Genomic DNA, 57,671 nt, shown 5'->3' with positions numbered 1-57,671 from the left:
TCCCGAACCAGCTGGAGCACCTGGTTGGATTCACGTACGCCCAAAGCGGCTGTCGGTTCGTCGAGAACCACCACCTTGGAGCCGAAGGCCGCTGCGCGGGCCACTGCGACGGCTTGACGCTGGCCGCCGGAAAGATTCTCGACCGGTACAGTGACGTCCTGCAGGGTGGAGATGCCCAGCCGGGTCAACTCTTCTTTGGCCTTCTTGCGCATGCCCTTGGTGTCGAGTATCCGGAACAAACTCCCCAACGGTCCGGGGAGGCGCTCTTCCCGGCCCAGGAACAGGTTCGAAGCGACATCGAGGGCCGGTGAAACGGCAAGGTTTTGGTACACGGTTTCGATGCCGTGGACGCGTGCGTCCTGTGGCCGTTTGAAGTGCACCTGCTGTCCGGATACGAACAGTTCGCCGGTATCCGGAACTTCGGCGCCGGTGAGGCATTTGATGAGCGTGGACTTACCAGCGCCGTTGTCGCCGATAACGGCCAGAACTTCGCCAGGGTAGAGGTCCAGGCTGACGCCGTCGAGACCGACGACCCGGCCGAAGGTTTTGACGAGGTTCCTGGCTTTAAGGATGGGCTCGCGGGTTTCGGTGCGGCGGGCTTCAAAGTCTGTGGTGGTCATGACTTGACCTTTCGGATCCATTGATCGACGGACACGGCGATGATGATCAGGATGCCTACGGCGAGTGTCTGATAGAGCACGTCCAGGCCGGCGAGGGACAGGCCGTTGCGGAAGACACCAACGATCAACGCTCCAAGCAGCGAACCCCAGATCGAGCCGCGGCCGCCGAAGAGGCTGGTGCCGCCAATCACGACGGCTGTGATGGAGTCCAGGTTCAAGTCGACGCCGGCATTAGGGCTTGCGGCGTTGGTACGCCCGATCTGGATCCACGCGCCGATGGCGAGGACCGCACCGGCGGCAAGGTAGACGCTCATCAGGACCCGGTTGACGGGAATGCCGGCCAGGCGGGCGGCTTCCTTGTCATCGCCGACCGCGTAGACGTGCCGTCCCCAAGCGGTCTTGCCCAGAATGAAGGCCACAGCCACGTAGAGGAGGAGCATCATGACCACGCCGGTGGAGATCCGGACGGGGCCGATCGGGAATGTGCTTCCCAGCCAAGTGAGCATGTCCGGCATCGCGGAGCCACGCACGGTGCTTCCGCCGGAGTAAAGCAGCGTCAGAGCGATGAAAATGTTCAACGTTCCCAGCGTGACGATGAACGGTGGGAGGCGGAACCTTGTCACAAGGAACCCGTTCAGTGCCCCGGATCCCAGCCCGACCGCGAGACCGGCCAGCAGCGCGATGGGCCCAGGAATGCCGTTGCTGACCGCTAGCTGGGCGATCACCATTGAGGACAGGATCATGACCGCGCCTACGGAGAGGTCAATTCCGGCGGTCAGGATGATCAGCGTCTGGGCGATGGCCAGGGTACCTACCACGGCAACCTGTTGAGTAATCAAGGACAGGTTCTCAACGCGCAGGAAACGGTCGTTGAGGAGCCCAAAGACCACCACGGCGATCAGCAGAACAATGGCCGGGCTGAGGGCCGGGTATCGGTGAAGGATGTTGCGGATTCTGCTGAGGGGGGTCTGGCGGTCGAGGAATTCCTCGGCCAAGTCAGCATGCCCGGCGCTCGGAGGGCCGGCGGTCTGTTGCTGGGTCACTTTAGGTTGCTCCTGAACTTCCATGTTCTGTAACTGCTGGTACGCGGGGAGACGCTATTTGCTCGTCTCCCCGCGTTCTGTGAGGTTTCTACTTGCCCCAGCAGACCTGGGATGCCTCGGTAGTGGTGATGCTCTTCACGCCGTCGGCCGGCTTGTCAGTGACGAGTTCCACGCCCGTGTTGAAGAAGTCCAGGCCCTCAGAGTTGGCAGGCTTTTTGCCGGTCTTTGCCAGCTCAACGATGGCCTTGACGCCCATCTCGGCCATTTTGACCGGGTACTGCTGAGCCGTTGCGCCGATCACACCGGACTTGACGTTGTTTACGCCTGTGCAGCCGCCGTCAACGGAGACGATCAGGACATCCTTTTCCTTGCCGGCGGACTTCAAAGCCTCGAAGGCACCTGCGGCAGCAGGTTCATTGATTGTGTAGACAACGTTGACATTGGGGTTCTTGGCCAGCAAGGTCTCCATTGCGGTACGTCCACCGTCTTCGGCTCCCTGGGAAGCCTGGCTGCCGACGATTTCGTATTCGCCACCCTTGCCGCCGGTGTACGTTCCCGTCTTGGCTTCGTCGCCGTTCTTCTTCTTATCCGCGGTGTCGATTCCCAGGCCCGTCAGGAAGCCCTGATCGCGGTTGTAGTCGACGGAGACCACCTTGTCGTCAAAGAGGTCAATGAGGGCGATGACGGCCTTCTTGCCTGCCAGTTGCTGAGCGGTCCACTTGCCAATGAGCTCTCCGGCATTGAAATTGTCGGTGGCGAACGTGATGTCAGCGGCATCGGCCGGGTCCGGCGGCGTGTCCAGCGCAATGACGAACAACCCCGCATCCTTGGCCTTCTTCAGGGCGTCCACCACGGAGGGGCCGTTGGGGGTGATCAGAATGCCCTTGTCACCCTTGGAGATTGCATTCTCAATGGCTTGGATCTGGGTGTCCTCGTCACCGTCTACCTTGCCGGCTGCGAGCTTTAGGTCGACGCCGTCCGTCTCGGCGGCCTTCTTGGCGCCATCCTGCATGGATACGAAGAACGGGTTGGAGGTGGTCTTTACGATCAACGAAACACCGATCTTCTCATCGGCGCCTCCGCTGGATGCAGGGGTGGAGCTGCCTCCGCAGGCTGTCAGGCTAAGTGCGCCGAGCGTCAGGACTGCACCGGCGGCGAGAAAGCGGGTCCGGGCGGACCGCGTGACTTTGGAACTCAACATTGAAACTCCTGTTTTTGTGGCTGTTGGCGGCGCATGTTCTGCGGCTGACAACGTTGTCAGGTAACATGTAAGCAAGCTCACACGGTAGAGTCAAGTATTAAATCGAGGTGAGGAGCAGCAAGTTGACAACGATGTCTAATCGTTACCAGTCCGACTCCGGACGCAAGCGCCCGACGATGAAGAATGTGGCCGATCTCGCGGGGGTTGGGATCAAGACGGTTTCCAGAGTGGTGAACGACGAGCCGGGGGTCTCCGAGGCCACCCGTCAACGGGTGTTGCGGGCGACGGAACAGCTGCAGTATCAACTGGACATCACAGCGGGCAGCCTCAAGCGTTCCGGACGCAAGACCCAGTCCATCGGCCTGCTGCTCCCGAGCGTGTCCAACCCGTTCAGCGGCGAGATTCACAGGGCCATGGAAGATGCCTTGGCTGTGCGCGGAATTGCCGTCTTCGCTGCAAGCCTGGATGACGATCCTGATCGGGAGAGGAAGCTGATCTCAGCTTTCTTGGGCCGTCGGGTAGACGGGCTTGTGCTGACTACCATCGCCAAGAGCCAGGCTTACATGATCCCGGAGCACTCCCGCGATCTGCCGCTGGTATTCATCGACCGCGAGCCTGTAGGCATTGAGGCCGACGCGGTAGTTACTGACAATGAAGTTGGCGCGGCAAAGGCTGCGGCCCATCTCATCCAGCATGGACATACCCGGCTGGCTTACCTTGGCGACCGAACGGATATCCAGACCGCCGGAAAGCGTCGGGCAGGATTCCTCGACGGCGTCGGACAAGCAGGCATTTCCACCTCCGGCGTCGCTGTTCGGGAGAACCTGCATGATGAAGAAACCGCATTTCGGGCGGCTCGCGAACTGCTCACCTCAGAGAACCCGCCGACGGCGATTTTCTCCAGTCAGAACTTGGTGACGTTTGGTGCCATGCGGGCATTGAAAGCCCTTGGGCTGCATCACAAGATTGCCCTCATTGGATTTGATGATTTCACCCTGGCCGACATGATGGACCCCGGGATCACCGTGATCGCCCAACACCCTGAACGCATCGGCAAGCTTGCAGCTGAGCGGATCCTTGCAAGGATCGATGGTGACCAGAGCCCGGCCCAAACATATGTCATCCCCACGGAGCTCATACAGCGAGGCTCCGGTGAAATCCGCATCCCGGGCTAATACGAACAGATGAAAGAACAAACCGAAACCTACCGAGCAAAGGACCGGCCATGACCAAGACACTGTATGCAGAGTTCACCGTCAAGGAAGGCAGTGAAAGCCGCGTCGCGGAGATGATGGCAACGCTTACGGAGCACGTCCGTAAAGAACCGGGAAACGTGACGTTCCTGCCCTACACGCGTGAAACCAATCCGCGGGAGTACTTCGTCTTCGAGGTCTACCGTGACGAACAAGCCTTTCAGGATCACATCGGCGCCGATTACGGCCGGGAGTTCAACGCCGAACTTGCCGATCACATCGAAGGTGATGGTTCTGTCCTGACTTGGCTGAAGCCACTGGTTTAGCTGCAAATGCAAGGGAAGGCGGCCGGCGAAAGCCGGCCGCCTTCCTTGCTGTGCGTGGTGCTTTACTTCTTTCCGGGAAGGAACATTGATCCTTCCATGGGGGTCACGGTGAGCGACTTTAGCTGCGCTGTCCCACCTTCCGCGAAGAGCGCCATCTTGTCCGCTCCGGCATTGGGAAATACTTGATCTGTGATGGTCCGGAGACCGTCGCCGGAGAATACTTCCACCGATGAGCGGTCTACATAAACCCGCAGGGTGACATTGCCCTTGTTGTCCAGGGTGATAGGGGCGTCCTCAACGGAGGCGAAGGCCGGGTGGAAAGTGGTGTCTCCCGAGTTTGTTCGGTCAACGAAGACTTTTCCGGTGGTGGAGTCGTAGCCGATGACGGTGGAGGAGGTGCCGTCGCCCAGTACGGTGATTCCCGACTTTTTCGCCGTGCCTGGTGCGAAGGTGATGTCCACGCGCTGGACCTGACCTGAAGCAGCCGCGGGCAGCGGGGTTGTTCCGGCCATGATGGCGCCGCCCTTCTTGTCCGCGTAGCTGGGCTTTGTTGCAAGCTTGTCCACTTGCTTGACCACATTTTGGGCCAGGCGTGGTCCGTCGGGTGTTTGAGTCAACTGCACCTCCCGGGGCAGTGACATGGCGCTGCGCCAAGGGTTGGTGGGTATGTTGTTGGCGTAGTCCCAGTTGTTCATCCAGCCGAGCATGACCCGCTTGTTGTCGGGCATGTTCGAAAAGGAAACGGCCGCGTAATAGTCGCGTCCATAGTCAAGCCAGTCATAGGACTCCAGCCGGGACTTCGCTGCGGTGGAGCTGGCTGTGAACTCGTCCGCGAGTATGTGCCCCCACCCGAATCTGTTGTTATCCACAACCTTGATTTGCGCCTGCTGGCCCACGAATTCCTTGACATCCCATGAAGCCCAATCCAGGGTTTCACTGTCGTTGCCGGTGGCGGTACGAACCACTTGTCCGTTGACCACCAGGTTCACTGTTTCTTCATCGGATCTGGGAACAGCGGCAGCGTCGGTGAGCATGACGTGGTCAAGGGTCAGATGGCCCCAGCCGCCGGTTGCTTCGTCAACGATCCGCAGCTGTGCGTTCTGTCCTGCGAACTCCGAAACGTCCCAGCCCTTCCAGTTCAGCAGCCCCGCGTTATCGCCCGCCAGGGAGCGGACCACATTGCCGTTGACCAGTAGCTGGACGGCCAGGGTCTGCCCGGAGTCAGCAGTACGATAACCGCCTCCAACCAGCATGGACATGAAGTCCTTTGTGATGGGGAATTCGGGGGAGGTCAGGGTGCCTTGGCGGTCATCGCCGGGCACGGCACCGGTTTCGAACGTGTTGATTCGCTTTGCGCCAATGTAGTAGTCCCCGCCACTGGTGGCCGGTTGGAAATTGGGGGTCAGGTCTCCTGTGCCGGTCCAGTCGGCGTCGGCCAGCGTTGTGCCTTCGGGAATCTCGAAGCCAGCAAACTTCAGTTCTCCTGGAGGCGGGGTGTTGTCCAACTTGTCGGAGACGCGGGGGTGCTTGCCGCCGCCGATCAGGAAGTTCAGGTAGTCGTCGGTCACGGTGAAGGTTGGTGACTGCATGGAACCCATCGGCCAGTCGCCGTCGTTGAACGAGTTGACCAGTCCTGTTCCGCCGAATCCAGTCACCGGACTCTGGCGGGGGAGGGAACCAGCGGCGGGAGCGTCGCCAAACGGTCCGTTCTTCCAGTTGCCTGGTTCGTTGTTCAAGGTCCATCCGTTGTAGGTTCCGTCGTTGAAGCCTGCCAGGACAGTTCCGGCAGGTACCTCGGCCACTGGTTTGGTGGTTTCGGAGGTGAAGGTGGTGCCGTCGAAGTTACCCACGAAGTACTGTCCAGCCGAGCCTCCGGCCACTCCGCCGGGATTGATGTTGACCACCATGACCCACTTGATATTGTCCTGATCCCCATCCACAGCGAGTGGGAACAGATCAGGGCATTCCCACTGGCCGCCGGTCGCGTTGGCGGGTCCGAATTCGCTCAGGGCAGTCCAGTCCTTGAGATTGTCGGACTTGTGGAGAAGAACCTTGTGATCCTGCGATTCGACCGTCGTCATGACCCAGTAACCACCGCCGGCCGGGTTGCCGTACCAGAAGACCTTCGGGTCCCGGAAGTTGGCTGAATTGCGATTCAGCACAGGATTTCCTGAGTACTTGGTCCAGGTCTGTCCATCGTCCAGACTGTAAGCCAGGGACTGGGCCTGCAGCCCCCGGTGCGGGGAGGGTTCCTTGTAAGCGCTGGTATAAATGGCCACAAGCGCGGGGTTTTCCTTCGTGCCGAAGCCCGTGGTGTTGTCCTTATCAACCACAATGCTGCCGGAGAAGACATCTTCCTGCGCATCAGTGGACAGGGCAAGAGGCTCCTCCTCCCAGTGCACCAAGTCCTTCGACGTCGCATGACCCCAAGACATGTTCCCCCACGTGTTGCCGGAGGGATTGTGCTGGTAGAACAGGTGATAAACGCCCTTGTGGAAAACCATCCCGTTGGGATCATTCATCCAATTCTTTGCTGGCGTGTAGTGGTAAGCAGGTCGAAACTGCTCACTGCCTACTTCCGGTGCCGCAGAAGCCGGCGCCATGCCGGCCATGATGCCCGAAAGCGTCAGGCCCGCCAGCGTCAACGCAGACGTCGCCGCCCGCATCCTACTCATAGTGGATCTCGTCATTGTTCTCCTCGTTCGCCCTTCATCGCGCGTGCCCATCCCCAAGTAGACAACGTTGTCAACGAGTGAAAAGCTACGATAAGTCCATCGGACAAGTCAACGGTTTTTCCGAGTGGTTGTCAGTCGATTCTTTAAGACTCAACAGAGGGACATCGTTGTCAGAGCCTTCGGCAGAAGGGTCCTGACGTGTTCGGTGACGTGGGTTGAGTGAACGACCTACCTGTCGAAGAACACGGGAGTTCTCCGTGAGGGAGAATCAGATTCCCGCTGTAGCGTGGTGTTCCTTTCGCTCTTTGCCACGGAGGACCAGAAGGAAGGGCATGGCCGCGTTCAGCGAGCGTCAGCCGGAGTTCAAGCACCGGTAGATCCCCGGGATTCGGGCCCGGCGCGGATAGACTCAGGGCACTTACGAATGGGGAGAGAACATGTCAACGGAGATCGTTCAAACCGAGCAAGCTGACACGTCCGTGCAGCCGGTCAACCGGCAAGCCATTGTGGCCGCCGCCATGGCAGCGCTTGCCCTTGTGGGGCTGTTCTTCGCGGGCATGGCGGTCATCGCAGTCTTCGTCGTGGGGGCTGGCCATGTGGCCTTGAACCAGATACAACAACGCGGTGAACGGGGACGGGCCTTCGCCATCGGAGCCTTGGTTGTGGGCTACGGCATCGGTCTCCTTTCCTTGGGCTCAGCGCTGATCTTCGCTGTTACTTCCGCAACCCAGTAGGGGCAGCGCACTTTCCATCCCTCGTCACGATCCCGGTGATTGTGCCTCCTAATTAGGAGACGCAAACACGACGACGAGGAAATCAATGGCTGCGCAATTCTGCGATAACGATGACTGCCTGGACAGCTGGCACTGGACGGACTTTGCGGACACACCCGAAGGCTGCCGGGAGGCTGGGAACGAGAAGAACGGTGAAGGGGTTGTCGGGTCATTCTTCGCGGCGTAGGCTCCTTCGGGCCAGCGCCGGATCGAGGAGTCGCTCATGGGACAGCTAATAGTCCAGGATTTTGTTACCGCTGACGGATACGCCGCCGACACCAACAACGAGTTCAAAGCCTACGAACTGCTGGAAGGCGGAACGGCCGGGTTTGACCGTGCACAACTCGAATGGCTCGGCGGCGTGGAAGCGATGGTTCTGGGGGCCAACACCTACAGGTACTTCGCTGAATACTGGCCTACTCCCGCCTCCGTGGGCGAGATCATTGCACCCGCACTCAATGGCCTGAGGCGCCACGTGTTTTCACGCCACCTGAAGGAGGCCCCTTGGGGCGACTTCCCGCCGTCGACCGTTGAATCCGGCGACGCGATCCAGGCGATCCGACGCATCAAACGGGAGTGCGCAAAGGACATCGTTCTCTGGGGGAGCCTGTCGCTCGGCGAGACATTCTTCGCTGCGGGAGAAGTGGATGCGGTCCGGCTTGTGGTGATGCCGGTGGGCCAAGGATCCGGCAGGGGTGTGTTCCCGGCGGGACATGACCCTGCCCTATTGAAGCTGGTGGACGTGAACAGCTATGACCAAGGCTTGGTGGAGCTCAGCTACACAGTCCGGAAACGGTCCTAGACCGAGGCATCCGCTGGAATCAAAGCAGCGTCGAAGAACGCCCGCTCCAGCCGCACCGCTTCAGCGAAGGTGGCGGCTACGCGCTCGCGTGCAGCGCCGTCGGCAGGCTCGACGGCGTCGAATTCGGCGCGTAGCCACGTCACCCATGCGTTGTACTCCGGGTTGTTGTGGAGGCGGATCCACTCGGCATGCTTTGCGTGGGCAGGCCATTCACTGGTGTCCCCGGCGCGGGCAGCCCAGTCTCCGTAGAGCCACTCGGCAACCAACAGCACGGCCAAGACTTCCGGGTAGGAGCGGGTAGCGAGGGCGCTGCGCATCAGGTTGTCGAAATCCCGGGTGGCAGATCCCAGCGCGGGTGCGGTTCTATCCGCCTCGGGGACGTCGAGTTCATTGAAGCAATCCTGGAAGTACGTATTCTCGTCCGAAGCGAAAGCCCCGAGAACCCGGGCAAACACCAGCCGCGAAGGCAGCGAAGGTGCCGATGCGACAGCTTGGCCCAGGAGGGCGGTGAAGGCATCGCAGAACTGGTAATCCTGGACGAGGTAGCCACGCAGGTTCTCATCGGGAAGGGACCCGTCCAGCAGTTGGTCCACGAACGGATGGTTGACGGCGGCGTCCCAGTCCTCGGCGTTCCGGTTTCTGAGTTCAATGGCAAAGCCCACGGTCTTTCCTCCTGAAGTGTCGGCATTCGGAGCCTAGCAGTGTGCAACGCTGCAGGCGTGGGCGTTACGCTCTGGTGCCGCTACCGGTGCCAGCGTAGGCTCGGGCCATGACGAACGAGCGCGCATCGAAGACGATCGTGGTTGGCTATGACGGATCCGAAGAATCACACCGCGCCGTCCAATGGGCCGCCAAGCACGCGATCCTGCGGGACTGTTCCCTCCACGTTGTGCACTGTTCCTTGTGGGTTCTGCTGTCCCACAACAGGGGTCCCGTTCCCGGTGTTGCCGATAGCGGTTTGGAACGGGCCGCCCAAAAGGTCCTTGAAGAGGGGCTGGCGCTCGCCAAGGAAACCGTCCCCGAACTGGAAGTCCAGACCACGTTGTTGCATGGGATGCCACGCGATCACCTGGCCCACGTCTCATTGGGTGCGGAGATGTTGGTACTCGGAAGCCGGGGACTTGGCGGGTTCATGGGCTTGCTGGTGGGCTCCGTGAGCTTGGAGATGGCAGCAACCGCAGAGTGCCCGGTGGCAGTGATCCGCGCAGATGACCACCCGGAGGGTCCAGTGCTGCTTGCAGTTGATGACTCCGGATCCCCGGCAGCCCTCGACGACGCTTGTCTTTTCGCGGCAGCAACGGGTGCCGACCTCATGATTGTCCACGTGCTGCACGAACCGGAGGGGTACCGACGGTTGCGCGAGCCCGTGGAAGCTTACCCGGACGCTGAAGCGATGCTTGACGCTGTGCTGAGCCGGGCCCGCCACAAAGCACCCGGAGTCACAGTGGCCGGCGAGTTGCTGGTTGATGCTTCTTTCTCCCGGGCCGTGGTCAAGGCTTCTCAAGGGGCGCGCCTCACGGTGGTGGGGACCAAAGGCCATGGCCTGGTCAAAGGCACCATAGGCTCCACGGCGCATGCCGTGCTTCACCACGCCCACAGTCCAGTGCTGGTTTCACGTCGCAAGGCAACGTCCGAGGCCACGTAGCCATTTTCGGAGGTCCTCGCAGGGACTCCCTTCGGCGACGGTCCGGATCTATGGTGGAATCCATGGACAATCGGGCGGAAGTACGCGAATTTTTGATCTCCCGGCGGGCCCACGTGGCCCCGGAGCAGGTTGGGTTGCCCACAGGATCAAACCGGCGGGTCAAAGGGCTGCGTCGCAGTGAAGTGGCCACCCTTGCCGGGTTGAGCGTGGAGTATTACACCCGCTTGGAGCGTGGGGCCATCAGCGGCGCTTCACCACAAGTACTGGAGAGCATCGCCCGAGCGCTGAACTTGGATGACGCTGAACGGGCACATCTGTTTGATCTCGCCCATGCGGCCAGCCCCGTTGCCCGGCCCCCACGGCGTAGGAATTCGAAATCCTATGTTCCCCACGAGAGCCTGCAGTGGGCGCTGGATGCTGTCACGGCCGGACCCGCTTTTGTCCGGAATGGCCGCATGGACCTGTTGGCCGTGAACCCCTTGGCCCGGGCGTTTTATAAGGACTGTTACGACATGCCGGGGCAGGCCCCCAACATCGCCAAATTCACGTTTCTGGACGATCGCGCCTTGGAGTTCTACCCGGATTGGGACGCCTTTGCGGAGGTGACCGTTTCAATCCTTCGCACCGAGGCTGGACGCGACCCGCACAACAAGGAACTGCACGATCTCATTGGTGAACTGAGCACCCGCAGCGACGAGTTCCGCACACGCTGGGGAGCGCACAACGTCCGGCATCACGGAACGGGCTTCAAGACGTTCAATCATCCGATCGTGGGCGAGATGACTCTCGCATACGAGGGCCTGGAAATGGCCGCCGAACCCGGATTGACCCTGACCATCTACGCGGCGGAACCCGGGTCGCCGTCGGCCGAGCGCCTTCAGTTGCTGTCCTCCTGGGCAGCCAGCGAATACGGACAGGGCGTCCAGCCTGCGTCGGAAAAGACACGGACGGACAGCTGACTGCAGGTCAGCTTACGACGGCAGTGCTGCCGCCCGCCCTGGCGCCGACAGCGGACGGTCAGCGGCCGACTTCCACACGAACTTCCTTGCCTTCGAAGCGCGCAAGCTCTTCCGGAGTCGCGTTGTAGCGGCCCAAATGGATGGTCTGGTCCGAGAATTCGATGCCCGAGGCGTTGTAGTAAAAACCGAGGTTTTCCCACGGCACGAAGTAGATGAGGTCGCCGTCCTCGGGGTCAGACCCGGGCGACCCTTCATAGTGGAGAGGCCGAGGCAGGTCCGCGATCTTCTCCCGGCCAGCGAACTCTTCCATGGTGACGGTGAGCGGCAGCATGCCCAGAAAGTCCCGGGTAGCGGGGTTGTCCTCACCGATGGTCACGTCCAACGACGCCGAGGCGGTGCTGAAGCGGACCACCGTACCTACGACGCTGCCTGCAGCGGGGCTGGATGTCTCCGTGGGACTGGATGTCTCGCTGGCCGACGTCGGGGTGGCTTCGCCGGCGGGAGACGGGCTGCAGCCAACGAGTGCCAACACCAGCAGCAGTATTCCGGTGCGGCGCTTCATGGCCGGGCACGTTCCTTACCATCCTTGAGCATCAACATTGTGAGCGGCACGAAGTAGAGCGCCGCAATGCCTGTTCCCACCAGCACAGGTCCCGTGGCTCCAAGCGCCGACTCCAAGGCGTAACCGGCGATCCACGATCCCGCGGCCGTACCGAGGTTGAACGCCGAGGTGCTGAGCGCCGACGCAAGGGTGGGCGCGTGACCGGCATAGCCAACGGCCTTGCCGATCAGGATCGGATTGGTGGCCATCCCGAAGAGTCCCAGCAGGAAGATCAGGACCACTGTCACCACGGCATAGTGGGAGAACAAAGAGAGAGCGCCCAACACCAGGAACGTCATTCCCGCCGAGATGAACAGTGCCGGATAGGGTTGGTGTGCGCCGAAGTGACCTCCAAGATTGGAGCCCATGAAAGCTCCCACGCCGTACGCCACCAGAACCAACGGCACCACGGAAGCGGCCAGGCCCGTGTTCTCAGTAAGCAGCGGAGAGATGAAGCTGTAGGCAGCCAAGGACGATCCGCACACGATCGCGCAACCCGCCAGGACAAGCCAGACTCTTACGTCACGCATGCTGGCAAGCTCGGCCCGAACGGACGGAATGGGCCCGGATTCCGGGGTGGCCGGGACCAGCCGGTACACCACAACGGCCGCCGCCAGCGCAAGAACAGCCAACGCCCAGAAAGGGCCACGCCAGCCGATCACTTGGCCTGCGAAGGCGCCCAGCGGCACACCGACCACGTTGGCGAGCATGCCGCCTCCCAAGACAACGCCCAGCGCCCGGGACGCTGAAGCCGGACCTGCGGCTTTTGCACCCACGACGGCGGCTACCGCCCAGAAAGCGCCAGTCGCCAGGGCCGTTACGAAACGGGCCATCAGAATCAGCGTGAAGTCGGAAGTAAGTGCAACAACCACATGCCCCACAGCGAACACAGCCAACGCGAGGCTGAGCGTCAGGCGGCGCGGCAGCTTAAGGGTCAGGATGGACATTGTGGGGGTGCCGACAATCATGCCCCCCGCAAAGACCGTGATCATGAGGCCAGCACTTGCCACGGACACCCCAAGATCGCCCGCAATCTCCGGCAGAATCCCCGCCACAATGAACTCGGTGGTTCCCATGAGGAACACTCCGGCCGCCAGAACGTAGGTCACCAGTGGCAAACGCCGTTTCTTGGTGGAGGAAATGGTTGTGGTCATGACTTCAGAACATCAGGTTTAGAGAGTGTTAGGGAGACCCGCTTGAGGGAGGTCCTCCGAGGGACTCCCTCACATGGTGGTCCGAAAGGGCGGCGCTAAAAGGTCATTGGGCTCTCTCCTTGTAATCACTGACGCTATATTGTCGGTGCCTGCTGCCAGAGTTAGGGCATGGAACGGATTGGGGATAAGCAGGCGGGCGCGGTGGTGGCGGATGCGCTTGTTGCTGCCTCGTCTCACGGACTGCCGCCCCGGGTCCCTGCGCCGCCCGGCGCGGTTCCGGCCGGCTCTGTGTGTGGGGACTTGATCGAGCAGTTGCGGGTGTTGGAGGAGATGAAGTCGGCCACTACGGCGTTGCAGGCGCGGGTTGCTGTGGCTTTTGATCTTGCCCAGCGCGCGGAGCAGGCCGAGGCGGGTGTTCCTTTGTCGGAGCGGGGGCAGGGGGTGGGTGCTCAGGTGGCGTTGGCGAGGCGGGAGTCACCGAATCGGGGGTCCCGGTTGCTGGGTTTGGCGACGGCCCTTGTGATGGAGATGCCGCGGACGTTGGCTGCTTTGAAGGCGGGGCAGTTGAATGAGTGGCGGGCCACGCTTTTGGTGAAGGAGACGGCGTGTTTGTCTGTTGAGGACCGGTGCGCGGTGGATGAGGAGCTTGCCGCCGATACCGGGACTTTTGATGGTGCAGGGGATAAGGCGATCGTTGCGGCGGTGAAGGCTGCGGCGTATCGGCGTGATCCGCGGTCGGTGGCGGGGCGTGCCAGCCGTGCGGCCGCTGAGCGGATGGTGAGCCTGCGTCCGGCGCCGGACACGATGACGTACCTGACCGCGTTGCTGCCGGTGGCCCAGGGGGTGGCTGTTTACGCAGCTCTGTGCCGCGCGGCTGATTCGGCCCGTTCCAGCGGTGACGCGGTGTCTGGTGTTGTCCGGACCCGGGGTCAGGTCATGGCCGACACCCTGGTTGAACGCGTCACCGGCGCACCCGGCGGGATTTCGGGGATCAACCTGGACCTCGTCATGACCGACCGCACCCTCTTCCAAGGCGACAGCGAACCAGCACGGCTCAAGGGCTACGGAATCGTCCCGGCCGAATGGGCAAGGGAACTTCTCGGACCAGGGAAAGCCAGCCAGATCACGCGAGAACGGCGGGTACAGAGCTCTCTGTCTGGCTTCGGCGGCTCTACACCGCGCCGGCCAGTGGCGAGCTGTTGAGCATGGACTCCAAAGCCCGGCTCTTCCCGACGAGGCTTCGGCGTTTCATCGAAACCCGCGACGATACCTGCCGCACGCCGTACTGCGATGCGCCCATCCGGCATATTGACCATGTGCTTCCGTGGCGTTCCGGAGGGACAACACACCTCACCAACGGTGCAGGGCTGTGCGAGGCGTGCAACCACACCAAGGAAAACCCCGGCTGGGCCAGCAAAACCGTACATGCCGACGTGCACGGGGGGACGCACACCCTGGAAATCAGCACCCCCACCGGACACAGCTATCAATCAAAAGCCCCACCCCTGCCCGGACACCGCCCTCCAGAACGTAGAAAGCTCATCTAGCGTCTATTCTTCGGTGAAATCTCCGGCGTCCCTGCGGAAGGTGCCCAGTACGCGGATGAGGTGATCGACGTCGTCGGGCCCGAAGCCTGACTTGCCGAAGACCTCTGCGTTGAGGGCCGCCGTCGCTTTTTTAGCGAGGGTGCGTCCCTCTGCGGTGAGCTCGATCAGGGTAGTGCGCCCATCGGTTGGATGAGGTGAACGCGCCACCAAGGCGGCTTTCTCCAGGCGGTCGACGGCGTTGGTCACCGACGTTGGGTGGACCTGCAGGAGCGCGCTGGCTTTGTTCATGGGCAGCGCACCGCTGCGGGCGAAGCTCAGCAACGCCAACAGTTCATAGCGCGCGAACGTCAGCCCGAACGGCTTGAGCACCGTTTCGATGCGCGCCAGGAGGATCTGCTGCGTGCGCATGATGGCGGTGATGGCAGCCATGGGCGCAGCGACGTCGCCCCAACCATGCCGTTCCCAGTTTCGTTGGGCATCGGCAATGGGGTCGCGGGGGAGTGGCGTGCCCATGGGCCTCCTTCGTTGCTTGCTTGGCCTACTGCTCGGTTGGCTAGTCTTTCAGATTCGGGAACTCTTCCTCGGTGTATTCGACGCCCAAACCTGCGGGCAGCGGGCCGTCGCCGTGCCGGGCGACTTCCGTCCCACGCAGCTCCACCCGCCTGATCTTGCCGGAAATCGTCTTGGGCAGTTCCCCGAATTCGAGCCGCCGGATGCGCTTGAACGGCGCCAAATGCTCACGGCAGTACTTGAGAATGTCCTCCGCGACCGCCGGCCCGGCTTCATAGCCGGCAGCCAACACCACAAACGCCTTGGGAACCGACAGCTTTACAGCGTCAGGCGAAGGCACGACGGCGGCCTCCGCCACTGCCGGATGTTCGATCAGGACGCTTTCGAGTTCGAAAGGCGACAAGCGATAGTCGGAGGACTTGAAGACGTCATCATCCCGGCCGACGTAAGTAATGACGCCGTCGGAATCCCGGCTCGCCATGTCGCCCGTGTGATAGTAGCCGTCCCGGAAGGCTTCGGCCGTCTTGGCTTCGTCACCGAAGTAACTCTTCATGAGCCCCACAGGCCGCGGTTCCAAGCGCAAGCAGAGTTCGCCGTCGTCGGATTCCTGCCCGGTGACCGGGTCCACCAGGACCGCGTCGTATCCCGGCAGTGGGCGTCCCATGGAGCCGATCTTCACTGGCTGCGCGGGCGTATTGGCGATCTGGACCGTGGACTCGGTCTGGCCGAAGCCGTCACGGATGGTGACTCCCCAGGCTTCCTCCACCTGGCCGATGACCTCGGCGTTGAGTGGTTCGCCAGCAGAGACCACCTTGAGCGGCGGAGTGGAGAGTTGGGTGAGGTCGGCCTGAATGAGCATGCGCCAAACCGTGGGCGGGGCACAGAAACTCGTGACGCCTTCGCGGCCCATCTGTTCCATAAGGGCGCCAGCGTCGAAGCGTTGGTAGTTGTAAATGAAGACGGTAGCCTCGGCGATCCACGGTGTGAAGACGTTCGACCAAGCATGCTTTGCCCAGCCGGGGGAGGCGACGTTCAGGTGGACGTCGCCTGGCTCCAGGCCGATCCAGTACATCGTGGACAGGTGGCCCACGGGATAGGACGTGTGCGTGTGCTCCACGAGTTTCGCCCGTGAGGTGGTGCCGGACGTGAAGTAAAGCAGCAGGGTCTCGTCCGCCTTGGTGGGGGCGTCGGGCGTGAAGTCCGTGCCGGCGTCGTAAGAGTCCGCGTACTGCCTGGCGTCCGCGTTCGTGGTCTCCGCACCGACCTCAATCAACGTGTAATCACCCTCAACGTCGGCAAACTTGCCGATGTTGGCGCTTCCTGCAGCCACCCATCTGGCCCCGCCGCGCTCCACCCGGTCCTGAAGATCGCGGGCGCCCATGAGGGTGGTGGTGGGGATCATGACGATGCCCAGCTTGATGCCTGCCAGCATGAGTTCCCACAGCTCAACCTGGTTGCCGAGCATGATGATCATGTGCTCGCCGCGCTTGACGCCTTGGTCCCGCAGCCAGTTGGCGAGTTGGGAGGACCTCCGGGAGAGGTCCTTGAAGGTGCGCCGGGTTGAACTGCCGTCCTGTTCCACGATGACCAGCGCGGGCTGGCTACCCCTGGTTTCGTCTGCGGCGACCTGGTCGAACCAGTCGAGCGCGAAGTTGAACTCCTCGAAGCGGGGCCACCGGAATTCAGCGTGTGCCTGCTTGTAGTCCTCGCGCAATTCCAGCAGCCGATCGCGGGCCGCACGGAAGTCTTCTGTGACTGTCATAGTCCGCCTTTCGCCTTCGGGTTTCCCGGCACCATCGCCGGGCTGCCCGTCTAGTGATCCACATCACCTTGCAATATACTAGGACATCCAAGGGTTTGGAAGAGCCCATGCGGGACATGACGAAGGGGTCTAATGCTCGACGAAAAAGCTGCCGCCACCGTTACCAGCGGTACGGCATCAGAACGCGTCTTGCCTCCTTATCCGGAGGCGGACTTGATGCACGTCATTGACCTGCTCCCAGTTGGGGAGCGTGCGCGGTATCTCGAGATCAGGGAGTTCCTGCAAACACGGATCCGGGCTGCGAGCATCGACTACTGGAACCGGGAAGAATTTCCGTTCGGACTGCTGGCTGACATGGCCAAGTTCGGGCTGGGCGGGCTGCAAACGGACGGCTCCTCCAAGCTGTTCAAGGGCCTCATGTACACCGAGGTCGCTCGGGCGGATGTGTCCCTTTCGGCGCTGGTGGGCATCCACAACGAGCTCATCGTCGGGATGATTGACGAGCTCGGTTCCCCTGAACAGAAACGCAAGTGGCTGCCCGGGCTGGAGGCTTTTACCCAGCTGGGTGCCTTTGCGCTGACAGAACCGGATCACGGATCGGACATCGCCGGAGGACTCTCGACGACGGCGCGACGCGACGGCGGCGAATGGGTCATCAACGGTGCCAAGCGGTGGATAGGGGCCGGCACGATTGCCGACTTTGCCTTGGTCTGGGCGCGGGATGAAGCCGACGGGCATATCAAGGGCTTCATCGTCGAGACGGACCGGCCCGGCTACTCAGCCACCAAGATCTCCAACAAGATCGGCCTGCGCATCATGCAGAACGCCGACATCGTGTTGGATGAGGTACGCATTCCTTTGGAAAACCTGCTGCCAGGTGCCACGGAGTTTTCCCGCGCTAATGACCTCCTGCGTGATTCCCGTGCGTGGGTGGGCTGGCAAGCTGCGGGAATTCAATTGGCCGCCTTTGACATCGCCCGTTCATACGCGCTGGAGCGCCGGCAATTCGGCAAAGAGTTGGCCCGGTTCCAGTTGGTGCAGCAGCAGCTCGCAGACATTCTGGGCAATGCCAATGCCTCACTGTCCATGATGGTTGAACTCGCCCGGATACAGCAGGCCGGGAAGCTTGAGATGGTGCAGGCCGCCATGTGCAAAGCGACCACCACGCGGCTTGCCCGTTCCTCAGTTGCGATGGGCAGGTCCCTCTTGGGCGGGAACGGGATCACCACCGACTACGAGATAGCCAAGCTCTTCGGTGACGCGGAGATCCTGTACACCTACGAGGGCAGTTACGAGATCAACTCCATGATCGTGGCCCGAGCGGTGACAGGTAAATCGGCATTCGTCTAAGCATCCCTTCGCCGTTGAACGTCGGCGAAGGGATGCTCGTTAGAGGTGAGATAGCCGCGTGGGTTAGGAGCTTTGAGTTACCACTTGGGGAGACTCCTCGGGCGTGACCAGTGCTGCGTGTTCGGCCAGGACCCCGGTCCGATGCCTGATGCGGAGGCGGTAAAGGAGCGTTCCGCCGATGATCACCGTGCCAACGAAGATCACGCCGCCCCATTGCAGATACCACTCGAACGGCGGAACCGAGTTGTAAATCTCCGGCCGTGGCCACACCAGGTTCAACGTCATTGCGCCGCCCCACAGTACGGCAAGGATGTTCACGGGCAGCCCCCATTTGCCGAGGCTGAATCCCGGTTCCGATCCGTCGTCCTTCAAAGGCCACTTCTTCAGGAACCTTCGACGCAGCATCGGCACCGTAACCAGAAGGTAAGACAGGTAGATCAGAACGATGCTGATGCTGGACAGGATGGTGAAGATGGCTGGCTGCGAGATGTTGACGATCAGCGGAATCACTGCCACTACGCCAATAACGATGGCAGCCACTGTGGGGGTTTTGCGGGTGGGGTGCACTTTGCTGAGCTGACGGCTGAAGGGAAGGTTGTTGTCCCTGGCCATGGCAAACATCATCCGGATAGCCGCTGCATGGACGGCCAGAGTACACACCACCACAGCTACGACGATGCATGCCAGGAACGCCTTGCCGAAGGGGCCACCCAGCACCGACAACACAATGTACTGCAGTCCGCCATCAGCGGCTCCGAGCTTGGGGTCGGCAAGATCCGGCGCGGCCAGAATTCCGCCGAGGAGGAGCAAACCTCCAAGGATAAAGGACGCGGTAACGGCGCGTAGGATCGCCCTGGGAGCCGTCCGCTTTGGGTCCTTGGTCTCTTCGCCCAAGGAACTTGCGGTGTCGAATCCGTACATGACGTAACCGGAAGCCATTGCGGCGATGAGGAATACTCCGAAGAAGCCCAAGGGATGCTCTTCGCCGAATCCAGCGGTATCCAGGAGGACTTCAGGTCCGCGCACGGAATGCCAGATGAGTGCTGCAATGAGCAGGACGGCCGCAACCAATTCCACGAACACGCCAACGCTGTTGATCATGGTCATGAGCTTCACGCCGAATGCGTTGATGAGTGTGGAAATGCCGATCATGATGCTGGCCAGGATGACCCCGTTGACGGCAAAGTCGTAAGGTCCTGTTCCATCGCCCACCAACTGGAAACCGCTCCAGATCTGCGGCAAGGTGATTTGGAGGGCCAAGGCCACGGAACCCAGGGCCATGATCGAGGACAGCAGCAGCAACCAGCCCGCCAACCAGGCCCATGTTCCGGTGGAGAGCCTTTTTGCCCAGTTGTAGACCGATCCGGCCACCGGATAGCGTCCGGCTAGTTCCGCAAAGCAGAGGGCGACCATGAATTGGCCGACGAAAACGATGGGCCACGACCAAGCGTAGGCGGGTCCCGCCGTCGAAAATCCGAAGTAAAACAGTTGAAAAACGCCGGTGAGGATGGAGATGTAGCTGACGCCGGCGGCGAAGCTTGCAAACTTACCGATGCTGCGGTCAAGGGTTTGGGCATAGCCAAACTCGTCCATTCCACTGGCATCGCTTTTACACGGTCCTATTTTGCTGGGTTCTAACATTCGAACTCCTAATTCAGACATGCACGAATGGTGATTACCTGCGGCCGCCGTTGGACGCAGTCGAAATCAAAGGCCGGGCACCACGATGTGCCTCGGGTTGTTCCCCCATTGTTTGTTGCGTGGGTCTAAAAAGCAGGGTGCCTGTTCAGGCGAGGGACAAGCTGAAGTCGGCTTCCGCCGTCGTGGTTTCCTCCGTCCGGTTGGCTCGGACGAGGTCAGACTTAATGAGGTCGGCGCAACGTTCGCCAATCATCATTACTGTGATGTTGGGGTTCACAGTGACGTGTTCCGGCATGACGGAGGCATCGGCCACGCGCAGCCCGGTGACGCCCTTGACCCGCAGCTCGGGATCCAGGGGTGACATGTCGTCCTCCACGGGGCCCATGCGGACTGTGCCGACCGGGTGGTAGACCGTGTTGTGCGTTTTGCGGATGTAATCCTGCAATTCCTCGTCGGTCTGCGCCTCAATTCCGGGGGAGAGCTCCCGGCCGGTCCATTCAGCCATGGCGGGCTGCGCGGCGATTTCCCGGGCTTTCCGGATGCCGGCCACCATGACGCGCATGTCGTGCCCTTCAGGATCGGTGAAGTACCGCGGGTCCACCATGGGCTTGTCGCGGAAGTCCCGGCTACGCAGCCGGACCGTCCCGCGGGAACGGGCATGGGTGACATTCGGTGTGAGGCTGAAACCGTTCTCCGTGGTGGGGTAGCCGTACCGCAAGGTGTTCATGTCGAAGGGCACGGAGCCATAGTGCATCATCAGGTCCGGACGGTTGAGGCCCTCCTCGGTAGGAGTGAAGATGCCGATCTCCCACCACTGCGTGGAGGTCTGAACCATGGGCTGCTTGGCCTCGAACTGCACCACGCCTTCCGGGTGGTCCTGCAGATGCTCACCAACGCCGGGGGAGTCCACCAGGACCTCGATGCCATGCGCGGCTAGATGTTCGGCCGGGCCTATGCCGGAAAGCATGAGGAGCTTGGGGGAGTCGATGGCACCGGTGGACAGGATGACCTCGCGATGCGCCGAAAGCCTATGCGTCCGGCCGAAGGCCGAGTCAACAACGTCGACGCCGGTGCAGCGCTTGTCAGCGTCGAACACCAGTTGGCGTGCCCGTAGGCCGGTCAGCAGCGTGAAGTTCTCGCGATCGACGATGGGGTGGATATAGGAGACAGAACTGGAAGAACGTGTCCCGTCGGAGCGGCGGTTGATCTGGAAAAAATTGGCGCCTTTGATCACGGTATTGCCGTCATTGAACTTTGCGCGGGGGATGCCGGTCTGCTCGCAGGCATCAAGGAGCGCGACTCCGGCGGGATCGTTCGGGGGAACGTTCATCAAGTGCACAGGACCGGAATCGCCATGATGGGGAGCATCCGGGCCGGCGTCCTCATTGGTTTCCAGGCGCTTGTATAAAGGCCATGCGGCAGCAGCGTTCCAGCCGGTGGCGCCGTACTTTGACTCCCACTCATCCAGGTCTTCGCGGGGAGCCCAAAAGGCGATGCAGGAGTTGTGGCTGGAGCAGCCACCCATCACCTTGGCGCGGGCGTGACGCATGAAGGAGTTGCCGTTTTCCTGCGGTTCCACCGGGTAGTCCCAGTCGTAGCCGGATTCCAGCAGCTCCATCCAGCGGTCCAGCTGCAGGATCTCCGGCAGATTCCGGTCATCAGGTCCGGCTTCCACCAAGGCAACGGTGACGGCAGGGTCCTCGCTCAGCCGGGCGGCGACGGCGGCTCCTGCAGATCCTCCGCCGATGATGACGTAATCGAACCCGCGCTCGCTGAGGTCCTCAATGTTGTCAACGTGCATCTATTTCTCCTTGCCGTGGTCTGCGAACCAGCCGGTCACCTGGGGGCTGGTGTTTTGGTAGATGTGCTTGGCTTCCTGGTATTCACCCAATCCGGTGGGCCCGAGCTCGCGGCCGACGCCGGACTGGCCGAAGCCGCCCCACTCGGCCTGGGGAAGGTAGGGGTGGTAGTCGTTGATCCAGACCGTGCCGTGCCGCAAACGGCCCGCTACGCGCTGGGCCTTGCCGGCATCCTGGGTCCATACGGCGCCAGCCAATCCGTAGATGGTGTCGTTGGCGGTGGCGACGGCTTCGTCCTCGGTGCGGAAGGTTTCCACTGTTACTACCGGGCCAAAGGCTTCGTCGATGACTACCGACATTCCCCTTTGAACGCGGTCCAGGACGGTCGGCTGGTAGTAGAAGCCGGCGTCGAACTTCTCACCTTCAGGTACTGCGCCACCACAACGCAGCCGTGCGCCTTCCGCGACGCCGCGCTGGACGTAGGCGTCCACCTTCTCCCTGTGGGCAGCGGATATCAGAGGTCCGGTTTCGGCAGACTCATCGAAGGGGCCACCGAGGCGAATATCCTGTGCCTTGCGGACCAGTTCGTCAACGAAGCGTTCGGCGATGGATTCTTCCACAACCAGCCTCGCCCCGGCCGAGCAGACCTGTCCTGAATGCACAAAGGCGCCGTTCAGCGCATTGTCGACGGCGGCGTCGAAGTCAGCGTCAGCGAACACGACGTTGGGGTTCTTGCCGCCAAGCTCAAGCGCCACCTTTTTCACGGTGCCGGCTGCGGCTGCGGCAATGCGCTTGCCGGTTTCCAGTCCACCGGTGAAGGAAACCAGATCAATGTCAGGGTGCTCCGAAAGGGGAGCGCCAGCTTGGGCGCCGGGGCCGGTGACAAGATTGGCGACGCCGTCCGGCAGGCCAAGGTCCTTCAGTAACTGCATGGCAAGGATGGCAGTGGACGGGGTCAGCTCGGCGGGCTTGAGGATGAAGGTGCATCCAGCGGCCAGGGCGGGGGCGATCTTCCACGCAGCCTGCAGCAGCGGGTAGTTCCACGGGGTGATGAGGCCGCAGACGCCTACGGGCTCGTAAACGATTTTGCTCACGACGGCGGGGTCCCCGGCATCGACCACCCGGCCGGCCGACTGTCCGGCGAGACGTCCGAAGTATTCGAAGCAGGCGGCTATGTCGTCGATGTCGATGCGGCTTTCGATGATGCGCTTGCCGGTGCCCAAGGATTCGGCGCGGGCGAACTTCTCCCGGCGTTCGCGCAGTTCCGCGGCGACCTTGAGCAGGAACGCGCCGCGCTCGGGGGCCGGGACTGAAGACCAGACGCCGGAGTCGAAGGCAGCGCGAGCTGCGGAAATGGCACGCTCGGCGTCTTCACGGCCGGCTTCGGACACCGTGGCGACCAGCTCGCCGTCGGCAGGGTTACGGATCTCGCGCACCGCGCCTGAAGCAGCCGGCTCCCACGCACCGTTGATGAAAAGAGTGGAGGCGGAATCAGAAAATGTGGCTTGGGTCATACGAAGCAGGCTAGTGCATCTTGAACATCTGTTCAAGGAAAATTATGAACAGATGTTCAAGGAGCGGATTCAATAAGCGGTGCCCGATTGATGAACGCGACATTGACGATGTGGTCGCCGCCAGCTTCCTTTGTGTTCTGGAAAATCACTTGATACGGCGTTCTGCCGATCAGCAGTGCTATCCCGTCGGGGGCTCTGTCGGGCGATTTGGCTACATCGATGAGCATGCGCCGGAAATGCAGATTATGTTCTACTTGCCCGCGAATCCCGGATCTGTCAAAGGACGCCAAGGCAGAGAGCCACACAGTTCCATCGGCCTCGGTTACTCCATGAGCGGGGTAAACGGCATGGCCTGTTTCGGTGGTGAACCCAGAGTCGCCAGGCGTTATTTTGAACCGTGCGCACCATGTAGTGAAGTGTCTTTCCAGCATGCGTTCCGGGTCTGCCGTGACCACGCTTCGCGTGAAGGCCGGGTTGGCGAGAGACATCAGGCCGCTCGTCGGGTTCGGAGCGCAGCCGTCGTTTTCGTGAAATCCGCCCGGGTGGTGGGGACGGGTTCGAAGTCGACTGTCGTAGCTGGAGCAGGCAACATGGTGAGTGCATCGAGGCGTTCACGACAGCGGAAAAGGGCTTCGTAACTTTGAGTGGTGCGCTCCATGATGGCGTGGATACTTCCACGGTGGTAGGCAGCCGAGACGTTGATCGTGGCCAGTTCCTCGCTGCAGATGTTTCCTACGTCCGCAAGCAGATCCCAGCCAAGACCATGGCCTTGGTCGGACCAGTCGAGATGGAGGGACGCGATGGTCTGGGCTTGTTGTGCCCGGGATCCACTGACGGCGACGTCGTAGATGAGTCGTTCAAAGTGCGCGAACGTCGCCAGCCCCGTGCGGACATCGGTGCAGGACAGAGGTTCCAGCCGCTCTATTTCCGTGGTCCATCCCTCTACCAACGCCAGCATGGACGAGTCATCCGGGGGTATATCGGCAACGGTGTAGAAGGCGCGAAGGTCCATCATGGTCTCACGGACGCCCACCCCGTGGTAGGCGCGGGACGCACCCAGCCGTCTCGCCACGTTCTGGAGTTCGTCACCCCGGACTCTCGCCCTGGTGGTCTCCGCGACCTCAGGTACCAGCCAATCGCCGGGAAGCTTCCATCCCGCTTGTAGGCTGCTTTGCTGCCAGCGAAGTTGGAGTCCACAGGATGTAATAACGAGGTCGCCGCTAAGAATCTCTGTTTGGTCGTTCATGTCAAGTAAGTACCGCGGGTACTGGATTTGTGTCGCGACATTGACGAATTGGCCGCCAGTGGTGGTAGGCGGAATGGCGGAGTAATTACTTGGATCCGTTAAGGGCCAAGTGGCGACACGATCCGCGCCCGTTCAGTACTTAACGGATGTGCGAAGCGAACGGGCAGTAGAAGGTAATCGGCAGCTCAGATCCCGATGGGGCCATCTCAAACGGCAGCCTCAACGGTCTGGTTTGGTGCTGATGTATGCCGCAGACAGGCGGTTGGTCAGACCGGGGGAGACGGTAGTTTTCACGGCGTGGATCATCAACGAAACGGGTCGGCGCCTCAACGGCGTTCAACTGGTACCTGGGTCGCATACCAATAAGGGTTTGGAAGTACTTCAGTTCCAGCCGTTGTCCCGGAGGGACGTCCAGCCAATCGGCCATCTCGGAAGGTTCGAGACCGCATATAGAAGCTTTTCCTATTCGGTGACAACCCGAGATCAACTGCACGGCGGCGAACTACTGAGCAGCATGCGGGTGACCGGGCGTTCAGCCTTTCGGGAGTTCCATGACCAGCAAGATGCCCTCATTGCAGTTCGCGGCTGATAGGCGTCTATCAAAAACTTTCTGGAACTTGCGACACATTCCGTTTCCTGCCGCTACTCCCTTAGTGAAGCTTCGCCCTGCTGAGGGTGTGGCTGTCCCTTGTAATTGTTCGGCTCCCCAGCGGAGCAGTTGAGTAAGAGTTCTTGGAAGGACCTCCATTGAAGTTTCCCCGCGGGAGAGCGACGGCCATTTTTGCCGCGTTGATGGTGGTCCTTGGCGGGCTGTCATTAGGCGCGCCGGCTCAGGCCTACGAAGTGGCCACAGCCCCGGCGAACGTTACCGGCGGAGCCGCCGTGCTGACGATGCCGGGATCAGGCCTGACTACCACCTATGACCAGTCCGGTCTGACCTACCTGGCGGGCAGGACGACGCTGGATAGCCGCGGGTATATCGCCTCTGACTATTCGCAGGGCGTCGCCGCCGCTTCTCCCGCCGTCGAGTTCTGGACCGACGCCACGAACAACTGCCCGGCTAGCGGGTCGTGTTCGGGTCTGGGCACTGTCACTGTTGCCTTTAGCCAACCGGTGAGAAACCCGGTACTGAATCTGGCAGGTATGGGCGGGTATGTGTCCCTCGACCTCGGCAACGACGGCAATGTTGATCAGCAGTCGCAATACCATGTTGTCTTGAACCTCGCCACCGCGGGGTTGACCATGAGCAAGCTCTCCGGAAGCAATCTCGCCGTCAGTGGTAACTCCATCACGGCAGTGAATCACAATACCGGTCCTTCGTGCAGCACCACCGCTCAGACCGGCAATCCCGCTCCGCTGAGTGCCCAGGCAACAGCGGCATGCGGTTCGGTGAGAGTCAACGGCGTCGTCACCACCTTGACCTTCGATGTCAGCAGCGTTCACGTTCCGACCAGCAACTCGCTGCCCGGCTACACGGACAACGTCGTCACGAATGCTAATGAGCACAACCAAGACAACTTCCTCATGGCTGTCACTGTTCCGCAGGACTTCGGGGATGCTCCGGCGTCCTATGATCAAGGCAGCGCCGCGAGGGCTGTTACCTCCGACGTAACGCTGGGTGCGAATATCACCGAGGATAACGCGAACGTTGCCAACGGGACGGCGTCCCCCAACGCCGGCGTTACTGCAGCGCTGGACCAGATGGACGATGGCGTCGTCATGGCGCCGATGACGGCGGGGCAAACCAGCTACTCCAGAACCGTGGCGATCAGCGGTGCCAGCAAGGCTGGAATGACATGCGGGTGGATCGACGTCAACAAGGACGGGCTCTTTAACAACACTGCGGAGCGGGCATGCGCCAACTTTGCGGCCGGAGCCACGTCCGCCACGCTCACCTGGTCCGCTGTCCCCGCAGGCATGACAGCCGGGACCACCTATGCGCGCTTCCGGATCAGTTACAACATCACCCAGGTCCAGTTGCCCATTGGACCCTCGAATTCGGGCGAGGTGGAGGACTACATCGTCACCATCGCCCCTGCCGCCGCTCCGGCCATCACGTTGGTCAAGACCGTGGACAGGACCACACTCGTGGCCGGCCAAACCGCCACGTACACGTTCGTGGCCCAGAACACCGGCAACGTCACCCTGACGGGCGTCGTGATTAGCGAAACGCAATTCTCCGGCACCGGCACCATGTCCGTCTTGACTTACATCTGGCCGGGATTGCCCGGTGTGTTGTTGGCCGGGCAATCTGTGACTGCTACCGCCACTTACGTGGTGACTCAGAACGACGTCATCACCGGCGTGCTCACAAACATCGCCAAGGTCACCGGCAATCCGCCCATCGGGCCGCCGGTCACGGCAACGGACGATGCAGAAATCAAGGCACCCCCGGCGTGGAAGATCAAGAAGACGGCGACGGTCAACGGCACGGTTCCGGCGAACGGATCTGTCACGCCTGGCCAGACCATTAACTATGCAGTGACTGCGACCAGCCTCAGCGGCGTTATCACAGGTGTGATCCTGAAGGATAACCTCGCCGATGTCCTGGACAACGCGACCTTCGTCCCGGGCTCAGCAACCCTCACCATTGGAACGGGCACTCCTATTCCCGTCGCAAACCCTGTGGCCCCTTCAACAACACTCACTACGGCCGCTTTCACTCTTCCCGCCGGCCAAACAGCGACACTGCGCTACAGCGTCACCGTTAAAACCAACGCCTGGAACGCCACATTGATCAACACGGTGACCGGCAGCGGCAGCACACCTCCCCAAACCTGCGCCGAACCCGGGTCATCCGGTCCTGGGCCTGACTGCACCACCACACACCAGACTCCCGCCAAAGTCCTCATCGAAAAGGTCGGCGAATCTTCCGATGAGGAATGGGTCAGAATGGCGGGCTCGTCCTGGACGATCTACACCAACAACAACGGCGTCCCCGGAGCTGCCCTGGTAAGCCCAACCGCGGTTGCGGTGGCAGGCGAAACAGGTTTGTTCCAACTCGAGGGAATCAAACCCGGCATCTACTGGCTAGAAGAAACCACCGCACCTGAGGGTTTCAACCTGTTGGCCGAGCCTGTGCAATTCACCGTTGCAGCTAACGGCGCCGTGACAGTCGGACAGGGCAGCGGTACGGGCGTTGTGAGCAGCAGCGACAGCGACGGTGATGGGATCTTCCTCATCACGGTACGCGATGTGCCCGCACTGGAAATGCCAGAGTCTGGCGGCATCGGCTGGTGGCCCTTCACTGCAGCCGGATCGATTCTCGTCCTGACGGCCCTCGGCCTGGGACTCGTCAACATCCGCCGCCGAAACATCACCAGCACTTAGACCTCCTGCTTACCGCTAGCCGCGGCAAGCCCGGAACCCTGAATGTTCACTCCCGAGCATCCGAACCATCAATAGAAAGAAGATACAAAGTGAGTAATCCAAGCTCCTTGCGGCTGTGGAAAACCGCCGCCGCAACTATAGCCGGGGCGGTGCTGGCCATGTCCTTCTCCGTCGCGCCGGCCTCGGCAGCCCCCTTGGTTGATGGCGACCAGACCGGTTCCATCACAGTCCACAAGTTCGAACGCCCCGCCACTCCCACAGGCCTTCCCAACAACGGCACTGCGGTAGACACCTCCGGGTTGACGCCGTTGGGTGGCATTGAGTTCACGATTCAGCAGGTCAATACCATCGACCTGTCGACCAACGCCGGTTGGGATGCAGCCCATAACCTGAGCAGTGTCTTCGCCCCGGCCGATCCTGAAGGCTCCATCACGGGCGCCGGTTACAGCTTGGGTGCAGGGCAGGCCCAGACCACCGCTGCTGACGGCACCGCAGCGTTCGCCAATCTCCCCGTTGGCCTGTACCTGGTCACCGAGACCAACTACCCCGCCGGCGTGACCCCCTCGGCTCCGTTCCTGGTATCGGTTCCCTTGACCGACCCGGATAACCAGGACAACTGGATCTACGACGTTCACGTCTACCCGAAGAACTCCATTGCCGGTGCAGAAAAAACCGTTACGGATGCCCCCGACGTGAAGCTGGGCGACCAGATCGACTTCACCATCACCGGTGACATCCCCAACGAAGCCGTCATCGATGGTTACAAGATCGTGGACGTCCTCGATCCCAAGCTGACCTACGTCGGCGCCACCGCTACTTTGCTTGATGGCACCGTCATCACCGAAGGCACCCACTACAACGTGGTCTTCGACGCAGCAACGAACACGGTCTCCATCGTCTTCACCCCGGCAGGCCTGGCAGTACTGGCCGCACACGTGGACACCCGCGTTCAGGTCGTTGTCAACACCACCGTCAACACCATCGGTGAAATCGAGAACGAGGCTCTGGTTTACCCGAACCTGGGCAGCTTCACCATCACCCCGGGCCAGCCCGGCGGCCCGGTGGTTACTCCTCCGGTCGTGACCAAGTGGGGCGAAATGACCCTGCAGAAGGTCAACGAGAACGGCACAGCCCTTGCTGGCGCTTCCTTCTCGGTCTACACCAACGAAGCTGACGCACTGGCCGGCACCAACCCGGTCGCGCTGAACGGCCAAAGCGTCTTCACCGTCGCTGCTGATGGCACACTGACCATCTCCGGTCTGCGCTACTCGGACTGGGCAGATGGCGCAGCTGTTGCACCGGGTTCGGCCGATTACCGCACCTACTACCTGGTCGAGACCATCGCCCCGGCCGGATACGAACTGCTCGCCGAACCGATCTCCTTCCTGATCAACTCTGCCAGCACCACCGTCGGCATTGACCTGAGCGTCAAGAACATCCCGTCCAACGGCGGCTTCGAACTGCCCCTCACCGGTGGCGTCGGAACCGGCCTGCTCTACGCAGCCGGAGCACTCCTGGTCGTAGGCGCAGGACTCCTGTTCGCACGGAACCGCAAGACCTCCAACGGCTAACACCTTGGGAGTCGCAACCGTGACTCCCATCTAGCCAAAGTGGGGAAGATCGTTTTGGCGATCTTCCCCACTTTGAAGTTTCAGCACTACACACCTCCGCCACAGGACCCAGATGACTCACACCCAAACCACCCCCCGACGCGACCTCGGCCGAGTCATCGGAACGTGGAGCAAACAACGCATCCTCATAGTCCTGATCGCCATATTGGGTGTGGGAATTTTGCTCTACCCAACAGCAGCTGCGTGGTTTTCCGACCGGGTCCACGCCACCGAAATCAGTGGATATGTTGACACCGTAGGGAACCTGAACCCCTCAGCCAAAAAGTCGATTTTTGACGCCGCAAAAAAGTTCAACCAGGATCTTCCGTCAGGACCCCTCAGAGACCCCTACTCCCTCAATGACGACGGCAAACAGACCACCATTGGCGCAGGATCGGATGCCTACCAGAATCTGTTGGACGTGGGTCCCGGTGGAATGATGGGCCGGATCAGCATCCCCTCCATCCAATCGGACCTGCCGATCTTCCATGGCACCGACGAAGACTCGCTGTCCAAGGGCGCCGGTCACCTATTCGGTTCGGCTCTACCCGTTGGGGGAGAGGGGACCCATAGCGTCCTCAGCGCACATTCCGGTTTCGTCAACGCGACCCTTTTCGAAAACCTCCATAAAGTCGCCAAAGGAGAAACCTTCAGCATCAGCGTCCTGGATCAGACCATCTACTACAAAGTGGACTCCATCCAAACCGTCCTGCCGGATCAAACGGACGCACTCCGAAAAGTGCCCGGCAAGGACTACGTAACTCTCATCACCTGCACACCCACGGGCGTTAACAGTCATCGACTGCTTGTCCGCGGCGAACGCACAGAAGCCCCAGGTGCCGAGAGCCCGCAAACTATGCCCAGCCGAGCATCGGACCCCGGTTTCCCGTGGTGGGTCCTCGGCCTCATCGGTGCGGCAACGGTTGCCGTCCTGGTCACGCGCCCTCGTGATTCAACTCAAGTTTCACGCAGGGAAAGGACCACATTGTGACGGCCAACCAACAGATTCTCATCGTCCGATGCATGGACTTGACGCCAGGGGACACCATTGAAGCTTGGTCGAAGGGAGTTCTCGTACATCGCGGTACCGTCACGCAGACCATGCCGAAGGCGGGACTGTTTTGGATCCAAGAAGACCAACTAAATGAGCGCCGACTAGTGGACATGCACGAGCTGGAAATACTGCTCTTCCCATCTGGTCCTTGACTGTGTGTGGGCATTTCCGGCGAGGGAATCCATAATCCCAAAAATTCTTTTCCTTTTTCGCGACACAAACAGCCCCCTGGCCACACATAAGAAGTGCAGCGTTGCATCGATTTGTCGTGAGAACAGGTTGCTGCCGCTGCCGCTGCGATGGCCCTTGATTCAAGCACGTAGCGGAAGATTCGCATTTTGGAACACCGTCCACCATGGCTGATGTGGGCCGACCGACTCGTAACCTGAAGATAGGAACGTCTGTGGCAACGGCGATGGAGACTGTGAGTGATGCTGATCTTGTCTTGAGGGTTCGGGAGGGGGATCAGGGCGCTTTTGCAAGTCTTTTTGACCGGCACCGGGACATGGCGCGGTATGTCGCGGCAGGGCAGGTGGATAACAGGGCCGATATTGAGGACATTGTTTCCGAGGCGTTTGTTTCAATTCACCAGGCGTTGATGCGTGGCAAAGGTCCTGATACTTTTTTTAGGGCGTATCTGCTGACGGCGGTGCGGCGGATCGCGCAGGCCCAGAACCGGATGGCGGCCCGTAGCCTGCCGGTTTCGGACAGTTTTGTGCTGGACCGGGTCGAGGATCCTGAGGACCCGGCCGTGGTCGGGTTTGAGTCCAGCACGGTGGCCGCTGCGTTCAAATCCCTGCCTGAGCGTTGGCAGGAAGTCCTCTGGTACGTGGACATTGAGGGTATGAAACCCGCCGCGGCATCGGAAGTCTTAGGCATCACCCCGAACGGGGTCTCGTCGTTGGCGATCCGGGCCCGTGAAGGCCTGCGGCAAGCCTATTTGCAGGGCCACATCAAAGACTCAACCTCCAAGGAATGCGAAGGGTATCCGGACCAGCTGGGGGCCTACTCCCGGAATGGTCTGAGCCGGCGGGCCCATGAAAAAGTCCGGACCCACCTGGAATCCTGCTCGAAATGCACTGCCCTGCTCCTAGATCTCAATGACGTGCAGTCCGCCATGAGGGCCATCATCTTCCCCCTGATCGCCGGAGTGGCCCTGACCTCCGCCGCCCCGGTAATCACAGGCGGCGCTGCGGGTACGGCTGGACTCACCGGTACTGCCGTGGGCGAGGCTGCTCCAAGGTCCGTGGCTGCAATGGTGAAAGTCGGGGCAGCGGGTTTAGCCGGGGCAGCCGTGATTGTGGGAGCCACCATAGCGTTGGCAGCAACCGGAACCAACAACCCCGGCACACCGCGTGCCGGTGAGGCACCGGCATCCACCTCCAGCCACGATAACCAGAGCACGAAGTCCCCACTTACCGGCACCAACCCTGCCCCGGCGGCACCGACGAATGAACCCTCAAGGACTTCCGATCACGCGGTTGAGGAAGTCTCCGCGGGTTCGGAAGAACTGCCCGCGCTGAACGGCGTGCAACGTAGCCCGGCCGGTTTCCCCGCGCCACACCATCCGGTCGTTTGGCCTGTCCCGTCCCCGGCCGCTCCTCCAAAGACTCCGGGAGTTCTGCCGCCAGTAACCGGGGCGGGCACTACACCCGGTCCAACAACCCCGACACCGACACCGACGCAGAGCCCGAGTCCAACCCCGACTCCGACGCAGAGCCCGAGTCCAACCCCGACTCCGACGCAGAGCCCGAGTCCAACCCCGACTCCGACGCAGAGCCCGACGCAGAGCCCGACTCCGACCCGGCCCATAACGCCAGAGGTCACGGCCACCGTCACCACAAGGCCGGGCTCAGGCGCTGCCGATGTCCAGGCCACGATCATCTTCACCATCGCTGGCCAAACAGCCACCGAAGCCGCTGAAGTGATCTTCTCCGTATCCGAAGGGGCAAGCCTGATCCCGGGAACACTCATCCAACCCGAAGGATGGTCCTGCACAGCACAGAACCAAGACACCAAAGAAGTCCACTGCATGAGCACTGCGGTGGAAACTGGAAACCTGCAATTCACGCTAGGCATCTCACGGAAAGACCCGGCCTCGCAGGCCAGCCTCGACTACCAATTCAGGGGATCGGGACTGCCCACAACCACCTTCTCCAACGCTTTCTGAGCACGCAGCAAAGGTCTCCCCGGACCCGGTAGCTATGCCGAAGGGGCGAAGGCGATCTGCTCTGTGCGGTTAATGCCGCGCTCGATAGCTGCCTTGTCGATGCCCAACAGCGTGGTGAGCCACATGCCGTTCTGCACCACCACGATGTCGGCTGCCCTTTCCCTGCATTCATCCAGGGAAAGGCCCGGAATAGCATTGCCGATCAAGGCCGCGAGCCCTTGGAGGTATCTCTCAAAGGCCGCGGCATTGATGCGTGCAAATTCCTCATCCGCTTGGGCGAGAGCCCACAAGTGGAGACGGAGGGACAGGTATGGTGTGGTCAGAAGTCCGGGGTCCGCAACGCGCCGAAGCGACTCTCGGAGTCGCTCGTCCGGCGTTGAGGTGGGAGCTGGCTCCACCAGCAGGAGGTCGTGCTCTTCAATCTGGTGAAGAACCGCGCGGATCAAGCTCGGCTTGTCTTCGTAGTAGTAGTTCACAAGCCCAAGAGCGACGCCGGCTTCACGCGCCACAGCGCGCATGTTGATTCCCGAAATGCCGTGGCGGGACAGTAGCTCCAAGGCCGCATCGAGAATGCGTTTCTGCCTGTCAACCTGTTCGCCGGACTTTACGGTGCTTGTACCCATTCGGCCAGACTATTGCCTAACTCTGATCAGCGCATCCTGACCATCTACAGGTTCTTTTGAGCGTAAGCCCGCAGGGCATCCCTGACGAAGGTCGCCCCTGATTCGCCGCCGTAGTTGGCCGCGAACCGCGGATCAGCGACGTACATTTCGCCGAGGCCCGTGATGTAGCCCTTGATGTCTCCGCCGGGAGCTGCGGATGGCGTTCCCGGAATTCCGCTAAGCCACTCAACGTGGCGCCGCGCCAGGTCCTGCGCTTCGGCCCCGTCCGGAGAAGCTCCGGATTCTGCGGTGGAGATCCAGTCCGCGCCCAACTTCCGGACCCGGTCCTTCCACTGCTGCTTTTCTTCGGTGCTCATTCCGCTCCACCACGAGTCACTGGCGGCGTAGGCTTCCTTGCCCCAGCGTTCCTCCACTTCATCCTTGTACTGAGTGTGGTCGAAGCCATCAAACATGTTCTGTGCCATGTACTTTCCATCCCCTTTTATCGTGTCAATGGTCTGCCGAACGGAGGCGATCTGCCGGGTCAGCCTGTCCTGCTCCTGGGCAAGCCATTCCAGATGGCTGCTCAGCGCTTTGACGGTATCCGTCTCGCGGTCAAGAACCTCGGCTATGGCCGGCAGCCCAAGTCCAAGTTCCCGGAGCAGGATGATTCGCTGGAGCTGAACCAGAGCCGGACCGTCATAGTAGCGATAGCCGTTATGGCCGGTCCGGCTTGGTTTGAGCAGCCCGATGTCGTCGTAGTGACGCAGCGTGCGGCTGGTGGTCCCTGCAATCTTGGCGATTTCCTGAATTGACCAGTCCATACGTCCTCCGTCCCGTGCTTGTCCTTCGACAGTAGAGGTTGACGTTACGTCAAGGTCAAGGGGATGCTGACCAGCACTTAGTCAGCCAGGATCAGGTACAGAGCCCGGCGGGTTTCGTCCAGCTTTTCGATCGCTGCCTGACGCTGTTCGTCGGTAGCCGCTCCGCGGAACTGGTGGATGACCCCCATCAGCTTGCCAACGCTTTGGTGGAATGCTGCGCCTGTTCCATCGGCCTCCGTGTTCCACGCATTGGCGAGTTCTTCGCCATGCTCAGCGACGTAAGCCTTGCCGTCGTCGGTAAGAGTGAACTCGGTACGCCTACCCTCGCCGACGGCGACGATCAGTTCTTCGTCCACCAGTTGCTGCAGTGTCGGGTAGACGGAGCCTGGGCTCGGGCGCCATGCGCCGGAGGTCTTCTCTGCGATGGTCTTGATCAGGCCGTAGCCGTTGGAGGGAGCCTCAGCCAAGAGCGAGAGAATCGCTGCGCGGACGTCGCCACGATTGGCTCGGCGTGATCCGCCCGGGCCGAAGCCCCGCGGCCCGAAACCCGGGCCAAAGCCGGGGCCAAAACCGCCAGGTCCAAAGCCCGGGCCAAATCCGCCTCCGCCGTGTCCGCCCGGGCCGCGCCGGCCCTTGCCTCGGTTGAAGCGGCCCCGGCCGTGTCCGTGTTCGGGATGCCCGTGGTCGTGCTCGGGGAAGGCGTTGTCGTGTTCATTGATGCCTTTCATAGCAGCATCGTCCTTTCGGTTGTATGGTTCACCGAAGAAGTATCGGCGATAGTTAACGATATATCGGTAACTATCGCATCGTCAAGACTTTGGAGTCGGGATGTGCGAGAGCGCTGGCGGGAAGCCCGTGGGATGTGGGAGAGCGCTGGCGGGAAGCCCGTGGGATGTGGGAGAGCGCTGGCGGGAAGCCCGTGGGATGTGCGAGAGCGCTGGCGGGAAGCCCGTGGGATGTGAGAGAGCGTCGGTTAAAGCTCGACGGCGGGTGCGGACTTCCATGGGAAGCCGGCACCCGCCGTCGTGAGTGGTCCAGCGGTGGTAGTTGCTCTAAAGGGACTTAGCTATTTCCACCAAGTATCGAAGATGGTGACCGGAACGGTGCGCTTGTGGCGTGTGCGGAGGTACTTCTGCTCGATAAGCTCTGCGGCGCCTTCGGCCACCTCGCGCCCCTCAAGATAGTCGTCGATCTGGTCGTAGGTGATGCCCAGCTCGTCCTCATCGGTGCGGCCGGGCTTGTCGTCCAGGAGGTCGGCCGTGGGCACCTTCTGCCAAAGGCGGGCCGGGGCGCCCAATTCAGCCAGGATTGCGCGGTTCTGGCGCTTGTTCAGGCCGAACAGCGGAAGGATGTCCGCGCCGCCGTCGCCGAACTTCGTGAAGAAGCCGGTGACGGACTCGGCGCCATGATCGGTGCCGACCACCAGGTAATTGTGCTCGCCGGCCAGGGCGTACTGCGCGATCATGCGTGCGCGGGCCTTGGTGTTGCCCTTGTGGAAGTCGGAAATTTCCGCGCCGGTGGTCTTCTCGAACTCTTCTTCGAAACCGTCAACGGCGCGGGAGATGTTAAAGGTCCACTCGGTCTTGGCTTTGATGAAGTCCAAGGCGGCCTGGGCGTCGTCTTCGTCGTGCTGTATGCCGTAGGGGAGCCGGACGGCTACGAAGTTCGCGTCCACGCCCTCCGCGTCAAGCTCCTCGACCGCCAGCTGGGCAAGGCGCCCCGCGAGCGTGGAATCCAGGCCCCCTGAGATACCCAGGACGAAGCCCTTGGTGCCCGTCGCTTTTACATAATCCTTCAGGAAGGCGACCCGTTTGCGGATCTCCTCCGCAGGATCGATCCGGGGCTGGACGCCCATTTCTTCAATGATCTTTGCCTGGAGTTCGCGCATGGTCCAACACTAGTCAGCAGGGTTATCAACGCTCAACCATATTGCGCCGTGATTCCGGGGGAATGGCTAGTGGGGGCGGGCCGGACCCGTGGAACCGCGGACCGTAAGGTGCGTAGGCATGACGGAACGGCTGCGGTTTCCGCCGCCGGCCAGGGGATTCAGCTGGGCGAGCAACATGGACACTGCCACGCGTCCTGCCTGCTCAATGGGCGAGGTCATTGTGGTCAGGGGTGGGTTGCAGAAGTCTGCCCCAAAGATGTCGTCGCAGCCCACGATGCTCATGTCCTCCGGCACTCGAAGACCACGTTCGCGGAGGCGCTGCAGCATACCGATGGCGATGAGGTCATTGAAGACGATGCACGCAGTGACGCCGCTGTGAACGGCGGCGTCCGCAGCGGCTGCGCCGGACTGGGTTTTAGGGGCGAAGGGCCCGATGCTGCGGACCTCGACTCCGCGTTCCTGGGCGGCTTGTGACAGTGAGGTCCAGCGCCGGGCACTGGATTGGGAAACGGCAGGGCCGGAAACGTAGGCAACAGATGTGTGGCCGAGCGAAATGAGGTGGTCCAATGCCTGGGGCATGGCCGAGGGGGTGTCGATGATGACTGCCGGGACGCCGTCGACGTCGCGGTTAACAGTGACCATCGGCATCTGAGCAGCGGCAGCGGCAAGTGCTTCGTCGTTGAGGCGGGACGCTGCGACAATCACGCCGTCTGCACTTTTGCGCAACTGCTCCAGCGTGCTGGCCTCCACCTCGTCCGATTCCTCCGTGTCAACAAGCAATTGCGTATAGCCGGCCGCCTTCAGCTGGAGCTGCGTTCCCCTGATGAGGTCGAAGTAGAACGGGTTGGTGATATCCGGAACCAGAACGCCCACGGCCCCTGTCCGCCCGGAGCTCAGCGCTTTAGCTTGGGAGTTGGGAGTGTAATTCAGCTCGACGGCGGCAGCCTGGATCCGTTCCCGGGTGCGGATATTGACGCGCTCTGGATTGGCGAGGGCCCTCGAGACGGTGGAGGCTGCGACGCCACACAGCGCAGCGATGTCATGGATGGTGGCAGGCCGGCCTGTTGCCATGGGTTGCGTCGCCATGGGCGTTCCTCTCTGAACGACGAAATCATCCGGCTGTGACTACTGCCACACCGTTGAATAAGGATGCCACAGCATGGCAGCGAATGGCAATCGGTTGTCAAGTGCGTGCCAAGATGGCTAAACTCGAGGAATAAGACCGCCTGTGAACTGCGTCACCGCGCCTCCGCGTGTCGCTGCAGGACTAACTAGGAGACGTTCGTGACTCAACCCAGTGCCGTGTGGAGCCTGTCCGGTTTCGGCGACGAAGTAGACCCCGATCCCACCGTGCAAGCCGCCGTGCTGTTGGCCCTCGGCGCGAGCCACATTGAAGTCCGCAGCGCATGGGGGACTAATGTTTCGGAGCTCGATCAGGACGCCGTCCAGCGGCTCAAGGCGATCTTGGATGAGAAGGGCCTCCAGGTTTCAGCTGTTGCCAGCCCCATTGGCAAGGTGGACGTCAGCCTTCCGGTCGAGCATGAGGTGACCCGGCTTCGCCGGATTATTTCGGTTGCCAAGACCTTGGAGACTAAATACGTCCGCATCTTCTCCTTCTATCGCGGAGAAGGCCAGAGCCAGGAGGACATCCGCGAGGCGGTCATGGAGCGCATGTCAGCACTGGCTGCAGAAGCTGCAGCGCACGGCATCGTCCTTCTCCATGAAAATGAGAAGGGCATTTATGGGGATACTCCCGATCGTGTCCTGGACATCATGCAGGCGGTGGACTCTCCCGCGCTTCGGGTTGCGTGGGACAACGCCAATTTCGTCCAAGTAGGCGTCAAGCCCTACACCGAGGGATATGCCATCCTGCGTCCCTATCTTGAATATCTGCAGGTCAAGGACGCAATCGCCAGCACGGGTGCAGTAGTTCCCTCCGGTGAAGGCGACGGCGAATTGGACGCGACCATCAGCGCCCTTGCCGCGGACGGTTACACCGGCTTCGCCTCGCTGGAGCCGCATCTGGCCAGTGCCCACGAGCTCGGAGGGTACTCGGGGCCGGTTGCCTTCGGAATCGCGGCCCGCGCCTTTGCGGGCCTCGCTGCCAAGAATGGCGTTTCCCTGGCCTGACGGCCGGCACTCAAGAACCCGGTACTAACCTTCACCCCAGCATTAACCTTCAAAGGAGCAGGTATGCCTACGGCGGCAGTTATTGGTTGCGGCGACATCTCGACTATTCACTTTTCGGCCCTGGCCACCATGGGCAATGCCGAATTGGTGGCGGTCTGCGATACCGATCCTGAGAGGTTGGAAGCGACGGCAGCTGCGCAGGGCGTACCGGGGTACGCGGATTACCTGGACATGCTCCAAAAGGTTCGCCCCGACGTCGTACATATCTGTACGCCCCACCATCTTCATGCTTCAGTTGCCGCTGACTGCTTGGAGCGCGGCGTGAACGTCATTGTGGAGAAGCCGCTGGCCCATACGTTGGCCGAAGGGCGGCGGCTGATTGAAGTTGCGGAGAGGAGCACGGCGAAAATCGCCGTCTGCTTCCAGAATCGGTACAACGCGACGTCGCAAGCCATGCATGAACTGCTCGACGGCGGCACGTTGGGGCAGGTGATCGGCGCTTCGGCAACCGTCATGTGGCACCGCGACGGCAGCTACTACCGCAGCCGCCCATGGCGTGGCACGTGGGCGGAGGGTGGCGGTGGCCTCATGATGAACCAGGCCATCCACACGGTAGACCTGCTGCAGTGGCTGGTGGGTGATGTTGCCAAGGTGGAGGGGCACGCGTCCACCCGTTCGCTGGGTGGCGTGATCGAAGTGGAAGACACCGCCGAGTTCGTAGCCGAGCATGTGAACGGTGCACGGAGTGTCTTTTACGCGACACTGGCCAATGTGGTGAATGCGCCGGTCACCCTGGACATTGTGACAGAGAAGGCAACCCTCAGCCTGCGCGGTGATCTCACGGTGACTTACGTCGACGGCACGGTTAAGGTCGTTCCCGAGAGGGTGGCGGAGACGGGGGGAAGATCCTATTGGGGGGTTTCCCACGAACTGCTGATTGCAGATTTCTACAACAAACTGCAGGACGCCGGGCCGTTCTGGATTGGCCCGGCTGAGGCCGGTAAATCCCTGGCCATCATCAAGGATATTTACGCTCAAAGTTACCCGGAAATAGCTGACCAGGTGGGTTAGGCCCATCGTGTGAGCGCTCCCTGGGAACCCGCTTGGCAACAATTTAAGAAACTTTTGACAATCGGTTGCCAAGACCCCACAAAGTCCGTACTGTAAATCTCATAACCACAAAAATGTGGTGCAGGCCACATACCCCAAGCTCTGACTCGCATCAGGCAAAGACTCAGTAGGAGCCGACAATGAAGTTAGGTCCCAAGGCGGCAGCAGCCGCCATCGTACTTAGCGCCTCCCTGGCGCTCACCGCATGTGGCGGCGGGGGCGCCGGAGCCGGAACCGGTTCGGCTGCCGGCAGCAAGACCGTCACGGCCCTGACGCTGGGCACCCTTCGGGACCTCACCTCCTGGGATCCCGCACAGGCCCACGTCGGCCACGCGCTGCAGCCGTACCAGGCTGCCTACGACTCACTGATCCTCCGTGAACCGGACGGCAAGCTCAGCCCCATGCTTGCAACAACTTGGAAGTACAACGACACCAATACCAAGCTGACAGTGGACCTGCGAACCGATGTCACCTTCAGCGACGGTGCCAAGTTCGACGCCGCTGCAGCCAAAGCCAACATGGATCACTTCAAGAAGGCCAACGGCCCCCAAATGGGGCAGCTCGCCTCTGTTTCAGACATCGCCGTGGTGGACGCAGACACCATTGACATCAACCTCAGTGCACCGGAACCGGCACTTGAGTACTTCCTCAGCCAGGCTGCGGGCCTCATGGGAAGCCCGGCAGCTCTCGGCACTGATGCCATCAAGACCGTACCTGTCGGCTCCGGCCCTTACGTGATGGATAAGGCAGCCTCAGTGAAAGACTCCCAGTCAGTGTTCACTGCCCGCGAAGGGTATTGGAACAAGGACCTCCAGAAGTTCCAGAAGCTGACGCTCAAGATCCTCCTGGACCCTACCGCCCGCACCAACGCGCTGGTGTCCGGCCAGATTGATGCCACTTTGCTCGACCCCAAGAACGGCAAGCAAGCCGAGGGTGCCAGGATGAAGCTGCAGACAAACCAGGTTGACTGGTCCGGGCTGCTGCTCCTGGATCGCGATGGTGCCAAGAACCCGGCCCTGGCCAACGTCAAGGTCCGCCAAGCGATCAACCACGCTTTTGACCGCAAGACCATCCTGGATCAGGTCATGCTGGGCCAAGGCACACCCACCACGCAGCCGTTCGGCAAGGACAGTGGAGCGTGGACCGAGGAGCTGGAGAACTACTACAGCTACGATCCCGAGAAAGCCAAGCAGCTCCTGAAGGAGTCCGGCTTCGAGGGCAAGGTCAGCTTTGAGGTTCCCACCCTTCCCGGTGCTGAAACCTTGATTTCCGTGCTCAAGCAGCAGCTCGCCGATGTGGGAATCGCTTTGAACCCGGGTGCGGCAATTACCAACACCTTCACTGCGGATGTTGCAGCTCAGAAGTACCCCGCGCTCTTCTTCAACCTGTTCCAGGGCGAGCCTACGGTGGCGATTGACCAGATCGTCTCCACCAAGGCCTTGTACAACCCGTTCAAGAACACCACTCCGGAGCTTGAGGCCAAGATCGCGGCTGTTCGCACCGGCGGCGCAGACGCGGGCAAGCTGGCTCAGGAAGTCAACAAGTACGTGGTGGAACAAGCCTGGTTCGCCCCGCTGTTCCGCGTGAACCAGATGTACTACCACAACGACAAAGTGAACGTCACGCCGCAGGTTCAGCAGGCCGTTCCGTCCATCTACAACTACTCGCCCGCCAAGTAGGACCCCATGATCAAGTTCATTGCGAAAAGACTGGGCAGTGGAGTGGTGGTGTTGTTCGTCGTCTCGGTCCTCACCTTCACCCTGCTGTACACCTCCAGCGGAAGCATCGCCCAGAACATCCTGGGCGACCAGGCGACGCCTGAACAGGTTGCCTTGAAGGAACAGGAACTGGGACTCGACCAACCACTCTTTGTCCGCTACTTCGCCTGGTTGGGCGATGCACTGACAGGGAACCTTGGAGCCTCCTGGTTCACGTCGGAGCCGGTGGCCAACTCTTTGGCCACCCGCATCCCGGTGACCATGACCATGGTTTTCACCGCAATGATCTTGATCGCCATTTGCGCAGCACTGATCGGTGTTGCAGCAGCTGTGAAGCGCGGCTGGGTGGACAGGGTGGTCCAGATTGGCGCGATCGTTGGGGACTCCATCCCCGGCTATGTGATCGGCGTGTTCCTGGTGACCATCCTGGCCATCCAGCTCGGCTTCTTCCCCGCCACCAGCACCATCGCTCCGGGAGTGGGGCCGGAGGCGTGGGTCTATTCCATGACGCTTCCGGTGATCGCTTTGCTCATCAACGGTGTCACCGGTGGGGCGCAGCAAATCCGCTCCGCCGTGATCAAGCAGCTTGAGCGTGACTACGTCAGGACGCTGCGAAGCCGCGGCATCGGAGAGCGCGAAATCCTCTTCAAGCACGTGCTTCGCAGCGCCGCACCGGCAGGTTTGACGGTGTTGAGCCTGCAACTGATCGGCATGCTGGGCGGCGTGGTCATTATTGAGCAGATCTTCGCCCTGCCAGGAATGGGTCCGCTGGCCGTCGCTGCTACTACCCAAACCGATCTTCCAGTGGTCATGGGAGTGGTGATGTACACCGTGGTGGTGGTCATCGTCGTGAACCTCCTGGTGGACATCCTCAATGGTTGGCTCAACCCGAAAGTACGTGTGTCATGAGCGATTCCGTAGATTCAGCAGCAGTATCAGCAGACTCCATGGGCCTCGCGGCGAAGCCCGAGGCCGGCCAGAGCGGTACGGTGGTCCGTTCCACCGTGATGCGCCGTCTTCTGAAGAACCCCATGGGCATCGCCTCGCTGGCGATCTTGCTGACCATTGCTGCGCTGGCCATCCTTGCGCCGGTGATCGCGCCTTTCGAAGAGAACTTCGCCAACATTTCCAAGACTCTGGCTGCCCCGGATTCAGTGAATATCATGGGCACTGACAGTGCGGGGCGCGATACCTGGAGCCGATTGCTCTTCGGGGCTCAGCTGACGCTGTTGTCTGCGTTGCTGTGTGCCGGTGTAGCGATTGCCATCGGACTCCCGGCCGGCCTGATCGCCGGATACTACGCGGGCAAATTCGAAGCTGTCTCCAACTGGGTAGTCAGCATCCTCATGAGCCTGCCCGGCCTCATCGTCCTGCTGACCATCCGCGCAGCCTTCGGCCCATCGGTATGGATCTCGATGATCGCTTTCGGCATTTTGATCAGTCCTTCCTACTTCCGGCTTACCCGCACCGCAGTGCAGTCGGTCCGGAACGAGCTCTACGTTGACGCCGCCCGGGTCTCCGGCTTGTCGGACCTGAGCATCATCGCCCGCCACATCTTCTCCGTGGTCCGGGCACCCATCATCATCCAAACTGCCGCCATCGCCGGTGTTGCCATCGCCATCCAGTCCGGACTCGAATTCCTCGGCCTGGGCGACCCCACCAAGGCAACCTGGGGGGTCATGCTCTCCGAGGGCTTCAAGAACGTCTACCTCACCCCGATGCTGCTCCTTTGGCCGGCGCTGGCCATGGCTCTCACCATCGGCGGACTGGTCTTGCTGGGCAACGCCATTCGCGACGCCCTGGAAGACGGCGAGAAGATCAAGCACCGCAAGAAGCGCGCAGGTGCAACGGCAGAAAGGTTAAGTTCTTCTGCAAGCACGACGCCGGACCCCGCCAAGGCGCGCCAGTCACGGAAGTCCGTGGCCGCCGTCGACGCTGGAACCGAGCACCATCTGGTCAAGGTGACCAACCTCGGCGTCGGATATCCGCAGGCGGATGGTTCCATCAAGAAGGTAGTGGACGATGTTTCGTTCCACGTGGACCGCGGCGAAATCCTGGGCATTGTTGGCGAATCGGGATCGGGCAAGTCCCAGACCGCGTTCTCTATCCTCGGCTTGCTGCCGGATAACGCACGCATTGTGGGCGGTTCCATCCAGTTTGATGGCAACTACACCGTTGCCCCGGGCGAGGACCGGGTCAGTCAGGAGCGGTTGTCCAAGCTGCGTGGCAAGCGGATCTCCTACATTCCGCAGGAGCCCATGAGCAACCTGGACCCGGCGTTCACCATCGGTTACCAGCTGGTCACCCCCATGGTCCGTGTCCTGGGAATCTCCAAAGCGGAAGCCCGCCAGCGTGCGCTCAAGCTGCTCACCGACGTCGGAATTTCCAACCCGGAGCGCACTTTCAACGCTTATCCGCACGAGGTCTCCGGCGGTATGGCCCAGCGTGTGCTGATTGCCGGTGCCATCAGTTGCGAGCCGGACCTGGTTATCGCTGATGAACCCACCACCGCCTTGGACGTCACTGTGCAGGCCGACGTGCTGGACCTGCTGCGCGAGCTGCAGCAACGCCTGAACATCGGCGTGATCCTGGTGACCCACAACTTCGGCGTTGTTGCCGATCTTTGCGACCGCGTGGTCGTGATGCAGAACGGCCGGCTCGTGGAAGAAGGAACCGTCCGCGAGATCCTCCGCAACCCGAAAGAGCCTTACACGCAGACACTGCTGGGCTCCATGCTCGAAGGGAAGACCCCCATGACCATGCTTGTGTCCAAGCCTGGATCAGCCATAGAGAAGGAGCCGGTGGCATGAGTATCCCTTTTGACTCATCGCAGGGGGCGCCGCTCCTGTCCGTGGAGAACCTGGTGGTGGAGTATCCCAGCAAGAGGTTCCGCGCCAAGCCTTTCCGGGCGCTGACGGACATCAACATCACCATCGGACAAGGGGAGACCTTAGGCCTGGTAGGGGAGTCCGGCTCAGGCAAGACCACCCTCGGCCGTGCTGTCCTGGGCCTGGCGCCGGTCACCGCAGGAAAAGTGATCTTCGAAGGCAACGACATCAGCAACGCTTCGCGCAAAGAACGCCGCACACTGAGCCGTGACCTCCAAGTGGTGTTCCAGGACCCCTACACCTCCCTGAACCCGGCATTGGAAATCGGCGACATCCTCGCTGAACCCCTGGGCGTGCAAGGCATGGAGCCTGCTGCCGCCAAGAAACGCGTCAAAGAACTGCTGGACCAAGTGGGCCTGCCAACCGACGCAATTCACCGGCTGCCGCGTGAGTTCAGTGGCGGCCAGCGCCAGCGCGTTGCGATCGCCAGGGCCCTGGCACTGTCCCCGAAGCTGATTGTTTGTGACGAGCCGGTGAGTGCCCTTGACCTCTCCACGCAAGCCCGCGTGCTGGACCTGTTCCTGCAGATCCAGAAGGACACCGGCGTTTCGTACTTGTTCGTGTCCCACGACCTCGATGTGGTGCGGCACATCAGCCACCGCGTGGCTGTCATGTACCACGGCGAAATCGTGGAGCAAGGCCCCGCCGAAGTAGTCACCAGGGATCCTGAACACCCTTACACCCAGCGGCTGCTGCTCGCTTCTCCAGTGCCCGATCCCGACCGGCAGGAACAACGCCGGGCGGACCGCCACCGCTTGCTTGCGAACCAACGCAGCCAAATCGAACAGCAAGGTGCCGTGGCCTGAACGGCCGGCATGAAATTAGACATCAGGGTCCGGAAGGGCCCGGAAAACCCCCGGAGGAAAAAGTGGCCACAATAGGCGTCCAAGCCATGATGCTGAAGGACAGTTTTGCTGACGTTGGAGCATTTGAAACGCTCCGCAAGGTCAGCGCGATCGGCTACAACGCAGTAGAAATTTCCCAAATCCCTATGACCCCCGAGAACGTGGGCGAGCTGGAACGCTCGCGAACGGAGTTGGGCATGGACGTCGCCGCACTCTCGGTCTACTTGGAGGGCCGCAAAGGGTTCGAGGTGGAGACATTGGCCGACCACTTCGACAAGATCGTGGACGACGCCAAGCGGCTGGACAGTTCGTTGCTGCGGATCGGCATGCTTCCGTTCGGGGCTATGAAGTCGTTGGATTCGGTGGTCGAGTTCGCCAAGCAAGCCAATGGCTACGCTGAGCGGCTGCAAGAACACGGCCTTAGCCTTTATTACCACAACCACCACATTGAGTTCGCAAAGTTCGATGGAAAATACATGCTGGACATCATCGCCGAAAACTCACCGGCCATGGGTATGGAAATTGATGTCCACTGGGTGCAGCGCGGTGGGCTGGACCCCGTGCGGACCCTGGAAAAGTACGCGGGGAAGACCGCAATGGTGCACCTCAAGGACTACAGAATTGGTCAGATGCCTGAATCTTCCTTCGGGCTCTTGGAGAAGGGCGACTTCCCCGGGTTCAATGCCGAGTTCCGCAACGTAGTGCAGTTCGCCGAAGTGGGCGAGGGCAACCTGGACTTCCCATCGATCATCCCCGCAGCGGTGGAAGCCGGTGCCCGGTACCTCCTGGTGGAGCAGGACGAACTGTATGGGCGGACCGTCTGGGATGCACTCCAGACCTCATACGACAACCTGATGGCCATGGGCCACGCCGACCTTTTCTAGATTTCTACACAGGAGACTGCATTCATGAGCAAGAAAGTACGCCTCGGCATCATTGGCCTGGGCCAACAAGGCGGTGCCTACGCCAAGTTCATCACGGACGGCCTGGTCCCCAACATGGAAATCGGCGCCATTTCCGACATCGATCCCGCCAAGAAGGAGCTTGCCGCATCCCAGTACCCGGATGTCCCGTTTTACGGCGACTACATCTCGATGCTGGAGAGCGGCGCCGTGGACGCGATCGTCACGTGCGTGCCTCACTTCCTGCACCCGGAGATGGGCATCGAAACACTGAAGCGCAACATCCATGCGCTCGTGGAGAAGCCTGCCGGTGTCTATACCAAGCAGGTTAAGGAACTCAACGAGTTCGCTGCCTCCAAGCCGGAGCTCTCCTTCGGTATCATGTTCAACCAGCGCAACAACCCGCTGTACAAGAAGCTAAAGGAAATCGTCGATAACGGCGAGATCGGCAAGATCCGCCGCTCCAACTGGATCATCACCAACTGGTGGCGCCCGCAGGGCTATTACAACTCGAGCGAATGGCGCGCTACCTGGGGCGGTGAGGGCGGTGGCGTTTTGGTCAACCAAGCCCCTCACCAGCTCGATCTTTGGCAGTGGATCTGTGGCGTCCCCCAGTCCGTCTACTCCAAGGTGGCGTACGGCTTCCGCCGTGACATCGCCGTCGAGGATGAAGTCACCGCAGTAGTGGACTATGGCGACGGAGCCACGGGCGTTTTCGTGACGGCTACCCACGACATCGTTGGAACCGACAGGTTCGAAATCCTGGGTGACCAGGGCAAGATCGTGGTGGAGGACAGCAAGGTGGCCACTGTCACCCGTCTTGTGAAGCCGGAGCGGGAAATCAGTGACTCGATGGACATGGAAGGTGTCCGCAAGCTCTTCATGGGCCAGCTGAACCGTGAGGAGTTGTACAGCAGCGAGGTCATCGAGTTCGAGTCTGCGTGGGGCGGCCAGCACGCGGGTGTCCTGGAGAATTTTGCGGCCAACATCCTGGACGGCACGCCTCTGCTTGCTCCAGGCTCGGACGGGATTAATGGCGTCCGACTGGCCAATGCCATCCACCTCTCCAGCTGGACCGGCAAGGAAGTTTCGCTGGACTTTGACGAGGACGAATTCCTTCAGGAGCTCAACAAGCGGATCGCTGAAGAGGGTAAGTTCCCCGAGCGTTCCTAGTCAGGACAGGCCGGTTGCCGTGAACAAGGGATGGCAACCGGCCTGTTTTGTTGCCATGCGGTCTACGATGGAGCGGTGACTGACGTGACGAACTCCGGAGCATCTACTGCCACCACCAAACGTGGACGGGGCGAAAAGTCCTCTGCCACTATTTACGACATCGCCAAGCTGGCAGGAGTGAATCCGTCCACGGTCTCCCGCGCCCTAAGCAAGCCCGGCAGGGTCAGCGCCAAGACGCAGAAGATCATTGAAGATGCGGCGGCGGAGCTGAACTATCAGGTGAATCCGTTCGCTCGTGCCCTCCCCACCGGCCGTACCCAAACCATTGGGCTGATCGTAGCGGACATCACCAACCCCACATTCTTTGACATCATCCGCGGCGCGGAAACCACCGGATCCGCCCGGGACTACACGCTGGTCCTGGCTGAGTCGGCCGAGTCTCCGGAGACCGAAGTAACAGCGGCCCGGCGCCTCTTGAGCACGGTGGACGGCCTTATCCTTGCCAGCCCCCGCATGGATGATGACCAGATCCGCGCCTTGGCTTCGGACAAGCCCGTGGCCGTCATAAACCGTGAAGTCCAAGGCGTCCCGTGTGTCGTGCCGGACGTCAACAAGGGCATTAGCGAAGCAGTACGCAGCCTGGCTGCCAACGGTCACGAAAAGCTCGCGTACGTTGCCGGCCCCAAACAGTCCTGGATGACTGCACGCCGGTGGGATGGCGTCAAAGCCGCTGCAGAGTGGTCCAAGCTCAGCGCGGTGCGCCTTGAGTCGTCCAAACCGACGGTAGACGGCGGCCGCCAGGTTGCCCGTGAAGTGTTGGAAAGCGGGGCAACGGCAGTGATCACCTACAACGACCTCCTCGCCATCGGCTTGATGCAAGAGCTCCAGGCCGGCGGGATGAGTGTTCCGGACCAGATCAGCATTGTGGGCTTCGACGACATTTTCGGTGCCGATTTCACTACTCCTGCGTTGACTACGGTGCGGTCGCCTTTGGGGGAGTGCGGCACCCGTGCCGTCACTATTCTCCTGGACATGCTGCAGGGCCACGAGGCTCCGGACGAAGCCGTCCGGGTTGAGACGGAACTCGTGGTGCGAGGGTCCAGCGGGCGCCTCCTCGCCTAGCCTTTCCATCCGTTTGCACAGCACGTTGCAACGAATTGGCAATTTTTGGCAACCGGTTGACAAAGTGCGGAGCCGGACCGCAAGATTGACCTATGTCACAGTCCATTGCCGCACACCCTGACAGGCTCTTGCCCGCAGATCCCGGAACGCGCAGCATCGCGCGATCCTTGCTGGACCGCGTCCAGGACCTGCCCATCATTTCTCCCCACGGCCACGTTGACGCCGCCGTCATCGAACAGAACACGCCGTTCCCGGACCCGGCTGCACTCCTGGTCAGCCCGGACCACTACGTCACCAGATTGATCCACGCCAATGGTGTTCCGATGGATCAGTTGCTGACGGGTACGGAATCCGCTCCGCAGTCACGCGAAATATGGCGGCAATTCGTTCAGGCCTGGCCCCTTTTTGAGGGCACTGCCTCCGGGTACTGGCTGCGCACCCAGTTCAACGATGTGTTCAAACTTGGCGCAGACCTCAGTGAGATGCCGGCCGAAGCCAGCTATGACGCGATCGCCGCGAAACTTGTGGAGCCGGATTTCCGTCCCCGTCAGCTTTTCAAGGACTTCAACATCGAGGTCCTGGCCACCACGGACGATCCACTGGACAACCTGGCCAGCCACAAGGCGCTCACGAATGACCTCAGCTTCAACGGCCGCGTGCTTCCCACCTTCCGGCCGGATGCCTATTTGAACGTGGCGCATCCCAGCTGGAGCGCCAACGTTGACAGGCTGATCGACACCGCGGGCGACGGGGCAACAGGTTACGCCGGCTACATCGCGGCCTTGGAAAACCGTCGTCGCTATTTTGTGGAGCATGGCGCAGTATCTGCGGACCATGGCGTCCGCACACCTGCCACGCTCAAGTTGGATGCCGCGGAGGCGGAAGCGCTGTTTGAACGTGCCCGCGCCGGCAAGGCTGCAGCGCAGGATCGCGATGCGTTCGAGGCCCACATGATGTACCAAATGGGGCGCATGTCGGTGGCCGACGGGCTGGTCATGACTATCCATCCCGGCTCGTACCGGAACCACCATGGCCCCACTTTCGAGTCTTTCGGTGCGGACACCGGTCACGATATTCCGTTCGCTGTGAACTACACCGAAGCTATCCGTCCCCTGTTGCAGGACTTCGGCACAGCCAAGGATTTCCACCTGGTGCTCTTCACGCTGGACGAGACCGTCTTCTCCCGTGAACTGGCCCCGCTGGCCGGCTTCTACCCCTCCGTCTACATCGGGGCACCGTGGTGGTTCCTCGATGCGCCGGATGCCATGCTGCGCTTCCGCTCTGCGGTGACGGAAACCGCCGGATTCTCGCGGTCCTCGGGCTTCATTGATGACACCCGTGCATTCTGCTCCATTCCTGCACGGCACGACGCCTCCCGCAGGATTGAAGCGTCGTTCCTCGCCCGCCTGGTGGCTGAGCACCGCGTCACTGAAGACCGCGCGCACGAGCTGATTCTCGACGTCGTCGACTCCTCGCCCCGCAGGGTGTTCAAGCTATGACTCCCGAACTTCCGCGCCTTGGCCGCGACCTTGTGCCGGCCCCCAAGGCCCCGGTGCGCATCGTGCATTTGGGCCTCGGTGCGTTCCACCGTTCACATCAAGCCTGGTTCACGCAGCACGCCGGCGACGCGGGGGAGTGGGGCATTGCCTCGTTCACCGGTCGCCGACCCGAAGCCGCCGAGGTCCTTGCCACCCAAGACGGACTTTTCACCGTGGTGGAACGCTCGGATTCGGGCGACACGTTTGAAGTTGTGGGCAGCATTGTGGAAGCCGTGGATGGTGCCAACGTGGACCGTTTGGTGGAACTGGTGGGGGCCTCCCAAACCTCTGTGGTCACGTTGACTATCACCGAAGCCGCCTACGGCTCCAGTGCCGACGACCTTCCGCTGCTGGTTTCAGGCCGAAAACCCACGACGCCGTTGGGCCGTTTGGTCCTGGGCCTCGCCGCGCGCAGGAACGCCGACGCCGGCCCCCTCGCTGTTGTTTCGTGTGACAACCTCTCGGACAACGGCAATGTAGCCCGCAGTGCCGTGGTGGATCTCGCCCGCGGATTCGACGCCGGTCTGGCGGACTGGATCGACGCCAACATCAGCTTCGTCAGCACGTCAGTGGACAGGATCACGCCGCGCACGACGCCTGAAGACGTTGCCTTGATCAGCGAACGGTGCCGATACCGGGATGACGCTCCGGTTGTGGCTGAACCTTTCCGTAACTGGGTGCTCAGCGGTGATTTTCCTGCCGGGCGCCCCCGCTGGGAGGACGCAGGTGCGGTCTTCGTGGATCATATAGAGCCATACGAAAACCGGAAGTTGTGGCTCCTTAACGGCGCTCACTCCATCCTGGCTTATGCCGGTCAACTGCGTGGTCATGCGACTGTTGCCGAAGCCCTGGCTGATGGGGTGTGCCTGCAAGCTGTGGAGGAGTTCTGGGATGAAGCATCCCGCCACCTTGCCGCCGGCGACCTGGGCATTCCCGAGTACAGGGCCGCGTTGCTGGAGAGGTTCGGCAACTCGCGGATCGCCCACCATCTCGCACAAATCGCGATGGACGCCAGCACCAAGCTCCGGATGCGGGCCGTTCCCGTACTCCGGGCTGAGCGCGATGCGGGCCGGAGTGGTCAGGGTGCTGCCCGGATGATCGCCGCGTGGGCCTCCTTTGTGGAGGCGAATCCGGGTTTGCAAGACCCACAATCGGACGCCGTAGTGGAAGCCAACCGGCTGGTGGGCCATGAGCGGGTGGCTGCGCTCTTGGCATTGCTGGATGCTGAACTCGCCCTGGAGCCCGCGATAGTGACCCTTGTCGAGGACCTCAGCGCTGGGTTCCCACGAGCAGAGCTGCCTGCCCGTCCGACGGCGTCGGGTACTGCTGCGTAGGGCATTCACGCGACTTCTTAAGCGGTCCAGGGTGTCCATCCGTAAGGCAACCGGTTGCCACCTACTCCGATCAGACCTAAAATCGTACACATCCCGAAAGGAAAAGCTGTGAAAATCATTGCCGCTGAAGTCTTTGTGACCAGCCCGTCCCGCAACTTCGTCACTCTTCGCATCACCACGGAAGACGGTGTGACGGGCATCGGTGACGCGACCCTCAATGGTCGTGAACTCGCCGTCGCCGCTTACCTCAAGGAACACGTGGCACAGCTGCTCATCGGCAAGGATCCGCACCGGATCGAGGACACCTGGCAATTCCTGTACCGCAGCTCCTACTGGCGGCGCGGTCCCGTCACCATGGCGGCTATTGCCGCCGTCGATATGGCGTTGTGGGACATCAAGGGCAAGGTTGCCGGGATGCCGGTCTACCAGCTGCTCGGTGGCGCTTCCCGCAACGGACTGCGGGCTTATGGGCACGCATCCGGCGCTGATATTCCGTCGCTGTTCGACTCCGTGCGCGAGCATCTGGAATTGGGCTACAAATCCATCCGCATCCAGACCGCCGTCCCCGGTATCAAGGCCGTCTATGGTGTTGCCGCGCAGGCGCAGGCCTCGGGTGAGCGGTATGACTACGAGCCTGCCGGCCGCGGTAACTTCCCGTTGGAAGAGGACTGGGACACACGCGCCTACCTGCGTCACCTGCCCACCGTTTTCGAAGCCGTGCGCAACGAATTCGGTCCGGAAATCCCGCTGCTGCATGATGGCCACCACCGCATGACGCCTATTCAGGCCGCCAAGCTCGGCAAGGCCCTGGAACCTTACGACCTCTTCTGGCTGGAGGACTGCACCCCCGCCGAGAACCAGGAAGGGCTGCGCCTGGTCCGCCAGCACACCACCACCCCGTTGGCCATCGGTGAAATCTTCAACACGGTGTATGACTTCCAGACCCTTATCAAGGAACAGCTGATCGACTACGTCCGTGCAGCCTCCACCCACTTCGGCGGCATCTCACCGCTGAAGAAGGTCATGGACTTCGCAGCCCAGTATCAGATCAAGTCCGGTTTCCACGGCCCCACGGACATCTCCCCGGTGGGCTTCGCTGCACAGCTTCACGTCGGCCTGGCAATCCACAACTACGGCATCCAGGAATACATGCAGCACTCGGACAAGACCAACGAGGTCTTCCAGCAGTCCATGACCTTCAAGGACGGCTACCTGCACCCCGGCGACAACCCCGGTATCGGCGTCGAATTCAACGAAGAAGCCGCCGCCGCGTTCCCGTACCAGCAGGCTTACCTGCCGTACAACCGCCTCGTGGACGGCACTGTTCATGACTGGTAAGTCGGCCATGATTGGTAAATCGCAACTACGGCATCACATCGTGGTCATGGGCGTGGCAGGCTGCGGCAAAAGCACCATCGGTGCCGCCCTCGCCGAGCGTCTCGGCGCTGAATTTCTCGACGGCGATTCGCTGCACCCCCAGGCGAACATCGCCAAGATGGCCTCGGGTACTCCGCTGAACGACGACGACCGGGCACCATGGCTGGCCGAAATCGGCGGGCGGTTTCCGGCGTCGAACTCTTCTCTGGTGATTGCGTGCAGCGCGCTTAAGCGCTCGTACCGGGACATCATCCGCAGCGCCGATCCGTCCGTGGTGTTCGTGCACCTGCACGGCAGCCGCGAGCTGCTGAATGCGCGCATGGCTGCGCGGCCCGGGCACTTCATGCCGGCCTCACTGCTCGATTCCCAGCTGGCCACGCTGGAGCCATTGCAGGACGACGAAGCCGGAATCATCGTGGATATCGCCAAATCCGTGGAGGACATCGTGGATGAAGCAGGCGCAAACCTCAACGGTTTGTCCGCGGCGTCGTCCGGGCCGTTCCTGGTGGACCTCAAAGCGGCCCCGTTCAACCTTGACGACGCAGGGGTGGAATGGGTGGAGAACACCATTGGCTCCATGACTCTGGAAGAGAAGATCGGCCAGCTGTTCATCAACCACAACAACGATTACTCCCCGGAGTACCTCGATGGCGTGCTGGAGAACTTCCACGTAGGTGGCATGCGCTATCGGCCGGGACCGTCCAACGCCGTGCAGGAACACATCCGCTACGCGCAGTCCAAGACCCGGATCCCCTTGCTTATTGCGTCCAACCCCGAGATGGGTGGCGCAGGCAGTTGCGATGACGGCACGTTCGTCTCCACCCATCTCCAGGCTGGTTCTCATCCTGACAAGAGCATCGCCCGGCAGATGGGCCAAGTGGCCGGCGTTGAAACTGCAGCGCTGGGCTGCAACTGGGCCTTCTCGCCGATCGTGGACATCCACTACAACTGGCGGAACACGGTCATCTCCACAAGGGCCTTCGGAAATAGCCCGGAAATTGTGGTGGAACGCGCAAAGGAATACTTCGACGGCATCAGTGAATCACCCACTGTTTGCGCCATGAAGCACTTCCCCGGCGATGGCATTGATGAGCGCGACCAGCATGTGGTCACGTCGTACAACACCCTTGGGTACGGCGAGTGGAACGCCAGCTACGGGCATGTGTACCGCGAAATGATCGGGCACGGAGTGCAGTCCATCATGGTGGGCCACATCGGCGCTCCTGAGGTGTCGCGGCACTTCCGTCCCGGGTTGTCAGATGCTGAAGTCCTGCCGGCGACCCTTGCTCCGGAACTATTGCAGGATCTGCTGCGGGGTGAGCTCGGATTCAACGGCTTGGTCCTCACGGACGCTTCGCTCATGGTTGGCCTGACACAGGCCATGAAGCGTAAGGACCTTGTACCTGCCACGATCGCAGCGGGTTGTGACATGTTCTTGTTCTTCCGAAACCCGGACGAGGACTTCCAGTACATGCTGGACGGCTACAAGTCCGGGGTCGTCACCGAGGGGCGCCTGCACGATGCCCTTCGGCGGATTCTCGGCCTTAAAGCGAGCCTGGGCTTGCACCTTGCTTCCCCGGAATCCTTGGTTCCGGCGGCCGATGCCTTGGCGGTCATCGGAAGTGAGGCGCACCGTGCCATTGCCGCTGCTGTCGCTGACAAGACAGTCACCCTGGTGAAGGATACTGCCCATAATCTGCCGATCACGCCGGAAACCCATAAGCGTATCCGCCTCTACGGGATTTCGGGCGGAGCCGACTTCACGCGGGCCGATCCACTGGCGTACCTGGACGTTGTTCGGGAAGAACTGGAAGCTGCTGGCTTTGACGTGGAGGTATTCAAGACAGCTGAGCAGCGGGAAGCAGCAGGGGAGTCCGGCATGAACTTCATGCGGGTCCTGTCCGAGGAGGCAACGGGGGACTATTCGGAGCGCTACGATGCCGCCTTCGTCTTTGCCAACGTCAAGGGCTTCGCGCAGGAGGCATCCATCCGCATTAAGTGGTCATCACCGATGGCAGCCGAAATTCCCTGGTACGCCGCGGAAGTTCCCACTGTGTTCGTCTCTCTGAACCAGCCCAACCACTTGATTGATGTGCCCATGGTCAGGACCGCTATTCACGCACACGCAGCAACGCGCGAAGCCATCCGCGCAACTATCCAAAAGATCCAGGGCAAGTCCGAATTCCAAGGGACGTTCAACCAGAACGTCTTCTGCGATTCGTTCGACACCCGCCTCTGATTCCCTGTTCCCAGCAGGGAAGAGTTCCTCCCCGCCATCACGGAGGAGCGTTCGAAGCCCGGCACTGCCCACAAAGCAGTGCCGGGCTTTCCTTCTGTCTACCACGGATGAGCCCGCCAATTGTGAACGCTAACAACGTTTCAAGTCAAGAGCTTCAGGAGCGGCAGAAGTCTGCAATCATTTCGTGATCCACGGCACTTGACCGACGGTATTGTTAGCGTTCACAATGGCATTCGCACCACCTTTCGTGGCATGTGGCACCCAGCTGGCCGCAGATCACAAAACGCTTCACCGCCGGACGCGCAGATGCTCCGGCCGCATCAGAGTTCGCGGCAATGCTGCCGCGGAAGGAGAGCATCGTGAGATTGAAGAAACTCCTGGGCGCCGTAGCGGTTGTCCTAACCTTGACTGTCGGAGCCACAGGCTGCGGTAGTCGCGGTGGCTCTGCCGAGTCCACCAGCAGTGCTAATCCCAGCGATTCACTGGTTGGCATTTCGATGCCGACCCAGACGTCCGAGCGTTGGATCGCCGACGGCGCCAACGTTGAGAAGTCCCTGAAGGACCTTGGCTACAAGACGGACCTCCAGTTCGCCAACGATGACATTCCCACGCAGGTTTCCCAGATTGAGAACATGCTGACCAAGGGTGCCAAGGCACTCATCATCGCAGCCATTGATGGCACCACCCTGACGGACGTCCTGGCCAAGGCCAAGGAACAGAACGTCAAGGTCATCGCCTACGACCGCCTCATCAACGGCACGCCGAACGTCGACTACTACACCACGTTCGACAACTACACGGTGGGTGTCCAGCAGGCCACTTCCTTGCTGACCGGTCTGGGGCTGGTGGACGCGAGCGGCAACAAGGTTGAAGGCAAGGGCCCGTTCAACGTAGAACTGTTCGCGGGCAGCCCGGACGACAACAACGCCAACTTCTTCTGGACCGGTGCCATGGACACCCTTAAGCCGTACCTGGATGCAGGCACCCTGAAGGTTCCCAGTGGCCAGACCAAGTTTGAGCAGGCAGCCATCCTGCGCTGGCAGGCTCCGGTAGCTCAGAAGCGCATGGAAGACATCCTCACCTCGGCGTACAGCTCAGGAACCAAGCTCGACGGCGTGCTGTCACCTTATGACGGCCTGTCCATCGGTATCATTTCCGCACTGAGCAGCACCGGCGGTTACTCCACCGGCAACCTGCCCGTGGTCACCGGTCAGGACGCAGAAAAGGGCTCGGTGAAGTCCATCATCGCCGGCGAGCAGTACTCCACCATCTTCAAGGACACCCGCCAGCTCGGCTCGCAGGCCGTAAAGATGGTTGACGCTGTCCTCAAGGGAACCGAACCGGAAACCAACGACACCAAGACCTACAACAACAAGGTCAAGGTTGTCCCGGCCTACCTCCTGAAGTCCGTCATCATCACCAAGGACAACTACAAGAAGGAACTGATCGACTCCGGCTACTACACGGAAGCCGACGTCAAGTAATCACGTCCCCGGTCTGTGGCCCCGAACCCCTGTGTTGCAGTGCGCAGTGCGACGGGGCCACAGCCTCCTTCAGAGCCTCCGAGTCCTCGGCCTGGCCAAGTTTCAACCAGTCAGCGGGAATTGACGATGAACGTACCCATTCTTCAAATGCGAGGAATCACCAAGACCTTCCCCGGGGTAAAAGCCCTTCAGGACGTCACCCTGGACGTAAACAGAGGTGAGGTCCACGCCATCTGTGGCGAGAACGGAGCAGGGAAGTCCACCCTCATGAAGGTGTTGTCCGGCGTCTACGCACACAATACTTTCGACGGAGACATCCTCTTCGAGAACGAACCCTGCGAGTTTTCGAGCATCACGGACAGCGAGAAGCGCGGCATCGTGATCATCCACCAGGAACTGGCCCTGAGCCCGTACCTGTCCATCGCCGAGAACATCTACCTCGGCAACGAGCTTGCCAATAAGGGTTGGGTGGACTGGCGGAAGACCAACCTGGAAGCCGCCAAGCTGCTGGCACGCGTAGGCCTCAGCGAAAACCCGGTCACCCCCATTCAGCACATCAGCGTTGGCAAGCAGCAGTTGGTGGAGATCGCCAAAGCGCTGTCCAAAGAGGTGAAGCTCCTCATCCTTGATGAGCCCACGGCGGCGCTGAACGATGAAGACTCGGACCACTTGCTGGACCTCATCCTGCACCTCAAGGGCCAGGGCGTCACCAGCATCATCATCAGCCACAAGCTCAACGAGATCCGCAAAGTTGCCGACGCCGTGACCATCATCCGCGATGGCAAATCCATTGAGACCCTGCGCCTGGACCAAGGCCAGATCACCCAGGAACGCATCATTCGGGGCATGGTTGGACGCGACCTCGAAAGCCTCTATCCGGACCGGACCCCCAACATCGGCGAGGAAGTCCTCCGCATTGAAGACTGGACAGTCCAGCACCCGCAGGATCATTCCCGGACCGTGGTGAACAACGCCAGTTTGAACGTGCGCAAGGGCGAAGTGGTAGGCCTTGCCGGGCTCATGGGGGCCGGCCGGACTGAGCTGGCCATGAGCGTATTCGGACGGACCTATGGGCGGGCGGTATCGGGCAAGGTCTACAAGTACGGTCAGGAGATCGATACCTCCACGGTCTCCGACGCAATAGACCATGGGATTGCGTACGCCACCGAAGACCGCAAGCACTACGGCCTGAACCTTATTGAAGACATCAAGCGGAACATCTCCATGGCAGCCCTGAACAAGCTGGCCAAACGGGGCTGGGTGGACGGCAACAAGGAGACCACCGTTGCCAACCACTACCGGAAGAGCATGAACATCAAGGCTCCTTCCGTAGCTGCCATCACCGGCAAGCTCTCAGGTGGAAACCAGCAAAAGGTGGTGCTGAGCAAATGGATGTTTTCGGACCCCGACGTCCTGATCCTGGACGAACCGACCCGGGGCATCGACGTCGGCGCCAAGTTTGAGATTTACACGATCATTGCGGAGCTCGCAGCGGCAGGGAAAGCCGTCATTGTGATCTCCTCTGAGCTTCCGGAGCTCCTGGGCATCTGCGACAGGATCTACACGCTGTCCGCGGGCCACATCACCGGCGAAGTCCCCATCGCCGAAGCCACCCAGGAAACCCTCATGCACTTCATGACTCAAGAGAAGGAATAGCGAACATGTCCGCCCTACGAGAATCCCTTGGCTTCCTCACAAGCCGCCTTCGCCAGGTTGGCATCTTCGTCGCCCTGATCCTGATCGTCATCCTCTTCCAGGTACTGACCGACGGCATCCTGCTCCAGCCCCAGAACGTCACCAACCTGGTGGTCCAGAACAGCTACATCCTGATCCTCGCCATCGGCATGGTGATGGTCATCATCGCGGGGCACATCGACCTCTCCGTCGGCTCAATTGCAGGCTTCATCGGCGCTGTGGCAGGCGTGATGATCGTCCATTGGGGCTGGGCGTGGTGGCTCGCCATCCCGGCCTG

Annotated in this window: 46 protein-coding genes and 1 pseudogene (2 of these 47 only partly in view); 28 read left to right on the top strand and 19 right to left on the bottom strand. The window is 61.2% G+C overall.

Annotated features, from left to right (window positions below):
• The 3 genes from ACIQTW_RS10905 to ACIQTW_RS10895 form a co-directional block, all read right to left on the bottom strand.
• A protein-coding gene (locus ACIQTW_RS10905) for an ATP-binding cassette domain-containing protein (protein WP_402936817.1) crosses the window boundary here: on the bottom strand, window positions 1-620 show its 5' portion. The gene continues 175 nt to the left of window position 1, outside the view; only the first 620 of its 795 coding nucleotides appear in the window; the start codon lies at window positions 618-620; its stop codon lies beyond the left edge, outside the window.
• On the bottom strand, window positions 617-1,663 hold the full coding sequence (locus ACIQTW_RS10900) for an ABC transporter permease (RefSeq protein ID WP_402936816.1): 1,047 nt from the start codon (window positions 1,661-1,663) through the stop codon (window positions 617-619). The genes ACIQTW_RS10905 and ACIQTW_RS10900 overlap by 4 nt, the downstream gene beginning before the upstream one ends.
• 88 nt (window positions 1,664-1,751) lie before the next feature.
• Entirely contained in the window at window positions 1,752-2,864 is a 1,113-nt protein-coding gene (locus ACIQTW_RS10895; protein WP_402936815.1) for a substrate-binding domain-containing protein, read from the bottom strand.
• Window positions 2,865-3,040: 176 nt separating this feature from the next.
• Here ACIQTW_RS10895 and ACIQTW_RS10890 point away from each other — a divergent pair, with 176 nt between their 5' ends.
• Both ACIQTW_RS10890 and ACIQTW_RS10885 read left to right on the top strand, forming a co-directional pair.
• Window positions 3,041-4,039, top strand: coding sequence for a LacI family DNA-binding transcriptional regulator (locus ACIQTW_RS10890; RefSeq protein WP_402936973.1), 999 nt, complete (start codon window positions 3,041-3,043; stop codon window positions 4,037-4,039).
• A 50-nt stretch (window positions 4,040-4,089) separates the two neighbouring features.
• Window positions 4,090-4,383 (top strand): putative quinol monooxygenase, encoded by a 294-nt coding sequence (locus ACIQTW_RS10885; protein WP_402936814.1) that lies wholly within the window; start codon window positions 4,090-4,092, stop codon window positions 4,381-4,383.
• Window positions 4,384-4,445: 62 nt separating this feature from the next.
• On the opposite strand, the gene ACIQTW_RS10880 is transcribed toward ACIQTW_RS10885, so the two are convergent.
• Window positions 4,446-7,073, bottom strand: coding sequence for a GH32 C-terminal domain-containing protein (locus ACIQTW_RS10880; RefSeq protein WP_402936813.1), 2,628 nt, complete (start codon window positions 7,071-7,073; stop codon window positions 4,446-4,448).
• A 422-nt stretch (window positions 7,074-7,495) separates the two neighbouring features.
• Between ACIQTW_RS10880 and ACIQTW_RS10875 the strand changes: the two genes are divergently transcribed.
• Complete coding sequence (locus tag ACIQTW_RS10875; RefSeq protein WP_402936812.1) at window positions 7,496-7,792, top strand: DUF4190 domain-containing protein; 297 nt, start codon at window positions 7,496-7,498, stop codon at window positions 7,790-7,792.
• Window positions 7,793-8,054: 262 nt separating this feature from the next.
• Window positions 8,055-8,633: a dihydrofolate reductase family protein gene (locus ACIQTW_RS10870; protein WP_402936811.1), complete on the top strand. Its 579-nt coding sequence runs from the start codon at window positions 8,055-8,057 to the stop codon at window positions 8,631-8,633.
• On the opposite strand, the gene ACIQTW_RS10865 is transcribed toward ACIQTW_RS10870, so the two are convergent.
• Window positions 8,630-9,295: a TenA family protein gene (locus ACIQTW_RS10865; protein WP_402936810.1), complete on the bottom strand. Its 666-nt coding sequence runs from the start codon at window positions 9,293-9,295 to the stop codon at window positions 8,630-8,632. The two genes, ACIQTW_RS10870 and ACIQTW_RS10865, sit on opposite strands and share 4 nt — an antisense overlap.
• 107 nt (window positions 9,296-9,402) lie before the next feature.
• Between ACIQTW_RS10865 and ACIQTW_RS10860 the strand changes: the two genes are divergently transcribed.
• Both ACIQTW_RS10860 and ACIQTW_RS10855 read left to right on the top strand, forming a co-directional pair.
• Window positions 9,403-10,278 (top strand): universal stress protein, encoded by an 876-nt coding sequence (locus ACIQTW_RS10860; RefSeq protein WP_402936809.1) that lies wholly within the window; start codon window positions 9,403-9,405, stop codon window positions 10,276-10,278.
• A 62-nt stretch (window positions 10,279-10,340) separates the two neighbouring features.
• On the top strand, window positions 10,341-11,237 hold the full coding sequence (locus ACIQTW_RS10855; RefSeq protein ID WP_402936808.1) for a helix-turn-helix transcriptional regulator: 897 nt from the start codon (window positions 10,341-10,343) through the stop codon (window positions 11,235-11,237).
• A 58-nt stretch (window positions 11,238-11,295) separates the two neighbouring features.
• Here ACIQTW_RS10855 and ACIQTW_RS10850 read toward each other — a convergent pair whose 3' ends face one another.
• Together ACIQTW_RS10850 and ACIQTW_RS10845 are read right to left on the bottom strand one after the other, a co-directional pair.
• Entirely contained in the window at window positions 11,296-11,799 is a 504-nt protein-coding gene (locus ACIQTW_RS10850; protein WP_402936807.1) for a cyclophilin-like fold protein, read from the bottom strand.
• A complete protein-coding gene (locus ACIQTW_RS10845; RefSeq protein ID WP_402936806.1) occupies window positions 11,796-12,992 on the bottom strand; it encodes an MFS transporter in 1,197 nt (398 codons plus the stop codon). The genes ACIQTW_RS10850 and ACIQTW_RS10845 overlap by 4 nt, the downstream gene beginning before the upstream one ends.
• A gap of 330 nt (window positions 12,993-13,322) precedes the next feature.
• On the opposite strand from ACIQTW_RS10845, the pseudogene ACIQTW_RS10840 reads away from it, so the two are divergent.
• Window positions 13,323-14,539, top strand: a pseudogene (locus ACIQTW_RS10840) (HNH endonuclease).
• A gap of 3 nt (window positions 14,540-14,542) precedes the next feature.
• On the opposite strand, the gene ACIQTW_RS10835 reads toward ACIQTW_RS10840, so the two are convergent.
• Both ACIQTW_RS10835 and ACIQTW_RS10830 read right to left on the bottom strand, forming a co-directional pair.
• Window positions 14,543-15,052, bottom strand: coding sequence for a MarR family winged helix-turn-helix transcriptional regulator (locus tag ACIQTW_RS10835; RefSeq protein ID WP_024819327.1), 510 nt, complete (start codon window positions 15,050-15,052; stop codon window positions 14,543-14,545).
• A 40-nt stretch (window positions 15,053-15,092) separates the two neighbouring features.
• On the bottom strand, window positions 15,093-16,811 hold the full coding sequence (locus tag ACIQTW_RS10830) for an AMP-binding protein (RefSeq protein ID WP_402936805.1): 1,719 nt from the start codon (window positions 16,809-16,811) through the stop codon (window positions 15,093-15,095).
• A 132-nt stretch (window positions 16,812-16,943) separates the two neighbouring features.
• Between ACIQTW_RS10830 and ACIQTW_RS10825 the strand changes: the two genes are divergently transcribed.
• Window positions 16,944-18,161, top strand: a complete 1,218-nt coding sequence (locus tag ACIQTW_RS10825) for an acyl-CoA dehydrogenase family protein (RefSeq protein ID WP_402936804.1) — start codon at window positions 16,944-16,946, stop codon at window positions 18,159-18,161.
• A gap of 63 nt (window positions 18,162-18,224) precedes the next feature.
• On the opposite strand, the gene ACIQTW_RS10820 is transcribed toward ACIQTW_RS10825, so the two are convergent.
• The 5 genes from ACIQTW_RS10820 to ACIQTW_RS10800 form a co-directional block, all read right to left on the bottom strand.
• Window positions 18,225-19,802, bottom strand: a complete 1,578-nt coding sequence (locus ACIQTW_RS10820; RefSeq protein ID WP_402936803.1) for an APC family permease — start codon at window positions 19,800-19,802, stop codon at window positions 18,225-18,227.
• A 145-nt stretch (window positions 19,803-19,947) separates the two neighbouring features.
• The gene (locus ACIQTW_RS10815; RefSeq protein ID WP_402936802.1) at window positions 19,948-21,603 is read right to left on the bottom strand and encodes a GMC family oxidoreductase; all 1,656 of its coding nucleotides are present in this window, start codon (window positions 21,601-21,603) and stop codon (window positions 19,948-19,950) included.
• On the bottom strand, window positions 21,604-23,115 hold the full coding sequence (locus ACIQTW_RS10810) for an aldehyde dehydrogenase family protein (RefSeq protein WP_402936801.1): 1,512 nt from the start codon (window positions 23,113-23,115) through the stop codon (window positions 21,604-21,606).
• A 56-nt stretch (window positions 23,116-23,171) separates the two neighbouring features.
• Complete coding sequence (locus tag ACIQTW_RS10805) at window positions 23,172-23,603, bottom strand: hypothetical protein (RefSeq protein WP_402936800.1); 432 nt, start codon at window positions 23,601-23,603, stop codon at window positions 23,172-23,174.
• Entirely contained in the window at window positions 23,603-24,361 is a 759-nt protein-coding gene (locus ACIQTW_RS10800) for a hypothetical protein (RefSeq protein ID WP_402936799.1), read from the bottom strand. Before ACIQTW_RS10800 ends, ACIQTW_RS10805 begins: the two co-directional genes overlap by 1 nt.
• 747 nt (window positions 24,362-25,108) lie before the next feature.
• Between ACIQTW_RS10800 and ACIQTW_RS10795 the strand changes: the two genes are divergently transcribed.
• From ACIQTW_RS10795 to ACIQTW_RS10780, 4 genes are all read left to right on the top strand, one after another.
• Window positions 25,109-27,691, top strand: coding sequence for a GEVED domain-containing protein (locus ACIQTW_RS10795; RefSeq protein ID WP_402936798.1), 2,583 nt, complete (start codon window positions 25,109-25,111; stop codon window positions 27,689-27,691).
• An 89-nt stretch (window positions 27,692-27,780) separates the two neighbouring features.
• Window positions 27,781-29,262, top strand: coding sequence for a SpaH/EbpB family LPXTG-anchored major pilin (locus ACIQTW_RS10790; protein WP_402936797.1), 1,482 nt, complete (start codon window positions 27,781-27,783; stop codon window positions 29,260-29,262).
• Between the two features lie 112 nt (window positions 29,263-29,374).
• The gene (locus ACIQTW_RS10785; RefSeq protein ID WP_402936796.1) at window positions 29,375-30,292 is read left to right on the top strand and encodes a class C sortase; all 918 of its coding nucleotides are present in this window, start codon (window positions 29,375-29,377) and stop codon (window positions 30,290-30,292) included.
• A gap of 466 nt (window positions 30,293-30,758) precedes the next feature.
• Complete coding sequence (locus ACIQTW_RS10780) at window positions 30,759-32,525, top strand: sigma-70 family RNA polymerase sigma factor (protein ID WP_402936795.1); 1,767 nt, start codon at window positions 30,759-30,761, stop codon at window positions 32,523-32,525.
• Between the two features lie 32 nt (window positions 32,526-32,557).
• Here ACIQTW_RS10780 and ACIQTW_RS10775 read toward each other — a convergent pair whose 3' ends face one another.
• From ACIQTW_RS10775 to ACIQTW_RS10755, 5 genes are all read right to left on the bottom strand, one after another.
• Window positions 32,558-33,148: a TetR/AcrR family transcriptional regulator gene (locus tag ACIQTW_RS10775; RefSeq protein ID WP_402936794.1), complete on the bottom strand. Its 591-nt coding sequence runs from the start codon at window positions 33,146-33,148 to the stop codon at window positions 32,558-32,560.
• A 44-nt stretch (window positions 33,149-33,192) separates the two neighbouring features.
• Complete coding sequence (locus tag ACIQTW_RS10770; protein WP_402936793.1) at window positions 33,193-33,951, bottom strand: MerR family transcriptional regulator; 759 nt, start codon at window positions 33,949-33,951, stop codon at window positions 33,193-33,195.
• A gap of 77 nt (window positions 33,952-34,028) precedes the next feature.
• Window positions 34,029-34,679, bottom strand: coding sequence for a PadR family transcriptional regulator (locus ACIQTW_RS10765; RefSeq protein ID WP_402936792.1), 651 nt, complete (start codon window positions 34,677-34,679; stop codon window positions 34,029-34,031).
• A gap of 338 nt (window positions 34,680-35,017) precedes the next feature.
• Window positions 35,018-35,839: an ammonia-dependent NAD(+) synthetase gene (nadE, locus tag ACIQTW_RS10760; protein ID WP_402936791.1), complete on the bottom strand. Its 822-nt coding sequence runs from the start codon at window positions 35,837-35,839 to the stop codon at window positions 35,018-35,020.
• A gap of 66 nt (window positions 35,840-35,905) precedes the next feature.
• The gene (locus ACIQTW_RS10755) at window positions 35,906-36,925 is read right to left on the bottom strand and encodes a LacI family DNA-binding transcriptional regulator (RefSeq protein ID WP_402936790.1); all 1,020 of its coding nucleotides are present in this window, start codon (window positions 36,923-36,925) and stop codon (window positions 35,906-35,908) included.
• A 198-nt stretch (window positions 36,926-37,123) separates the two neighbouring features.
• Between ACIQTW_RS10755 and ACIQTW_RS10750 the strand changes: the two genes are divergently transcribed.
• The 16 genes from ACIQTW_RS10750 to mmsB form a co-directional block, all read left to right on the top strand.
• Window positions 37,124-37,969, top strand: a complete 846-nt coding sequence (locus tag ACIQTW_RS10750) for a sugar phosphate isomerase/epimerase family protein (RefSeq protein ID WP_402936789.1) — start codon at window positions 37,124-37,126, stop codon at window positions 37,967-37,969.
• A 63-nt stretch (window positions 37,970-38,032) separates the two neighbouring features.
• Window positions 38,033-39,040: a Gfo/Idh/MocA family protein gene (locus tag ACIQTW_RS10745; RefSeq protein WP_402936788.1), complete on the top strand. Its 1,008-nt coding sequence runs from the start codon at window positions 38,033-38,035 to the stop codon at window positions 39,038-39,040.
• A gap of 179 nt (window positions 39,041-39,219) precedes the next feature.
• The gene (locus ACIQTW_RS10740; RefSeq protein ID WP_402936787.1) at window positions 39,220-40,758 is read left to right on the top strand and encodes an ABC transporter substrate-binding protein; all 1,539 of its coding nucleotides are present in this window, start codon (window positions 39,220-39,222) and stop codon (window positions 40,756-40,758) included.
• Window positions 40,759-40,764: 6 nt separating this feature from the next.
• Complete coding sequence (locus ACIQTW_RS10735; RefSeq protein ID WP_402936786.1) at window positions 40,765-41,706, top strand: ABC transporter permease; 942 nt, start codon at window positions 40,765-40,767, stop codon at window positions 41,704-41,706.
• Window positions 41,703-43,607 (top strand): dipeptide/oligopeptide/nickel ABC transporter permease/ATP-binding protein, encoded by a 1,905-nt coding sequence (locus ACIQTW_RS10730; RefSeq protein WP_402936785.1) that lies wholly within the window; start codon window positions 41,703-41,705, stop codon window positions 43,605-43,607. Before ACIQTW_RS10735 ends, ACIQTW_RS10730 begins: the two co-directional genes overlap by 4 nt.
• Entirely contained in the window at window positions 43,604-44,491 is an 888-nt protein-coding gene (locus tag ACIQTW_RS10725; protein WP_309075959.1) for an ATP-binding cassette domain-containing protein, read from the top strand. The genes ACIQTW_RS10730 and ACIQTW_RS10725 overlap by 4 nt, the downstream gene beginning before the upstream one ends.
• 62 nt (window positions 44,492-44,553) lie before the next feature.
• A complete protein-coding gene (locus ACIQTW_RS10720) occupies window positions 44,554-45,414 on the top strand; it encodes a sugar phosphate isomerase/epimerase family protein (RefSeq protein ID WP_402936784.1) in 861 nt (286 codons plus the stop codon).
• A 24-nt stretch (window positions 45,415-45,438) separates the two neighbouring features.
• Window positions 45,439-46,605, top strand: a complete 1,167-nt coding sequence (locus ACIQTW_RS10715; RefSeq protein WP_402936783.1) for a Gfo/Idh/MocA family protein — start codon at window positions 45,439-45,441, stop codon at window positions 46,603-46,605.
• 75 nt (window positions 46,606-46,680) lie between these two features.
• A complete protein-coding gene (locus ACIQTW_RS10710) occupies window positions 46,681-47,727 on the top strand; it encodes a LacI family DNA-binding transcriptional regulator (protein ID WP_402936782.1) in 1,047 nt (348 codons plus the stop codon).
• A gap of 92 nt (window positions 47,728-47,819) precedes the next feature.
• The gene (gene uxaC, locus ACIQTW_RS10705; RefSeq protein ID WP_402936781.1) at window positions 47,820-49,226 is read left to right on the top strand and encodes a glucuronate isomerase; all 1,407 of its coding nucleotides are present in this window, start codon (window positions 47,820-47,822) and stop codon (window positions 49,224-49,226) included.
• Complete coding sequence (locus tag ACIQTW_RS10700) at window positions 49,223-50,599, top strand: mannitol dehydrogenase family protein (protein ID WP_402936780.1); 1,377 nt, start codon at window positions 49,223-49,225, stop codon at window positions 50,597-50,599. Before uxaC ends, ACIQTW_RS10700 begins: the two co-directional genes overlap by 4 nt.
• Before the next feature lie 108 nt (window positions 50,600-50,707).
• Complete coding sequence (gene manD, locus ACIQTW_RS10695) at window positions 50,708-51,937, top strand: D-mannonate dehydratase ManD (RefSeq protein ID WP_354514051.1); 1,230 nt, start codon at window positions 50,708-50,710, stop codon at window positions 51,935-51,937.
• Window positions 51,927-54,215: a gluconokinase, GntK/IdnK-type gene (locus tag ACIQTW_RS10690; RefSeq protein ID WP_402936779.1), complete on the top strand. Its 2,289-nt coding sequence runs from the start codon at window positions 51,927-51,929 to the stop codon at window positions 54,213-54,215. The genes manD and ACIQTW_RS10690 overlap by 11 nt, the downstream gene beginning before the upstream one ends.
• Window positions 54,216-54,550: 335 nt before the next feature.
• Window positions 54,551-55,699 (top strand): multiple monosaccharide ABC transporter substrate-binding protein, encoded by a 1,149-nt coding sequence (gene chvE / locus ACIQTW_RS10685; protein WP_402936972.1) that lies wholly within the window; start codon window positions 54,551-54,553, stop codon window positions 55,697-55,699.
• Between the two features lie 126 nt (window positions 55,700-55,825).
• The gene (gene mmsA / locus ACIQTW_RS10680) at window positions 55,826-57,355 is read left to right on the top strand and encodes a multiple monosaccharide ABC transporter ATP-binding protein (RefSeq protein ID WP_402936778.1); all 1,530 of its coding nucleotides are present in this window, start codon (window positions 55,826-55,828) and stop codon (window positions 57,353-57,355) included.
• 5 nt (window positions 57,356-57,360) lie between these two features.
• Window positions 57,361-57,671 carry the start of a multiple monosaccharide ABC transporter permease gene (gene mmsB / locus ACIQTW_RS10675; RefSeq protein WP_402936777.1) on the top strand. The gene runs 973 nt beyond the window's last position, so the window shows 311 of its 1,284 coding nt (coding positions 1-311); its start codon is at window positions 57,361-57,363; its stop codon lies off the right edge, out of view.

Origin of the sequence: Paenarthrobacter sp. NPDC090517 (assembly GCF_044769165.1) — a bacterium.
Lineage (GTDB): Bacteria > Actinomycetota > Actinomycetes > Actinomycetales > Micrococcaceae > Arthrobacter.
Note: the sequence above shows the minus strand (reverse complement) of the source record. Positions and strands in the feature narration are given on the sequence as shown.

What these genes read in the sequence shown, in the direction of transcription:
- ACIQTW_RS10800 (WP_402936799.1), bottom strand. Translation starts at nt 24,361, where the DNA reads ATGAACGACCAAACAGAGATTCTTAGCGGCGACCTCGTTATTACATCC.
- ACIQTW_RS10845 (WP_402936806.1), bottom strand. Translation starts at nt 12,992, where the DNA reads ATGACCACAACCATTTCCTCCACCAAGAAACGGCGTTTGCCACTGGTG.
- ACIQTW_RS10765 (WP_402936792.1), bottom strand. Translation starts at nt 34,679, where the DNA reads ATGAAAGGCATCAATGAACACGACAACGCCTTCCCCGAGCACGACCAC.
- ACIQTW_RS10875 (WP_402936812.1), top strand. Translation starts at nt 7,496, where the DNA reads ATGTCAACGGAGATCGTTCAAACCGAGCAAGCTGACACGTCCGTGCAG.
- ACIQTW_RS10755 (WP_402936790.1), bottom strand. Translation starts at nt 36,925, where the DNA reads ATGGCGACGCAACCCATGGCAACAGGCCGGCCTGCCACCATCCATGAC.
- ACIQTW_RS10870 (WP_402936811.1), top strand. Translation starts at nt 8,055, where the DNA reads ATGGGACAGCTAATAGTCCAGGATTTTGTTACCGCTGACGGATACGCC.
- ACIQTW_RS10745 (WP_402936788.1), top strand. Translation starts at nt 38,033, where the DNA reads ATGCCTACGGCGGCAGTTATTGGTTGCGGCGACATCTCGACTATTCAC.
- ACIQTW_RS10700 (WP_402936780.1), top strand. Translation starts at nt 49,223, where the DNA reads ATGACTCCCGAACTTCCGCGCCTTGGCCGCGACCTTGTGCCGGCCCCC.
- ACIQTW_RS10730 (WP_402936785.1), top strand. Translation starts at nt 41,703, where the DNA reads ATGAGCGATTCCGTAGATTCAGCAGCAGTATCAGCAGACTCCATGGGC.
- ACIQTW_RS10805 (WP_402936800.1), bottom strand. Translation starts at nt 23,603, where the DNA reads ATGTCTCTCGCCAACCCGGCCTTCACGCGAAGCGTGGTCACGGCAGAC.
- ACIQTW_RS10725 (WP_309075959.1), top strand. Translation starts at nt 43,604, where the DNA reads ATGAGTATCCCTTTTGACTCATCGCAGGGGGCGCCGCTCCTGTCCGTG.
- mmsA (WP_402936778.1), top strand. Translation starts at nt 55,826, where the DNA reads ATGAACGTACCCATTCTTCAAATGCGAGGAATCACCAAGACCTTCCCC.
- ACIQTW_RS10810 (WP_402936801.1), bottom strand. Translation starts at nt 23,115, where the DNA reads ATGACCCAAGCCACATTTTCTGATTCCGCCTCCACTCTTTTCATCAAC.
- ACIQTW_RS10830 (WP_402936805.1), bottom strand. Translation starts at nt 16,811, where the DNA reads ATGACAGTCACAGAAGACTTCCGTGCGGCCCGCGATCGGCTGCTGGAA.
- ACIQTW_RS10735 (WP_402936786.1), top strand. Translation starts at nt 40,765, where the DNA reads ATGATCAAGTTCATTGCGAAAAGACTGGGCAGTGGAGTGGTGGTGTTG.
- ACIQTW_RS10815 (WP_402936802.1), bottom strand. Translation starts at nt 21,603, where the DNA reads ATGCACGTTGACAACATTGAGGACCTCAGCGAGCGCGGGTTCGATTAC.
- nadE (WP_402936791.1), bottom strand. Translation starts at nt 35,839, where the DNA reads ATGCGCGAACTCCAGGCAAAGATCATTGAAGAAATGGGCGTCCAGCCC.
- ACIQTW_RS10770 (WP_402936793.1), bottom strand. Translation starts at nt 33,951, where the DNA reads ATGGACTGGTCAATTCAGGAAATCGCCAAGATTGCAGGGACCACCAGC.
- ACIQTW_RS10880 (WP_402936813.1), bottom strand. Translation starts at nt 7,073, where the DNA reads ATGACGAGATCCACTATGAGTAGGATGCGGGCGGCGACGTCTGCGTTG.
- ACIQTW_RS10775 (WP_402936794.1), bottom strand. Translation starts at nt 33,148, where the DNA reads ATGGGTACAAGCACCGTAAAGTCCGGCGAACAGGTTGACAGGCAGAAA.
- ACIQTW_RS10855 (WP_402936808.1), top strand. Translation starts at nt 10,341, where the DNA reads ATGGACAATCGGGCGGAAGTACGCGAATTTTTGATCTCCCGGCGGGCC.
- uxaC (WP_402936781.1), top strand. Translation starts at nt 47,820, where the DNA reads ATGTCACAGTCCATTGCCGCACACCCTGACAGGCTCTTGCCCGCAGAT.
- ACIQTW_RS10860 (WP_402936809.1), top strand. Translation starts at nt 9,403, where the DNA reads ATGACGAACGAGCGCGCATCGAAGACGATCGTGGTTGGCTATGACGGA.
- ACIQTW_RS10895 (WP_402936815.1), bottom strand. Translation starts at nt 2,864, where the DNA reads ATGTTGAGTTCCAAAGTCACGCGGTCCGCCCGGACCCGCTTTCTCGCC.
- ACIQTW_RS10785 (WP_402936796.1), top strand. Translation starts at nt 29,375, where the DNA reads ATGACTCACACCCAAACCACCCCCCGACGCGACCTCGGCCGAGTCATC.
- ACIQTW_RS10740 (WP_402936787.1), top strand. Translation starts at nt 39,220, where the DNA reads ATGAAGTTAGGTCCCAAGGCGGCAGCAGCCGCCATCGTACTTAGCGCC.
- ACIQTW_RS10850 (WP_402936807.1), bottom strand. Translation starts at nt 11,799, where the DNA reads ATGAAGCGCCGCACCGGAATACTGCTGCTGGTGTTGGCACTCGTTGGC.
- ACIQTW_RS10890 (WP_402936973.1), top strand. Translation starts at nt 3,041, where the DNA reads ATGAAGAATGTGGCCGATCTCGCGGGGGTTGGGATCAAGACGGTTTCC.
- chvE (WP_402936972.1), top strand. Translation starts at nt 54,551, where the DNA reads ATGCTGCCGCGGAAGGAGAGCATCGTGAGATTGAAGAAACTCCTGGGC.
- ACIQTW_RS10820 (WP_402936803.1), bottom strand. Translation starts at nt 19,802, where the DNA reads ATGTTAGAACCCAGCAAAATAGGACCGTGTAAAAGCGATGCCAGTGGA.
- ACIQTW_RS10690 (WP_402936779.1), top strand. Translation starts at nt 51,927, where the DNA reads ATGACTGGTAAGTCGGCCATGATTGGTAAATCGCAACTACGGCATCAC.
- ACIQTW_RS10885 (WP_402936814.1), top strand. Translation starts at nt 4,090, where the DNA reads ATGACCAAGACACTGTATGCAGAGTTCACCGTCAAGGAAGGCAGTGAA.
- ACIQTW_RS10715 (WP_402936783.1), top strand. Translation starts at nt 45,439, where the DNA reads ATGAGCAAGAAAGTACGCCTCGGCATCATTGGCCTGGGCCAACAAGGC.
- ACIQTW_RS10825 (WP_402936804.1), top strand. Translation starts at nt 16,944, where the DNA reads ATGCTCGACGAAAAAGCTGCCGCCACCGTTACCAGCGGTACGGCATCA.
- ACIQTW_RS10835 (WP_024819327.1), bottom strand. Translation starts at nt 15,052, where the DNA reads ATGGGCACGCCACTCCCCCGCGACCCCATTGCCGATGCCCAACGAAAC.